This is a genomic window from Paraburkholderia sp. SIMBA_027, from assembly GCF_046535315.1.
Taxonomy (GTDB): Bacteria; Pseudomonadota; Gammaproteobacteria; order Burkholderiales; family Burkholderiaceae; genus Paraburkholderia; species Paraburkholderia tropica.
Map to the genome: position 1 here is coordinate 112,000 of NZ_JAWRWY010000008.1, position 56,741 is coordinate 168,740.

The window sequence follows — 56,741 nt, forward strand, 5'->3', positions numbered from 1 at the left end:
CTCTAAGCAAGGGAGATTCGCGCGGTCGATCGATCCTGTGATCGACCGCCATCGACACGAATCGACCCCGGCGCGAATCTTTTTCCAAAAAGATCACACGAAGGGGTTGACACGATTCAGCGGGTTATACATAATCTCACTTCTCCGCTGCACGACAAGCAGCAAACGAAGCAGATGCGGTGGAGATAGCAGGAAATAGCCGAAGATAAGCAGTCAATCAGCGGCGAAGGTAGTAAGGCAGCAAATACGCGGGAGTAGCTCAGTTGGTAGAGCGCAACCTTGCCAAGGTTGAGGTCGCGAGTTCGAGACTCGTCTCCCGCTCCAGATTCTGGATGCGGCGTTTTGCTAAACTGTGAAACGAAGTATCGGCAGCAAAGAGTAGTGAAGCAGTAAATATGCGGGAGTAGCTCAGTTGGTAGAGCGCAACCTTGCCAAGGTTGAGGTCGCGAGTTCGAGACTCGTCTCCCGCTCCAGATTCTCGGGGAAGCAGCGCTTCCCCTTTTGTTTGGTGGGCCGCAAGGCCATCGCAAAAATCTGTCGGTAGTTGTGAGCGCAAGCAGTTTTCTGCGCCCCAGACATCGAACAGTCCGCTTTTGGCGCGATAGCAAAGCGGTTATGCAGCGGCCTGCAAAGCCGTGTAGGCCGGTTCGACTCCGGCTCGCGCCTCCAAGTAGTTCAAGAAAAAGCCACCTTCGGGTGGCTTTTTCTTTTTCTGCTTTCCGTTCGCCGCTTTTCTTCTTCGCGGATGCGCCATCGATCGCCGCGCGCGCGTCGTCATCGCGCGTGCACAATAGCGGATCGCTTCCCACGGATCTCCGCCATGTCCATCGAACTTCCCGACGAAGAGCGCACGCTCGCAATCGCGTCGATCCAGCGTTACTTCGAAGCCAACATGGAGGAACCGATCGGCAATATCGCCGCGGGCGGTCTGCTGGGTTTTTTTCTCGAAGAGATTGCGCCGGCCATCTACAACCGCGCGATCGCCGACGCCCAGGAGCGCATGCAGGCGCGCATCGTCGAACTCGATATCGATCTGCACGAACAGCCGTTTCAATACTGGCGCAAGTACGAGACGCCGCGCCGCCGCAAGTAGTGTTTCGCTCGCGCCGCAAGGCATAATCGGCCTTTCAGCAAGCTTCGATGGAATTCTTATGACCGCGCAGTCCCCCGCATTGCCGACCGTTCAACTCGACTGGCAATGGCAAGCTTTCGATGCGCTCAGCGCGCGTGACGTGTACGCCATGCTCAAGCTGCGCTCCGACGTGTTCGTGGTCGAGCAGAACTGCGTCTACGGCGACATCGACGGCGAGGACGACACGGCTTGGCATCTGTTCGCCTGGGGCGAGCGCGACGGCAAGCGGGCGCTGGCGGGCTATCTGCGCGTGCTGGTGCCCAGCGCCGACGATCCCGACGTGCGGATTGGCCGCGTGGTGACGTCGCCGGCATTTCGCGGCATCAAGCTCGGCAACGGGCTGCTCGAACGCGCGATCGCGCACAGCGCGCGTCAATGGCCGGGCGTGCCCATGCGACTGCATGCGCAGGCGCATCTGCAGAAGTTCTACGGTGCATTCGGCTTCACGCCGGTTTCGGAGATTCACGACGAAGACGGCATCCCGCACGTGTGGATGCGTTCGGCCTGATGGTTTGACGCCCGAATCGCTCAGGTGCGCAGCGGCTTGTCTTGCTGCTGTTCCTGCTGCGCGGCGCGTGCCCGGCCACGCTTCGGCTGCGTACGCTGCAGACGCCCGCGCGCGGAAAGGCGCATCCAGTGGCGCAACGCAAGCAGCGCGCCGATCACGCTCATCATCGAGCCCGGAATCCACAGCAACAGGCCGCCGATCTGCTGATCGCGCATCGGCGAAAGCCAGGTGAACGCGCGTCCGCAGATCGAGTAAATCGGATAAAGCTCGTGCGACGTGAAGAAGATGAACGCGCCGAGCACGATCTGCGGCGGAATCGCGGCGATTACCACCAGCACGCGTTTGCCTGGCGCGAGGCGCGCGGGCGGCGCGGGCCGCGGGTCGAGCACGAGCCACCAGAACAGCAGCCCGTCGATCACCATGCTCCAGTTCATGACGCGATAAAGCCGCCAGTCGAGCATCGCGACGAAGTGAATCGGCGAGAGCAGCCAGAAATAGATCAGTCCGACGAACAGCGTCACGGCGACGACGGGATGCATCACCACGTCGAGCGCGATGCGCACGGGCCGCGCGGCGAGCGCGGGCCGCACGAAGCGCTGACGCCACGCGAACGGAATGCCCGCGCGCAGCGCCGCGCCGGGGTACGAGAGGGCGATGAAGAATGGCCCGAGATGATGCAGCACGAGATGCTGCGCGCGATGCATGAAGAACTCGTGCTCGAAGAAGTAATCGAGCCGCGTATGCAGCGCGATGTAGAGCGCGCCGAGTCCGAACCAGAACGAAAGCCGGCGCGCGAGCGTGACGCGCGCCTTGTGCTGCCCGCGCACGAATAGCAGCGCCGCCACGCCGATCGCGATCACGACGGTCGGCGAGGGTTCCCAGGGATCGAGCCAGTAGAGCGGGTTCATCGCGGGATTCTGCTCGGGTTCATCGCGGGATTCTGCTCGGGTTCATCGCGAGGCGCTGAGTGGAGGCGCTTTGAAGCGTCCGCGACGCGTTACTGCTGCGACGGCGGCTTCACCGCGAACGGCGTGTCGAGCGTCGCGCCATCCGAGAACTTCAGTTTGAGGTGCACCGTGTCGCCCGGCGCGACCTTGTGCTTCGCATGCTCGAGCATCAGGTGATAGCCGCCCGGTGTGATGTCGAGCGTGCCGTGCGCGGGCACCGTCGCCTTGTGAACCATCACCATTTTCTGTGTCGATCCGTTCGACACGGTCTGATGCAGCATCACCATGCCGTAGTCGTCGCTCGATACACCGACGAGATCGATGGGCTTCTCGCCATCATTCTTGAGCGTGACATAGCCCGCCGCCGGCAGATCGTTCGGCAGCCAGCGCACCCATGCGTTCTGCGCGCTGATCGCCACGTCGGCGGCGTGCGCTGCGGGCGCGAACGCGCTGAACGAGCAGGCAAGCGCGAAGCCGAACGTTGCGGTGAGGGACTTGAGTTTCATCGTCATGGCAGTTCCTGTTGCGGGTGGTGCGGGAAATCGGTTCATGTTGCGCGCGGCACGTAGCTAGCCGTCCTTAGCCGTCATTCGCCGTCATGCGGGCGTGTCGATGATGCGGCGCACGTCCTGCGCGATTGCGGCCGCTGTGTCCCGGTCGGTGGCGAGCAGGCGCGCGTGGCCCTGCGCGTCGAACACATAGACGGCCGAGCTGTGCGTGACTTCGTAGCTGCCGTCCGGGTCGCGCTTCTCCATCTGATACGCGACGCGATAGCGTTTCGCGAGCGCTTCCACCTGCGCGTCGCTGCCCGTGAGGCCGAGCGCGTGCTGCGCATCGAAAGCGCCTACGTAGGCGTGCAAGCCGCCCGGCGTGTCGCGCGCGGGATCGACGGAGATGAAGAGTATCCGCACGTGCTGCGCGTCGGGTCCGAGATTCGCTATGACCTGCATCAGCCGCGCCATCGTTTCCGGACACACGTCCGGACAATGCGTGTAGCCGAAGTAGACGAGCGCGGTCTGGCCGCGCAGGTCGCGGGCCGTCATCGGCTGGCCGTTGTCGGCGGTGAGCGTGAAGGCGAGGTCGGGCAGATGGCCCTGGACGTCGGTCAACTGCCACGGTTCGGCCGGATGCGAGCAGGCGCCGAGTAGCGCAGCAGCGGTTAATGCGGCGCCCCATGAAGCGATCGTCGCGACGAACCGCTGCGCGGCGCGCGCTGTTCGGCGAGCGTGGCGCGAGGGAGGGGAGTCGGCGAACGGGCGGATCAAAGGCTGTCTCGGGAAAGCGTTGCTTTGAGGAGGTCGACCGGCGCGGACGGACCGTGAAGCCCGGCTGGGCGTAGCGGTCGGCCCTGCGTCATGCCGGTGGACTGTAGCAAAATTGCGGCCTCGCTGCCGCGCGTGCTTCGTCCGGGCGGCGTGCCGCTGCCGAAACGGGGACAAAATGCCACATCGGCGGGCGCTCAGGCGTCGCCAGCCAGGCGATGCGTCCAGGCCACTTTTTGTGCAAGAAAGTGTGTCAAAACGCGTCCGCAGGGCCGTTTTCTCGATAATTAAAGGCAGTCGCGGTAAGATTCGCACACTTTCCCAGGCAGGCGCACGCGTCTGCCGAACCGATATCCGGCGCACGCGCCGAGGGGTGAAAAGGCCGTAATGCACGCAATTCCGCAAGCACTTCCCGCAGCACTGCCGTTCGACAAGACGGCATTTTTCTTCGATTTCGACGGCACGCTCGTCGAACTCGCGCCCACGCCCGACGGCGTGCTCGTGCATCCCGACATGCTGGCGCAACTCGCCGAACTGCGCCGCGCGACGAGCGGAGCGGTGGCGATCGTCTCCGGGCGCGGCATCGACAGCATCGACGACTTTCTCGCCATGCCCGACCTGCCGATCGCGGGCCTGCATGGCGCCGAGCGACGCGACGCGAATGGCGACACGCAGCGCGTCGGTTTTCACGACGCGCGCCTGCTGCACATGGAGCAGGTGCTCGCGGAAGTCGTGCGCATGCATCCGGGCACGCTGCTGGAGATCAAGGGCGCGGCGCTCGCGCTCCATTACCGCAACGCGCCGGAGCACGGCAACGCGGCGCGCGTGGCCACGGAGGCGCTCGCCGCCGAATTCGCCGACGCCTACGTGCTCCAGCCCGGCAAGATGGTCTACGAAATCAAGCCCAAGGACGTCGACAAGGGCCGCGCGCTGCGTGCGTTCCTCGACGAACCGCCGTTCGCGGGCCGCACGCCGGTGTTCGCCGGCGACGATCTGACCGACGAGAAGGGCTTCGCCGTGGTCAACGAATTCGGCGGTCTGTCGATCAAGGTCGGCGGCGGCGACACGATCGCCAGCACGCGCGTCGACTCGGTCGAGGCGCTGCTCGCCTGGCTCACCGCACTGGTCGCTGCGGCGCGCGGCGCCTGATGGCGTTGCGCGCGTTGTCTCTCTCGCTTCTCGCGCCGGCTGGTCCGGCGCATCTGTTTCACTCCCAGCACGGAACCTGCATCTCATGAGCCGACTGATCATCGTGTCGAACCGGGTCGCGCCGATTTCCGAAGGCGGCCCGGCCGCCGGCGGTCTCGCGGTCGGCGTGTACGACGCACTCAAGGAAACCGGCGGCATGTGGTTTGGCTGGAGCGGCGACGTGCTGTCGTCCGGCCAGCCGGGCATCCAGCTCGAAGAACGCGGCCCCGTCACGTTCGCGACCATCGGCCTGCTGCGCCGCGACTACGACCAGTACTATCGCGGCTTCTCGAACGCCACGCTGTGGCCCGCGTTTCACTATCGCGCCGATCTGGTCCAGTACGACCGCCACGACTACGAAGGCTATTGCCGCGTGAATGCGTGGCTCGCGCAACAGCTCGTGCCGCTGCTGCACGACGACGACGTCATCTGGGTTCACGACTATCACCTGATCCCGTTCGCGCAGGCGCTGCGCGCGGCGGGCGTGAAGAACCGCATCGGCTTCTTCCTGCACATTCCGTTTCCGGCGTCGCAGGTGCTGCTGGCGGTGCCGCCGCATCGCGAACTGGTCGAGGCGCTGTGCTCGTTCGATCTGCTCGGGTTTCAGACGAAGCCCGATCTGCGCGCGTTCTGCGATTACATCGTCAACGAGGCGGACGGCTCGGTCGAAAAGCGCGCCGACGGTCTCACGCAGATCACGGCCTTCGGCAAGACGCTGGCCGCGAACGATTACCCGATCGGCGTCTATCCCGACGAAGTGGCCGAACTCGCCAAAGCCGGCGAGCGCGGCAAGCCGGTGCGCACGCTGAAGGCGGCGCTGCATGGCCGCAAGGTCATCATGAGCGTCGACCGCCTCGATTACTCGAAGGGGCTCGTCGAGCGTTTTCGCGCCTTCGAACGGCTGCTCGAAAGTGCGCCGGCGCAGCGCAACAAGGTGTCGTTCGTGCAGATCGCGCCGCCCACGCGCGCCGACCTGCACGCGTATCAGGACATCCGTCTGCGGCTCGAAGCGGAGTCGGGGCGCATCAACGGACGCTTCGCCGAACTGGACTGGACGCCGATCTGGTACATCCATCGTCAATACGAACGCGCCGTGCTCGCCGCGCTGTTCCGCGCCTCGCACGTGGGCTACGTCACGCCGCTGCGCGACGGCATGAACCTCGTGGCGAAGGAATACGTGTCCGCGCAGGATCCCGAAAATCCGGGCGTGCTGGTGCTGTCGCGTTTCGCGGGCGCGGCGCAGGAGCTGGGCGGCGCGCTGATCGTGAATCCGCTCGACATCGACGGCATGGCCGACGCGCTCGGCAAGGCGCTGGCGATGCCGCTCGCCGAGCGCCTCGCGCGCTACAACGACATGATGGTGCAACTGCGCGAGAACAACGTCTCGGTGTGGCGCGACCGCTTCATGCGCGATCTCACGGACGTGCCCAAACGCTCGGTCGCTTGAGCGTCCGGCGCGTGGTGCGGGCGAGGGCGCTACATTCGCGGTAACGTACCCGCCAAAGAAAAAAGCCGCTTCTTTCGAAGCGGCTTTTTTTGCGTCTGAATCTCGCGAGTGAAATTCGCGAGCGATAGACGCGAATGACGTTTGCAAGCAACTCAGGCGACGTGTTTTTCGTCGGCCTTCTTGTTGCCGAGATGCAGCGTCGAGCCCTTGCCGTACTGCTTCGCGAGCAGTTCGCGATAGAGGCCCGGACGGTTGCGCAACTCATCGGGATTACCGTCGTCGATCACCTTGCCCGCGCTCATCACGATGATGCGGTCGAAGTTCTGCAGCGTCGACAGACGGTGCGCGATGGCGATCACGGTGCGGCCCACCATCAGACGGTCGAGCGCCTGCTGGATCGCTTCTTCCGACGCGCTGTCGAGTGCCGAAGTGGCTTCGTCGAGCAGCAGGATCGGCGCGTTCTTGAGGATCGCGCGCGCGATGGCGATGCGCTGGCGCTGGCCGCCCGAGAGCTTCACGCCGCGGTCGCCCACGATCGTGTCGTAGCCTTCGGGCATCGCCTCGATGAAGTCGGCGCAGCGCGCCTCGCGGGCGGCGGCGAGCACTTCCTCGCGGCTCGCCTCGGGGCGCCCATAGGCGATGTTTTCGTAGATCGAGCGGTGCAGCAGCGAGATGTCCTGCGGCACCAGCGCGATGGCGTGGCGCAGGCTGTCCTGCGTCACGTGCGCGATATTCTGGCCGTCGATCTTGATCGCGCCGCCCTGGGTCTCGTAGAAATGCTGGAGCAGGGCGAGCACCGTGGTCTTGCCCGCGCCCGACTTGCCGATCAGGCCCACGCGCTGGCCCGCCTGAATCTGCAGATCGAAGTGATCGAGAATCGGCTTGCGGTGCGGATAGGCGAAGGTCACGCCTTCGAAGTCCACGCGGCCGCCTTGCGCGACGAGCTCGCTCGCGTCGTCGCGGTCGGGCATGCCGTGCGGCTCCAGCAGCGTCTGCACGGCTTCAGCGAGACGCGCCACGTGCTGCGTCACGTCGACGAGCGCCACGGCCAGGTCGCGCGTGCCGTGCAGGATCGTGAAGCCCAGCGAGCTCACGAGCACGATGTCGCCCGACGTGGCCTTGCCCTGATCCCAGAGCCACAGCGCCCAGCCGAGCAGGCCGGCCGAGAGCATGGCCGTGATCACGGCGTGCAGCAGACGCAGCTTTTCGAGGTAGAGCAGGCTCTGGCGGCGCGCGTCCAGTTCGGCCTTGACGGTCGAACCGAAGCGCTTCTGCTCGCGAAACGTCATGCCGAAGGCGCGCACGAGCGCCATGTTGCCGATCACGTCGACGAGCTCGCCGTCCACGGCGGCCGCGCGGGAGGCGAACGCATGGTGGCGCGCCGAGCCGCGACCGGCCAGCTTGAACAGGATCACCGAGAGGATCGCCGAGCAGAGCAACAGACCGGCCGCCATCAGCGGATTCACGGCGATGATCATGACGATCGCGCCCGCCACCGCGATGCACGGCGGCAGCACGTTCCAGGCGGTGGTGTTCTCGGCCGTATAGACGGCGTTCGAGGTGGCGGTGATCCGGCTGGCGAGCGTACCGGGCTGTTTCTCCGAGTAATAAGTGGGCGAGTGGCCGCTCAGATACTGGAACAGGTCGCGCCTGAGGTCGCCGGTGACGGCGACGAACGTGTGCGCGGCGAACCAGCCGCCGACCCGCCAGAGCAGGTTGTCGGCGGCGATCAGGCCCACGAGGATCGCGAACGCGGTCCACAGCGGACCAGGATGGTGACGGCCGGTACCGAGCACGTCGATCAGATGCTTGATCGCGTACTGCGAAGCGAGCGCGCACCCGACAGCCGCGAACACGCTGGCGAGCACGACGGCGTGGGCGAACGGATGGCGCTTGATGTAGCGGAAAAGGAACGCGAGCGGCCGCCGCGCATAGCTCGCGAGCTTTGCGTTGTGGGCGTTACGCTGGGCGATGGTCAGATGTTCCAATTGATCGGTGGTCGGTCTGACGGAGCTTCGTCCGTACGAGGTGGAAAAAAGAAATAGGAAGGCGCTGCGGCAAACCTGACGGAATATCCGCATTGTAAACATCCATTACGCGGGGCGCATGCCCCGTGCCTGATGCGCGCGCATCTTATCGCGACTACGCGGCAACCGGTGTGCCTTCCTGCAAGGTGTCGTGGCCAAGGTTCAGCAGGTTTTCCCGGCCTTTTTAGAGATACAATTATGAATTGCGTTCGGCATTCTTCGATGCGCTGTCGCATCGCGTTATCCGAACAGTCTGCAAACAGTTTGTGAACATCGCGCGAACGGTTCGCGAACGGTCTGCGTCAGTGTCCCACAGTGGACCAGGATTCACGCGTGCGATTCGTAAGATGTCGCATGCGTCACGCGCCAGACGGCGTGTGACGGCCCGGTTCCGGTTGCCAGCGCCACGCGCCGGCCGGAAGCGCTCCCTTAATCTATAACTGTCTTTAAAAACAGGGGGTTGCGGAGTGTTTCCAGTTTGTAACAACGTAAAGACTTTGAAATGTTCTAGCCGGCTATGGGTGCAAACCCCGATAATGCCGACTCGAACGGCGTAGGGAAATTGACAGCTTTTGTGTCAACGACAGCGACCCCTGCGCGTTTACCGCCTGAGCCGCCGCGCGTGACGATCCGTCACGAGACAACTGCGTCGGTCTGTGTGCCGGGCATCCGGCGCGGTTAGCGGTACGGAACGCCTGGCAGGGCGAGCGGCAAACACGCCGCGGCTCGCGAGGTCGATTGTCAAACTTGCAGTACTTTGCCCGATTTATTACGAGGAAGGAGTTCACCACTATGCGAATCGCTCAAATCGCTCCGTTGCACGAGGCGGTTCCTCCCAAGCTGTACGGCGGCACGGAACGGGTGGTCTCCTACCTGACCGAAGCGCTGGTCGAACAGGGTCACGATGTTACGCTGTTCGCGAGCGGCGATTCGATTACCTCGGCGAAGCTCGAAGCTTTCTGGCCGCAGGCGCTGCGCCTCGACCCCACGATTCGCGACGTGATGGCTCCGCACATGCTGCTGCTCGAAGAAGTGCGCCGCCGCGCGCATGAATTCGACGTGCTGCATTTCCACATCGACTACTACCCGTTCTCGCTGTTCCAGCGTCAGGAAGTGCCTTTCGTCACGACGATGCACGGCCGCCTGGACCTGCCGGAACTGCAACCGATCTTCAACGCGTTCAGCGACGTGCCGGTCGTCTCGATCTCGGACAACCAGCGCCTGCCGCTGCAGCAAGCCAACTGGCAACAGACCGTCTACCACGGCCTGCCGGAAGACGTGCTGCGTCCGATCGAAAACGTCGAACCGGGCTATCTCGCCTTCCTCGGCCGCGTTTCGCCGGAGAAGGGTCTGGACAAGGCGATCCGCATCGCTGGTCAGGCCGGCATGAAGCTCAAGGTCGCCGCCAAGATCGACAAGGCCGACCGCGCCTACTACGAAGAAGTCATCAAGCCGCTGATGGCGCAGTCGCACGTCGAGTACATCGGCGAAATCGGCGAGCACGAAAAGCGTGAATTCCTCGGCAACGCGCACGCGCTGGTGTTCCCGATCGACTGGCCGGAGCCCTTCGGTCTGGTCATGATCGAAGCCATGGCTTGCGGCACGCCGGTCATCGCGTTCAAGCGCGGTTCGGTGCCGGAAGTCATCGACAACGGCGTGTCGGGTTTCGTCGTCGAAGACGAAATCAGCGCGGTCGCGGCGGTCAAGCGCCTGTCCACGCTGTCGCGCGAGAAGGTGCGCGGCGCGTTCGAATCGCGTTTCTCGTCGAAGGTCATGGCGAAGAACTACGTCGCCGTGTACGAAGAAATGCTGCGCCAGAAGCGCCGCACCGTGCTGCGCGAGGTCAACGCCAGCTAAGCGCGCGGTTCGGGCCGTCGTCTGACGGCTCGCGCGAGTTTTCACAACGCCTCAGTGCCTTGCACTGGGGCGTTGTTACATTTACGCCGCACGTAACGGTTCTCACCGGCTGCGAGCGTGAGGGGCGGCGGCAATGTCCCTATAATGGCCGTTCCGCGAAATTGGCGGCCTTTTTTTACGACAGCGACATCAGGAGAAGTGCCTTGGCAAGAACCCGACCGACGCGCGCCGTCACCGTTCCCGGTGCCGGCACGATGTTCGCGTTGCGCGCGATCGGTCTCGTGATCCTTGCGCGCTGGCTCCATTCGATGGCGCAGATGAATTTCATCGCGGCGCTCGAGGGAATGGCCTCGTCGCCGGTCGCGTGTCTGAATCTCGTCTTCCTGTTTCTGCTGATCGTGTTGCCGGGCGCGAAGGCGCGCGTGGAGCGTCCGTTCCATCCGCTGCCGCAATGGCTGCGTCAGGCGCTGCGCTTCTTCGGCGTTTTCGGTTGTCTGTTCGCGCTCTGGTCGATCGGCGCCTTCGTCTGGATGGCGGGCTGGCGTCGCGCCGTGCACGCCGCCGCCGAGACCAACGGCTGGCTCGTGGTGCTGCCCGCGCTGTACGCGGCCGTTGTGTGGATCTGCCGTCCGCGGGCGCTGTGGCGGTCGAACTTCGCGGCGCGGCGTTTTGCGATCGGACGCTATGCGGTCTCGATCGATGTCGCGACGCGCACGACGGTGGTCTGGCTCGAAAGCCGCAAGCTCGGCCAGTATGACGCGCGCGAGTTGTCGGTGCGCTGGCCCGGCGGCGCGCGGGTGCGGGATGGATCGAATCCTGGGCGGGCGGGTGAGCCGGGCGGCGTGGGCGCCGCGCCGGTCAGCGAACCGGTCGGCGAGCCGGTGATACCGGCGCACGCACCGCTCGATGCCGAGACCACGCTGGCGGCGTCGGCTGAGTCGGCTGCGCCCGTGGTTCCGGCTGCACCGGCCACGGCACCCACGCCAAGTACGCAGATCGCGCTGATCGCGCCGGTTCAGACGGCTGCGTCGTCGCACGACCGCCGTCCGAAAATCGCATTGATGTGGGACTCGCCGGCCGCGGCGGGGCACAACCGTCAGACCGTGTTCCGCATCCGTCTTATGACCGAGGGCGACCGCGTGGCCGCCCGCGCGCTGGATGCCGCGCTGAAACAGGCTTGATGCGCGAGCGCGGTTCGCCGCGTCGCGGGTTGCCGCCTGGTTTCTCGCGTTTCTGCTATTCCTTCTGCTTGTCTCTGCTTCGATCGTCTTTACGATTTCCGCCGTCACCGCGGAGCGCGCTCCGCCCCAGCTTGCCGATCCATCGCCGCTTCGAAGGAGTCGCCATGCTAGTCCGCTGGTTGCTTGCCGCCATTCATCTGCTGGCCTTCGGTTTCGCGCTCGCCTCGATCGTGCGGCGCTCGCGCGGTCTGCGCCGCTGCACCTCGACAGAAGGGCTGCCCGCCATCTTCAGCGCCGATAACGGCTGGGGCGGCTCGGCGCTGGTGCTGATCGTCACGGGCGCGATGCGTGCGTTCGGCGGCTTCGAGAAGGGCGCGGACTACTACCTGCACGAACCGCTCTTTCACGTGAAGATGGGCGCGCTCGTGCTGATCCTTCTGCTCGAAATCGCTCCGATGATGGCGCTCCTGCGCTGGCGCAACGCCGTCAAAAACGGCGACGTGCCCGATCTCACGCACGCGCCGAAATACGCACGCATCGGCAGGTGGCAGACGCTGTTGCTCGTGGTGATGGTGTTTGCCGCGACCGGCATGGCGCGCGGTATCGGGCTGGCGGGAATGGGCGCGGACGGCGCGTCGTAACGGGACGCCCGCGCGGAAGTGCCCCGGACGCCATTCATCAGCAATCCGAACCGATGGCCGCAAATGAAAAAAGCCCCGTTGCTTGCGCAACGGGGCTTTTTATCTTCGGTGCTTGTCTTTACCAACACCAGAATCCTGGTGGGTAGTACTGGGATCGAACCAGTGACCCCTGCCGTGTGAAGGCAGTGCTCTACCGCTGAGCTAACCACCCGAAGAGATTCAGATTATGCCGGGCATTTTCAGTCTTGTAAAGCCCTTTTTTAAGTATTTTGCACAGTACCCGAATTTTCTTCGACGACGGGCTGTGTGCGCCAGACCGAGGTGCCTTTGAGCGCCTTGTCGAGGCCGTCGAGCAGGGCGTCGTGCTCGCTGATCTCGTCGGCGCTCGCGGCGATCACGGGCAGCGCGAGCGTCTCGAAGCGCACGCGCGGCGCGGCGCCGGCATCGTTCGCGTCGTGCGCGCTCGACATGTCGATCACGAGGCTTTCCTGGCCGCGCGTCATCGCCAGATAGACTTCGGCGAGCAGTTCCGAGTCGAGCAGTGCGCCGTGCAGCGTGCGGTGCGCGTTGCTGATGCCGAAGCGGTCGCACAGCGCATCGAGCGAATTGCGTTTGCCCGGGAAGATCTGCTTGGCCTGCACCAGCGTGTCGATCACCTCGCCGCAATGCTGCTTGAGCGGCGGCTGGCCGACCATCGCAAGTTCGGCATCGAGAAAGCCGATGTCGAACGGCGCGTTGTGAATGATCAGTTCCGCGCCGCGAATGAAGTCGAGAATCTCGTTCGCGACTTCGGCGAATTTCGGCTTGTCGGAGAGGAATTCGGTGGTCAGGCCGTGCACCGCGAGCGCGCCGGGGTCGCTGTCGCGTTCCGGGTTGATGTAGAAGTGCAGGTTGTTGCCCGTGAGCCGGCGGTTCACGAGCTCGACGCAGCCGATTTCGATGATGCGGTCGCCCGTGCGGGCGTTCAGGCCGGTGGTTTCGGTATCGAGAATGATCTGGCGCATGGCGTTTGAAACAGGATTGCGTGGGCGGCGCGCGTGTCGGCGGACAGGACGCGCCGCGTTTTAAAGGCTCAGAGTTCGGTGAGCGTGGCGACGCCGCGGTTCGCGAGCGCGTCGGCGCGCTCGTTTTCCGGATGGCCGGCGTGGCCCTTGACCCAGCGCCACTCCACCTCGTGTTGCGCGACGAGCGCGTCGAGGCGCTTCCACAGGTCGTCGTTCTTGACGGGCGTTTTCGCGGCGGTCATCCAGTTCTTCTTTTTCCAGCCGTGAATCCATTCGCTGATGCCTTTCTGCACATATTGCGAATCGGTGTGCACGATTACCTTGCACGGGCGCTTGAGCGCTTCGAGCGCGGCGATCACGCCCATCAGCTCCATGCGGTTGTTGGTCGTGCCGGCCTCGCCGCCGAACAGTTCCTTTTCCTGCGCGCCGAAGCGCAGCAGCGCGCCCCAGCCGCCGGGGCCAGGGTTGCCCTTGCAGGCGCCGTCCGTGAAGATTTCGACGAAGTCGGGTGTGCTCATGAGTCCTTGTTGCGTGTAGGGGAAGGGGTGGTGGCCGCGGCCTTCAGGCTCGGCGCCAGCACCGGTTTCTTGACCTTCAGCGGTCCGACGAGGCGCATGCCGCGCACGCGCTTGATCGCCGTGATCATGTAGACCGCGCCGAAGATCGCCCACCAGCGGTCGCCCGCGGCTTCCATGAAGCCATAGCGGCCGAGCCATTTGTCGGTCGAAAGCGGCGGCCGATAGCAGCCGAAGCGCCCGCGTTCGAGTTCGAAGCCGAGCAGCTTGATCCAGTCTTTCAGACGCGTGAAGGCGATCAGGTCCTGACGCGCGGGCAGGAAAGGGCGGCCCGTGAGTTTGCCCGCCGACTGACGCGCGCCCCACAGCGACAGCGAGTTGAAGCCGACGATCACGAGCTGGCCCTCGGGCATCAGCACGCGTTCGGCTTCGCGCAGCAGGCGGTGCGGGTCGCTCGTGAATTCGAGCGTGTGCGGCATCACGATCAGGTCGACGCTCTGCGCCTCGAACGGCAGATCGAGATGATCGCACCAGATCGTGCTGCGCCCGGCCGGAGCATGCAGCGACGGCGCGGCGCTCGTATCGATGCGGCCGGCGTTCTGCCCTGCATGAACCGAAGCGTGATGCGAGCCGCCCGGCGCGAGCGGCGCAACGTAAGGCGCGCTGGCCGCGCTCGCGCCGTCGAGCACGAGCGCGCGGCACGACATGCGGTTTTCGCGCAGCGCGTCGAGTTGCGGCAGGCCGATTTGCAGCGCATGGTAGCCGAAAATGTTCGACACCATGCGATCCAGTTGCTCCTGCTCCCAGTCGAGCACGTACCTTCCGGCGGGCGAAGCGGTCCAGGCGGGCCAGTCTATAATCGTTCGGTCAGACATGTCGAAGAGTACGTCGCCCCATGAAGAGTCCGCTTGAGCACGCGCGCGCGTCTTCCGCTGCGCTCGAATACGTGCCGGTTCCGGCTTTTGAAGATAACTACATCTGGGTCGTGTCGGACGGCCGCAATGCCGTCGCCGTCGATCCGGGCGACGCCGCGCCGGTTCGCGATTATGTGGCGAAACGAGGCTGGCGGCTCTGCGCTATTTTACTCACCCATCACCACAACGACCACGTCGGCGGAGTGGCCGATCTCCTTTCGGATGAGCGCGTGCCCGTCTACGGCCCGGCCGGCGAGGCACTCGGTCCGCTCGATCCGTTCGTCACGCGCGTGCGTGGCGGCGACACGGTGCGCATCGAAGCGCCCGCGCTCGATCTGAAGGTGATGGATGTACCGGGCCACACGCGCGGACACATCGCCTATTTTCAGGCGGCGGGTTCACTGAACGCCGTGCCCCATCTTTTTTGCGGCGACACGCTGTTCGCCTGCGGTTGCGGCCGCCTGTTCGAAGGCACGCCCGCGCAGATGCTCGCGTCGCTCGATTCGTTTGCCGCGTTGCCCGGCGACACACAGGTTCATTGCGCCCACGAATACACGCTTTCTAACATTCGTTTCGCGCTCGCCTGCGATCCGGACAACGCCGCGCTGCACGACTGGAGCGCGAAGGCTTCGGCGCTGCGCGAACGCGGTGTGCCGACCTTGCCGACCACGATCGCCCACGAGCGCGCGGTGAATCCTTTCCTGCGCGCCGACGATCCCGCCGTGCAGGCCACGCTTGCCGACGCGCTGCATGAAACGGTGCCCGACCGGCTGGCCGCATTCACGCTGATGCGCGAATGGAAGAACAGGTTCCGCTGAAGGTTCCGCTGACCCACTGCGATGCGTGGGTATGCTCAACCCAAACGTATGGAACCACACCCAAGCTGCGGATTTGCATGGCTTTTTCCAATTATTCCGATTGACGGAAACGTGTGCGTTCCGTACTATCGGCTGCAAATTCCAGCCTTGCGGATGTAGACGTTCATGCGATTTATCCTAAGTGCGCTGCTGGTCCTCATGCTCGCCGCGTGCGCGAGCGGCGGGCCTGCGGCGAATTCAGCCAGCTCTCTTTCTCCCGCCGACCCCCAGGCGCGCGCCGACCAGATCCGTAAGACTTCCGCAGCGAAAGAAACGATTAACGTCGATAACGGCTCGGTCGATCAGCTCACGAGCCCGGACGCCGACCTTTGGGGTCGTATTCGCCGCGGCTTCCAGATGCCCGATCTGCAGAGCGATCTGGTCGACATGAATGCGCAGTGGTATGCGGAGCGTCCCGACTACGTGGCGCGCATGACCGAGCGCTCGCAAAAATATCTGTACCACATCGTCGAAGAGCTCGAAGCGCGCCATATGCCGACCGAGCTTGCGCTGCTGCCGTTCATCGAATCTGCCTATAACCCGCAGGCGCTGTCGGTCGCGAAGGCCGCGGGCATGTGGCAGTTCGTGCCGGGCACGGGCCGCACTTACAACCTCAAGCAGAACATGTGGCAGGACGAGCGCCGCGACGTGCTGGCCTCGACCAGCGCCGCGCTCGATTACCTCTCGCGTCTGCACGACATGTTCGGCGACTGGTATCTCGCGCTCGCCGCGTACAACTGGGGCGAGGGCAACGTGCAGCGCGCCATCGCGCGCAACCAGGCCGCCGGTCTGCCGACCGACTACCAGAGCCTGCGCATGCCCAACGAGACGCGCAATTACGTGCCGAAGCTCCAGGCCGTCAAGAACATCGTGATGAATCCGCAGCAGTACGGTCTCACGCTGCCTTCGATTCCGAACCACCCGTATTTCGTCACCGTCACCACCTCGCACGACATCGACGTGGATGTCGCGGCCAAGCTCGCGAACATGGCGCCCGACGAGTTCCGCTCGCTCAATCCGTCGTTCAAGAAGCCGGTCATTCTCGGCGCGACCGACCCGCAGATCCTGCTGCCGTTCGATAACGCCAGCGCATTCGAGCGCAACCTGAAGTCGTATTCGGGCCAGCTCTCGTCGTGGACGGTGTACACCACCGATTCGCGCGCCACGCCGGCGGCCATCGCGCAGAAGATCGGCGTGGACGCGGACACGCTCATGTCGGTCAACAAGATTCCGGCGGGCATGCGCCTGAAGCCCGGGTCGACGCTCGTGGTGCCGCGCACCGACGACGGCGACGACGAAGACATCAGCGCCGACGTCGCCGAAAGCGCCGTGCTCGCGATGGAGCCGGACGTGCCCGACACGCGCAAGATGCTGATCCGCGTGCGCCGCAAGCAGTCGATGGAAACGATCGCCAGCCGCTACGGCGTCTCGGTCGGCCAGCTCAAGGCGTGGAACCGCACGCATCGCGATCTCGCGTCGCCGGGGCAGGTGCTGGTGCTGCACGTGCCGGTCGGCAAGTCGATGCCGAGCGAGCCGGGCCCCGAGCGTCTGGCAACGAACGTTTCCGGTGGCGGCGTGCAGCGCATCGGCACCCGGATTGCAGACACCGGCTCGAAGTCGCGCTACGATAAGAAACACGGTCGCGCGCGCAACGAAGTCGTGAAGGTTTCCGAACCGGTCAAGGCCAAGGCTTCCAGCGCAGCGCCCAGCAAGGCGTCGAAGGGTACGGCGAGCCGCTCGAAGGCCGACACCCACACGCAGAAGCACAAGTCCAAATAGCGGCAGCGTAGGGTGCTCAGCTATGCGTTGCGGGGGCAGCGCATGGTGTTTCGCTCCGATCACTACTAGCTTTTTGACGCCGTCACCCCGCCAGGTGACGGCGTTTTCGTTGGTGTGTCCGGATTGCGTTGGGCGTGCGTTCGATGTGCGCGTGATTGTTGTCACAAGTTGTTGCCACAAGCGCGGGGCGGCCGGGAGATAAAAGGGCGCGAGCGTCGCGATGACAGGCGCACGACGAATTTGCCCGATCCCGCTCCCCATTTGTCCTGCGCGCCGCGCCGCCTATAGTGGAAAGGGCGTCGTGGCGCCTCCCGGCACCGCGCCGATGGCCCGACGTCATCTCGAAATTTGAAGGAAAGGGTAATTTCGCGCTATAATTTCAAGGTTTGAGCTTATCAACCCGCACCCTAGCGCCTACCTCCCCCCATCCGTTCATCCGCCGCCCGCGCTTTACCGTCGAAATGGCCGGCTGCCGCCCGATCGAGCGTCACAAACGCACCTTCAGGCCCGGCGCCCAGACTGCCAGACGCACGGATAAGCCGCGCAACGAGTGCGCCGCGCGCGCGTCCTGATTCCGCCGTACAGGATGCCGACGCCGCAGCCGCTCCAGGTCGCAAGATCGCAACGTCGGACAACAGGTCGGCACAGGGTGCTCCCCCAAGGAGTCTCCCGTGTTGCCGTCATTCTCTCCCGCTCTGCTCGCGCTCGCCGACGGCACGGTCTTTCGTGGTTATTCGATCGGCGCGCCCGGCCATACGATCGGCGAAGTCGTGTTCAACACGGCTATCACCGGTTATCAGGAAATCCTGACCGACCCGAGCTACGCTCGCCAGATCGTCACCCTCACGTATCCGCATATCGGCAATGTCGGCGTCAACGCCGAAGACGTCGAAGCCACGAAAGTCCATGCCGCCGGTCTGATCATTCGCGACCTGCCCGTGCTCGCCTCCAACTTCCGCATGGAGCGCACGCTCGGCCAGTATCTGAAGGACGAAGGCGTGGTCGCCATCGCCGGTATCGATACGCGCAAGCTCACGCGTATCCTGCGCGACAAGGGCGCGCAGAACGGCGCGATCCTCGCCGGTTCCGACGACGAAGCCAAGGCGATCGAACTCGCGCGCTCGTTCCCGGGCCTCGCGGGCATGGACCTCGCAAAGGTCGTCTCGACCGACAAGACCTACACGTGGAACACCACGGAGTGGCGTCTGGGCGAAGGCTACCGCACGCAATCGGCGCCGAAGTACAAGGTCGTCGCGTTCGACTACGGCGTGAAGCAGAACATCCTGCGCATGCTCGCCGAGCGCGGCTGCGACGTCACGGTGCTGCCGGCGCAAGCCACGGCTGAGGACGCGCTCGCGCTGAACCCGGACGGCGTGTTCCTCTCGAACGGCCCCGGCGATCCGGAACCGTGCGACTACGCGATCAAGGCGGCACAGACGCTCATCGAGCGCGGCATCCCCACGTTCGGCATCTGTCTCGGTCACCAGATCATGGGCCTCGCCGTCGGCGCGAAGACGCTCAAGATGAAGACGGGCCACCACGGCGCGAACCATCCGGTGAAGGATCTCGGCGATGGCCGCGTGGTCATCACGTCGCAGAACCACGGCTTCGCGGTCGACGCCGCATCGCTGCCGTCGAATGCGCGCGTGACGCACGTTTCGCTGTTCGACGGCACGCTGCAAGGTTTCGAGCTGACCGACAAGCCCGCGTTCTGCTTCCAGGGTCACCCGGAAGCGTCGCCCGGCCCGCACGACATCGGCTACCTGTTCGACCGCTTCACGGCGCTGATGGACAAGGCCCGGGCGTAAGCGCGGCCCGCAGGAACGAGCAGAGCAGGGTGCGCAGCGAGCCGGGTTTCGATCCGGCCCACGCGCGCACCCGGCGGCGAGCAGAGCAGGCAAGCCGCCAGACGTAAAAGACACAGGAATATTTAGCGAGAGCGTTATGCCCAAGCGGACAGACATCAAGAGCATTCTCATCATCGGCGCGGGTCCGATCATCATCGGCCAGGCGTGCGAGTTCGACTATTCGGGCGCGCAGGCATGCAAGGCGCTGCGTGAAGAAGGCTACAAGGTCATCCTCGTCAACAGCAATCCGGCGACGATCATGACCGACCCGAACACGGCCGACGTCACCTACATCGAGCCGATCACGTGGGAAGTGGTGGAGCGCATCATCGAGAAGGAGCGCCCGGACGCGATCCTGCCGACGATGGGCGGCCAGACCGCGCTGAACTGCGCGCTCGATCTGCATCACCACGGCGTGCTGACGAAGTACAACGTCGAGCTGATCGGCGCATCGCCGGAAGCCATCGACAAGGCCGAAGACCGCCAGAAGTTCAAGGACGCGATGACCAAGATCGGTCTCGGTTCGGCGAAGTCGGGCGTCGCGCACTCGATGGAAGAGGCGCTCAAGGTGCAAGGCGAGATCGCCGAATTCACCGGCACGGGCGGCTATCCGGTCGTGATCCGTCCGTCGTTCACGCTCGGCGGTTCGGGCGGCGGCATCGCGTACAACCGCGAAGAGTTCGAAGAGATCTGCAAGCGCGGTCTCGACCTCTCGCCCACGCGCGAACTGCTGATCGAGGAATCGCTGCTCGGCTGGAAGGAATACGAGATGGAAGTGGTCCGCGACAAGGCGGATAACTGCATCATCGTGTGCTCGATCGAAAACCTGGACCCGATGGGCATCCACACCGGCGACTCGATCACGGTCGCGCCGGCGCAAACGCTCACCGACAAGGAATATCAGATCCTGCGCGACGCCTCGCTGGCGGTGCTGCGCGAGATCGGCGTGGACACGGGCGGTTCGAACGTGCAGTTCTCGATCGATCCGAAGACCGGCCGCATGATCGTGATCGAAATGAACCCGCGCGTGTCGCGTTCGTCGGCACTGGCATCGAAGGCCACGGGCTTCCCGATCGCCAAGGTCGCGGCGAAGCTGGCCGTCGGCTACACGCTGGACGAGCTCAAGAACGAAATCACCGGCGGCGCGACCCCGGCGTCGTTCGAGCCGACCATCGACTACGTCGTCACGAAGATCCCCCGTTTCGCGTTCGAAAAATTCCGCGAAGCCGATTCGCGCCTCACCACGCAGATGAAGTCGGTCGGCGAAGTGATGGCGATTGGCCGCACGTTCCAGGAATCGTTCCAGAAGGCGCTGCGCGGTCTCGAAGTCGGCGTCGACGGTCTGGACGAAAAGACCACGAGCCGCGACGAGATCATCCGCGAGATCGGCGAAGCCGGTCCGGACCGCATCTGGTATGTGGGCGACGCATTCCGCGTGGGCATGACGCGCGAAGAGATCTTCGAAGAAACCGCAATCGATCCGTGGTTCCTCGCGCAGATCGAACAGATCATCCAGAAGGAAGAAGCCGCGAAGGGCCGCACGCTCGAAAGCCTCTCGAAGGACGAGCTGAAGTACCTCAAGCAAAGCGGTTTCTCGGATCGCCGTCTGGCGAAGCTGCTGGGCAGCAACGCCGCGGACGTGCGCAAGCGTCGTATCGAGCTGAACGTGCGCCCGGTCTACAAGCGCGTGGACACCTGCGCGGCCGAGTTCGCCACCAAGACCGCCTACATGTACTCGACCTATGAGGAAGAGTGCGAGGCGAGCCCGACGAACAACAAGAAGATCATGGTGCTGGGCGGCGGCCCGAACCGGATCGGCCAGGGTATCGAGTTCGACTACTGCTGCGTGCACGCTGCACTCGCGATGCGCGAAGACGGCTACGAAACGATCATGGTCAACTGCAACCCGGAAACGGTGTCGACCGACTACGACACGTCCGACCGTCTGTACTTCGAGTCGCTCACGCTCGAAGACGTGCTCGAAATCGTCGATCTCGAAAAGCCGGTTGGCGTGATCGTGCAGTACGGCGGCCAGACGCCGCTGAAGCTCGCGCTCGACCTCGAGGCGAACGGCGTGCCCATCGTCGGCACCTCGCCGGACATGATCGACGCGGCCGAAGACCGCGAGCGCTTCCAGAAGCTGCTGCAGGACTTGAACCTGCGTCAGCCGCCGAACCGTACCGCACGCGCCGAAGACGAAGCGCTCAAGCTCGCCGACGAAATCGGCTACCCGCTCGTCGTGCGTCCGTCGTACGTGCTGGGCGGCCGCGCGATGGAAATCGTCCACGAGCCGCGCGATCTCGAGCGCTACATGCGCGAGGCCGTGAAGGTGTCGAACGACTCGCCGGTGCTGCTCGACCGCTTCCTGAACGACGCGATCGAATGCGACGTGGACTGCATTTCGGATGGCACGGACGTGTTCATCGGCGGCGTGATGGAGCACATCGAACAGGCGGGCGTGCACTCGGGCGACTCGGCTTGCTCGCTGCCGCCGTACTCGCTGTCGCAGGAAACGGTGACCGAGCTCAAGCGTCAAACCGCCGCCATGGCGAAGGCGCTGAACGTGGTCGGCCTGATGAACGTGCAGTTCGCGATCCAGCAGGTGCCGCAGGACGACGGTTCGAAGAAGGACATCATCTACGTGCTGGAAGTGAATCCGCGTGCGTCGCGTACGGTGCCGTACGTGTCGAAGGCGACCAGCCTGCCGCTCGCGAAGATCGCGGCGCGGGCGATGGTCGGCCAGAAGCTGGTCGACCAGGGCGTGACGAAGGAAGTCGTGCCGCCGTACTTCAGCGTGAAGGAAGCGGTGTTCCCCTTCATCAAGTTCCCGGCAGTCGATCCGGTGCTCGGACCCGAAATGCGTTCGACCGGCGAAGTGATGGGCGTGGGCAAGACCTTCGGTGAAGCGCTGTTCAAGTCGCAGCTCGCGGCCGGTTCGCGTCTGCCGGAGTCGGGCACCGTTTTCATCACGGTGATGGATTCGGACAAGCCGAAGGCCGTCGAAGTCGCGCGCATGCTGCACGAACTCGGCTACGGTCTGGTCGCCACGCGCGGCACGGCAGCGGCGATCGAAGCGGCCGGCGTGCCGGTCAAGGTCGTCAACAAGGTGAAGGACGGCCGTCCGCACATCGTCGACATGATCAAGAACGGCGAGATTTCGCTGGTGTTCACGACCGTCGACGAAACCCGCGCGGCGATCGCCGACTCGCGTTCGATCCGCATGAGCGCGCAGGCGAACAAGGTCACGTACTACACCACGATGTCCGGCGCGCGCGCCGCCGTCGAGGGTCTGCGCTACCTGAAGAACCTGGAAGTCTATGATTTACAAGGCCTCCACGCTCGCCTAAACTAAGGCTTCCTTTGCCTGTCCAATACGTAACGAGGCAGGCAAACAGCTGAATGTGCCGCGGTTAAGCGGCGTTCCAACAGGGTCTTCAGGCTGCGCACGCATGCGCCGCCACCCTCGCGGAATGCACTTAACCGCGGAATTTTTTTTATGGCCGTCCGCGCAGGCGCGGGCGGCATCAATACGGCCCCAAGCGGCTGAACGAGTTGTTTATGAGCACGATTCCCTTGACCAAGCGCGGCGCAGATCAACTTCGCGGAGAATTGCAGCGCCTGAAATCCGTCGAGCGTCCGGCGGTCATCAATTCGATCGCCGAAGCGCGCGCCCAGGGCGATCTGTCGGAAAACGCGGAATACGATGCCGCGAAGGAAAAGCAGGGCTTCATCGAAGGCCGCATCGCCGAAATCGAATCGAAGCTGGCGGCCGCGCAGGTCATCGACCCGTCCACGCTGGAGGCCGAAGGCCGCGTCGTGTTCGGCTCGACCGTCGATCTCGAGGACCTCGAATCGGGCAATACGGTCACGTACCAGATCGTCGGCGACGACGAAGCCGACCTCGAGCACGGCCTCATTTCGGTGAGCTCGCCCATCGCGCGCGCACTGATCGGCAAGTCGGAAGGCGACGTGGCCGCGGTGCAGGCGCCGAGCGGCGTGCGCGAGTACGAAGTCATCGAGGTTCGTTACATCTGAGAAGGCGCCGATCATGGGTCACGACGTGAAAAATGACGTGAGCGCCGCCATCGCGGCGAGCCGCCAGGGCGGCTCGCTCGTGCCGCACCGCCTGTTCGCGCTGATCGCGATGCTGTGGGTCGGCAGCCAGCTGACGATCGGTTACGCGGTGGCGCCCGTGCTGTTCGCGTCGCTCGACCACATGTCGGCGGGCGCGATCGCGGCGCAGGTGTTTCGCATCGAAGGCATGATCGGGCTCGTGAGCGGCGTGGTGCTGCTCATGCTCGCGAACGTGTTCGTGAAGCGCGGCGAGATCGGTTATCGGCGGCTGCGCTGGTTGCTGGTCGGCATGCTGCTGTGCGTGGTGGTCGGTTATTACGCGCTGCAGCCGTTCATGAACGCCATGCGCATGAATGCGGCGCAGGCGGGTATCGACATCGCTCATTCGGCGTATGCGAGCCGCTTCGGTATGCTGCACGGCATTTCGAGTCTGTTCTATCTGATCGAAAGCCTGCTGGGCGCGTGGCTCGTGTGGCTGCTGCCTTCGGCGCGTGGCGTGCGCCGCTGAGTGGCTGAGTGAAGTACGCGCGACTCGATCGCGCAACAAAAAAGCGCGGCATGCGTGCCGCGCTTTTTTATTTCGGCCTTCGGGCGAAGAAGCTGTCGCCCGGAACGGCTTGCTTACTTGGCGTTCTGATGCGAACGCTTCGCGCTGGTCTGACGCTTCTTGGCGCGCTTGACGTTGCCGCCTTGCGTGACGCGTTCGTTGCCCTTGACCGTGACGCTTTGCTTCTTCGGCTTGCGCATCGGGTTGTCCGACGGCTTGACGACCTTGACCACGCGCGGCGACGCGCCACGCTTGCCGGCTTCGCGTGCGCTCGGCACGTCGCCTGCCGGGCGCGACACGGTGCCGCGTGCGCCGGCGCGGGCCAGGGTGGTCTTCGGCTTGGCCTGTTCCGGCTTGTAGATCACCAGCAGCTTGCCGATGTGCTGGATGGGCGCGGCGTTCAGGCGGTCGCAGATCTCTTCGTAGATCGCCACGCGTTCTTCGCGCTCGTCGCCGAACACGCGCACCTTGATGAGCTGGTGGGCGTCGAGGTGAACCTGGATTTCCTTCAGGACGGCGTCGGTCAGTCCCTCGGCGCCGATGAGCACGACCGGTTTGAGCGCGTGAGCCGCGGAACGAAGTTCGGAGCGCTGTTCGGCAGTAAGAGTGAGGGCGGGCATGGGATGTGGCAGACTCGACTAAAATGACGGCGCTCGCCATGAATCGCGGCCACACAACAAGGGGCCGCCGGGCGAAAGGCGCGTCGGAAACAACGGAAAAAACCGTGGAGGACGGCGCGGCGCGGGCAGAGACCGGCAGGCGCGGCGGTGCAAACACGCCACAGAAACCGGACGGGCCGCGACGGCCGCACGAATTAAACGCGTATTATCCGCTAAAAGCGCGACATCACGCAGCAAGAGTTCATCTTTAATGGCAAAAAACCGCTTCAACACGTCGTGGCTGCACGACCATATTAACGATCCGTATGTGAAGATGGCGCAGCGGGAGGGTTATCGCGCCCGCGCCGCCTACAAGCTGAAGGAAATCGACGAGCAGGACAAACTGATCCGCCCGGGCATGGTGATCGTCGACCTCGGCGCCGCACCGGGCAGCTGGAGCCAGTACGCGCGCAACAAACTCGTGCAGAGCTCGAAGCGCGACGAGCAGCGTCAGGGCGGCATCGACGGCACAATCATTGCGCTCGACCTGCTGCCCATGGAGCCGATCGCCGACGTGCAATTCCTGCAGGGCGACTTCCGCGAAGACTCCGTGCTCGCGCAACTGGAAGAATCGCTGGGCGGTCGTCCGGTGGACCTTGTAATTTCGGACATGGCACCCAATCTGTCCGGAGTCGCGTCTGCGGACGCCGCGCGCATCGAGCATATTTGCGATCTCGCGCTCGAGTTTTCGCAGAATCATCTGAAACCTGATGGTGCCCTTTTAGTAAAATGCTTTCACGGCAGTGGTTACAGCCAGATCGTCGAGAACTTCAAGCATCAGTTCAAGGTCGTGGCCGCGCGCAAGCCGAAAGCTTCGCGCGATAAATCGTCCGAAACGTTTATATTGGGCAAACATCTGAAGCGACCCCGTTAAACCGGGCAACGCGAAAGAATCGGTTCCGGTGCAGCAAGCGCTTTGCAATAACTGTCATGAAGCGGTGCGAAAAAGCTTCGCGCCGGCCTCCGGAGGCAGTTCCGGCAAGGCGCGCGGGCTATCTCGGCGGTAGCGAAACGTTATGGCGAGGCCCTGCGTACTGGATTAGAATGCTTTGGTGGTGTCGCAAGGCAAATGTAGGCGCCCGTCTATGAGTGAAGGAGTGGTGCTTTGAACAACAACATGTTTTCGAAGGCAGCGGTGTGGCTGGTAATCGCACTGGTGCTGTTTACGGTGTTCAAGCAGTTCGACAAGCCCCGTGTCCAGGAAGGCGTTTCCTATTCGCAGTTCATGGACGACGCGAAGAACGGCAAGGTCAAGAACGTCGTGGTGCAGGGGCGGAACCTCACAGTCACTCCGGCCGACGGCCAGAAATACCAGATCGTCTCCCCGGGTGACATCTGGATGGTCGGCGACCTGATGAAATACGGCGTGCAGGTGAGCGGCAAGGCCGACGAAGAGCCGAATGCGCTCGTCTCGGCGTTGTACTACCTCGGGCCAACGATCCTGATCATCGTGTTCTGGTTCTACATGATGAGACAGATGCAGGGCGGCGGCAAAGGCGGGGCGTTCTCGTTCGGCAAGTCGCGCGCGCGTCTGATCGACGAAAACAACAACGCGGTCAACTTCTCCGACGTCGCAGGCTGCGACGAAGCCAAGGAAGAAGTGTCCGAGCTCGTCGACTTCCTGCGTGATCCGCAAAAATTCCAGAAGCTGGGCGGTCGCATCCCGCGCGGCGTGCTGCTGGTCGGCCCTCCGGGCACCGGTAAGACGCTGCTTGCGCGCGCCATCGCCGGCGAAGCGAAGGTGCCGTTCTTCAGCATCTCGGGTTCGGACTTCGTTGAAATGTTCGTCGGCGTGGGCGCGGCCCGCGTGCGCGACATGTTCGAACAGGCCAAGAAGCACGCGCCCTGTATCGTGTTCATCGACGAAATCGACGCGGTCGGCCGTCATCGCGGCGCCGGCATGGGCGGCGGTAATGACGAGCGCGAACAGACGCTGAACCAGATGCTGGTGGAGATGGACGGTTTCGAGGCGAACTCGGGCGTCATCGTGATCGCGGCGACCAACCGTTCGGACGTGCTCGACAAGGCGCTGCTGCGTCCGGGCCGTTTCGACCGTCAGGTCTACGTCGGTCTGCCGGACATCCGTGGCCGCGAGCAGATTATGAAGGTTCACCTGCGCAAGGTGCCGATCGCCAACGACGTGGATGCAGCGGTCATCGCACGCGGCACGCCGGGCTTCTCGGGCGCCGACCTCGCGAACCTCGTGAACGAAGCCGCGCTGTTCGCGGCGCGTCGCGGCAAGCGCATCGTCGAAATGCAGGACTTCGAAGACGCAAAGGACAAGATCTTCATGGGTCCGGAGCGCAAGTCGGCTGTTATCCGCGAAGAAGCGAAGCGCGCGACGGCGTATCACGAGTCGGGTCACGCCGTGATCGCGAAGCTGCTGCCGAAGGCCGATCCGGTTCACAAGGTCACGATCATTCCGCGTGGCCGTGCACTGGGCGTGACGTGGCAGTTGCCTGAGCACGACAACGAAACGTACTCGAAGGACTATCTGCTGGATCGTCTGGCCATTCTGTTCGGCGGCCGCGTGGCGGAAGAGCTGTTCATGAACCTGATCAGCACGGGCGCCTCGGACGACTTCAACAAGGCAACGCAGACGGCCCGCGCCATGGTCACGCGCTTCGGCATGACCGACGCGCTCGGACCGATGGTCTACGCCGACGACGACAACGACGGCGGCGCATTCGGCAAGGGCTTCACGCGTGTGATTTCGGAAGCCACGCAGCAGAAGGTCGACGCGGAAATCCGTCGCGTGCTCGACGAGCAGTACGGCCTCGCGAAGCGTCTGCTCGACGAAAACCGCGACAAGGTCGAAGCCATGACCGCCGCGCTGATGGAGTGGGAAACGATCGACGCCGATCAGATCAACGACATCATGGCCGGCCGTCCGCCGCGCTCGCCGAAGAGCAGCCCGTCTGCGGGCGATGCTTCGTCGGGTGGCAGCAGCACGGGCACCGAAGTCAAGCCCGGCAGCAGCGCCACTGCGCCGGCCTGACCGCCTGCGGTGCGTCAGATCGAGTAAAGTTGCGGGCCGGTGTGAAGATCACGCCGGCCCGTTTTGCATTTCTGGTCGCCGTGAGACGCGCAGGCTGTCGAGTCCGCGTTTGCGCGCGGCCGTATTTCGTTACACCTCTGACGTTTCTTGACGTGCCCAATCTGACTTCACAGGGTCATAATCCTCACCCTGAGCTTGCCCCGGAGCCGCTCGTCTGCGGCCGTTTCACGTTGACCTTCGAGCGCCCGCTCGTCATGGGGATACTCAACGCCACGCCCGACTCGTTTTCCGACGGCGGCCGCTACGTGGCATTCGACGACGCGCTGCGCCGCGCCGAGCAGATGGTGCTCGACGGCGTGGACATCATCGATATCGGCGGGGAATCGACGCGTCCCGGCGCGCCGCCCGTGCCGCTCGACGAAGAGCTGGAACGCGTGATTCCGCTCATCGAGCGGCTCAAGGACGCGAATGTGCCGCTGTCGATCGATACCTACAAGCCGGAAGTCATGCGCCACGCGATTGCCGCGGGCGCGGACCTGATCAACGACATTTGGGGCTTTCGCATGCCGGGCGCCGTCGATGCCGTGCGCGAGAGCGATTGCGGTCTGTGCGTGATGCACATGCTCGGCGAGCCGCAGACGATGCAGGTCGGCGAGCCCGATTATGTCGACGTGGTGCGCGAGGTGCGCGAGTTTCTGGCCGAACGCTGCGCCGCACTCGAGGCGGCGGGTATCGCGAAGGCGCGCATCAGCGTCGATCCGGGTTTTGGCTTCGGCAAGTCGGTGATCGAGCACAACTACGCGTTGCTCGCGCATCTGCCGCAGACCGCGCCCGAGGTGGCGCAGGGCGTCGCGCCGTATCCGGTTCTCGCGGGCATGTCGCGCAAGTCGATGCTCGGCGCGCTCGTCAACCGGCCCGCGCCGGAGCGTGTGGCGGCCAGCGTGGCCGCGGCAGTGTGCGCGGCGCAGAAGGGTGCGGCGATCATCCGCGTGCACGACGTGGCGCCGACAGTCGACGCGCTCAAGGTGTGGGGCGCCATGCGCGCCGCCGAACGCGTGTAAGCACGCTAGCGGTCGCGAGGCGCGAAAAGCAGCAGCAAAAGACAACCGCACAGCATGAAAAGCGCGGCGCGAAGGCGCCGCAAAATAGAACCAAAGAGAGGTTTGAGGTATGGGACGTCGTTATTTCGGAACCGATGGGGTTCGCGGCAAGGTTGGCGTCGCGCCGATCACGCCCGATTTCGTGCTGCGGCTGGGTTACGCCGCGGGCAAGGTGCTGGCCGGTGCCGCGCCGGCGTCGGGGCCGCGTCCGTCCGTGTTGATCGGCAAGGACACGCGCATTTCGGGCTACATGCTGGAAGCGTCGCTCGAAGCGGGGCTGTCGGCTGCGGGTATCGACGTGATGCTGGCCGGACCGATGACCACGCCCGGCATCGCCTATCTCACGCGCGCGCTGCGTCTGGCCGCCGGCGTGGTGATCAGCGCGTCGCATAATCCGTACTACGACAACGGCATCAAGTTCTTCTCGGCCGACGGCAACAAGCTGCCCGACGATGTCGAAACCCAGATCGAGGAGCAGCTCGAGTTGCCGCTCGACTGCGCGCCTTCCGAGCAGCTCGGCCGCGCGCGTCGTCTGCATGATGCGGGCGGGCGCTACATCGAGTTCTGCAAGAGCACGTTCCCGCAGGCGTTCAATCTGCGCGGCCTGAAGCTCGTGATCGACTGCGCGAACGGCGCGGCTTACGACATCGCCCCGCACGTGTTCCATGAACTGGGCGCCGACGTGATTCCGATCGGCGTGTCGCCGAACGGCTTCAACATCAACGACGGCGTGGGCGCGACGGCGCCCGATGCGCTCGTGCGTGCGGTGCGCGCCAATCACGCGGACCTCGGTATCGCGCTCGATGGCGACGCTGACCGCCTCCAGGTGGTCGACGCACAGGGCCGCCTCTACAACGGCGACGAGCTGCTCTACGTGCTCGTGAAGGACCGCATCGCGACCGACGGCAAGGTGGAAGGCGCGGTCGGCACACTGATGACCAACCTCGCGGTCGAGCAGGCGCTCGAGCGCCTCGGCGTGCAGTTCGTGCGCGCGAACGTGGGCGACCGCTACGTGCTGGAGCAACTGCGCGAACATGGCTGGCAGATCGGCGCGGAAGGGTCGGGCCATATTCTCTCGCTGGACCGTCATACGACCGGCGACGGCATCGTGTCGGCGCTGCTGGTGCTCGCGGCCATGAAACGCAGCGGCCAGACGCTCGCCGAGCTTACCGACGGCGTCACGCTGTTCCCGCAGAAGCTCATCAACGTGCGCATCGCGCAGGGCGCCGACTGGAAGGGCAACGCCGCCATCCAGAAGTCGATTGCGGACGCCGAAGCCGAGCTCAAGGGCAAGGGCCGCGTGCTGATCCGCGCGTCGGGCACGGAGCCGGTGCTGCGCGTGATGGTGGAAGCGCGCGACGAGCGCGACACGCTCCATTACGCCGAATCGATCGCCGATACGGTGAAGCGCGCGATCGCCTGATCCGCTTCATCCGCTTGATCCTGGGCTGCGCAATGCGGTCCTGAGGGCTGCAAAAAACGCGATGCGGGGCGCGACAATGCGTCGCGCATCGCGTTTTCCATGTGCGCCGCACCACATTCTTCAGCGGAAATTTCGATGTTGGAGCGAACGTTCCAAAACGTTTGCGAACCGCCCACGCGCGTTTTCGAAAAGCTTTCAGACGCCTGCGCGCGGCATTTCCAGTCGGACCCCGCCGCCCGGGCAAACGCCCGCCGGGCGGGGCAGGGCGGCCGCAACGGCTTGCCAGCCGGGCATTCGCGCTTTTGAAGCGAACGCCTAACTTCTCGTTTCCCCGACTTTCAGGCGGTAATCGTACTGTCACGAACGCTTCATGAATCGTCACAGTACTGTCACACAGAGGCCCTATTCTTCGCCCTGTCGTTCATCCGCTCACACACCTGGAGGTCTCATGAAATTGATGCAAACCGCGCTCGCTGGCGTTGCTGGCGCCCTCTTCGCGATGGCAGCCCACGCTGCTGACATCACCGGCGCGGGCAGCACCTTTGCAGCACCGATCTACACGAAATGGGCGGATGCCTATCAAAAGTCGGGTGGCGGCAAGGTGAACTACCAAGGCATCGGCTCGTCGGGCGGTATCAAGCAGATCGTCGCCAAGACGGTCGATTTCGCAGGTTCGGACGCGCCCCTGAAGGACGACGAACTGACGAAGGAAGGCCTGTTCCAGTTCCCGACGGTGGTGGGCGGCGTCGTGCCGGCGATCAACGTGCCGGGCATCAAGGCAGGCGAAATCACGCTGTCGGGCCAGGTCCTCGGCGACATCTACCTCGGCAAGGTCAAGAAGTGGAATGACCCCGAAATCGCCGCGCTGAACCCGAAGGTCAAGCTGCCGGATCTGGACATCGCCGTGGTTCGCCGCGCCGACGGTTCGGGCACCAGCTTCATCTGGACGAACTACCTGTCGAAGGTCAATCCCGAGTGGAAGAGCAAGGTCGGCGAAGGCTCGACCGTGAACTGGCCGACGGGTACGGGCGGTAAGGGCAACGACGGCGTCGCCGCCTTCGTGCAGCGTCTGCCGGGCGCGATCGGCTACGTCGAGTGGGCGTACGCCAAGCAAAATCACATGGTCTACACTGCCATGAAGAACGAGTCGGGTGCGGTCGTCGAGCCGAGCACGGACACGTTCAAGGCCGCTGCCGCCGGCGCAGACTGGAAGAAGTCGTTCTACCAGATCCTGACGAACGAACCGGGCAAGGACGCATGGCCGGTCGTGGGCGCCACGTTCGTGCTGCTGCACACGGCACAGGACAAGCCGGATCAAGGCAAGGAAACGCTCAAGTTCTTCGACTGGGCATTCAAGAACGGCACGCCGGCCGCCGACAGCCTCGACTACATCTCGCTGCCGCAATCGGTCGTGAGCGAGATCAAGTCGCAGTGGAAGGAAAAGGTCAAGGACGCAAGCGGCAAGGCAATCGCCGAATAAGCGGACCGACCGTGTAGCTGAACCGGGCCGCCCGCCTCATGCGTGCGGCCCGTGCTGCTTCCGGAACACTGGTTATGCAGTTGTAATAAATCTGCAATATTTCCGTAAATACACCCGCTACGATCTGCCGCCCTGATTGCTGATCGACCGGTCAATGGACCGGCGCAGGGCGGTCGGCGGTTCTGGAACCGCATCAACGTCGCGAGCCTCGCTTGCGGCAACTGGATACAGGTCATCATGTCCGACGTCCCGCTCGTCTCGAACCCGCCCGGCAACGCCGCGCAGCAGAAAGCGCCCAGCCCGGCAGGGGACATCATTTTTGGCGGCCTCACTCGCGGCGCCGCCATTGTCACGCTGTTGCTGCTCGGCGGCATCATCGTGTCGCTGATCGTCGCTTCGATGCCGACGATCCAGAAGTTCGGTCTCTCATTCCTCTGGACGGCCGACTGGGATCCTCCCAGCGACCAGTTCGGCGCGCTCGTGCCCATTTACGGCACGATCGCCACCTCGCTGATCGCGTTGATCATCGCCGTGCCTGTGAGCTTCGGCATCGCGCTGTTCCTTACCGAGCTGTCGCCGGCGTGGCTGCGCCGCCCGCTCGGCATCGCCATCGAACTGCTCGCCGCGATCCCGTCGATCGTGTACGGCATGTGGGGTCTGCTCGTGTTCGCGCCGATTTTCGCGCAATACTTCCAGCGCCCGCTCGGCCATCTGCTCGGCGACGTGTGGCTGATCGGCCCGCTGTTTCAGGGCCCGCCGATCGGTATCGGCATTCTGTGCGCGGGCGTCATTCTCGCGATCATGATCATTCCGTATATCGCCTCGGTGATGCGCGACGTGTTCGAAGTCACGCCCGTGCTGCTCAAGGAGTCCGCGTACGGCATCGGCTGCACGACGTGGGAAGTGATGTGGAAGATCGTGCTGCCCTTCACCAAGACCGGCGTGATCGGCGGCGTGATGCTCGGCCTCGGCCGCGCGCTCGGCGAAACGATGGCCGTGACCTTCGTGATCGGCAATACGAACCTGCTCGACAACGTCTCGCTGTTCTCGCCGGGCAACAGCATCACCTCGGCGCTCGCCAACGAGTTCGCCGAAGCGAGCCCGGGCCTGCATACGGCGGCGCTCATGGAGCTCGGCCTGATTCTGTTCGTGATTACCTTCATCGTGCTGGCGATCTCGAAGATCATGCTGCTGCGCCTTGAAAAGTCGGAGGGTGCGCGATGAGCGAGCCGCTGCTGAAAATCCCGGGCGCCATCTACGGCCCCGAACTCGAACGCATGCGCGGCAAGCTGCAAAGCCGCCGCCGCGTGACCAACGCGATCGCACTGACGGCGTCGCTCGGCGCGATGGCCTTCGGCCTGCTGTGGCTCGTGTGGATTCTCTACACGACGCTCTCGCTCGGCGTGGGCGGTCTGTCGGTGCAACTGTTCACGCAGTCGACGCCGCCGCCGAACACCGATGGCGGCGGTCTCGCCAACGCGATCGTCGGCAGTCTGCAACTGGTGGCGCTGGCCACCTTCGTCGGCACGCCGATCGGCATCCTGGCGGGCGTCTATCTCGCCGAATACGGCCAGAAGGGCTGGCTCGCGAGCATCACGCGCTTCATCAACGACATTCTGCTGTCGGCGCCGTCGATCGTCGTCGGTCTGTTCGTCTACGCGCTCGTGGTCGCCAAGATGGGCCACTTCAGCGGCTGGGCGGGTGCGATCTCGCTGGCGCTGCTGGAAATCCCGATCGTGATCCGCACGACCGAGAACATGCTCAAGCTGGTGCCTAACGCGCTGCGTGAAGCGGCCTTCGCGCTCGGCACGCCGAAGTGGAAGATGGTGCTGTCGATCACCCTCAAGGCGTCGATCGCGGGCATCGTGACGGGCGTGCTGCTCGCGGTGGCGCGTATCGCCGGCGAAACCGCGCCGCTGCTCTTCACGGCGCTGTCGAACCAGTTCTTCAGCATGGACATGAATCAGCCGATGGCGAACCTTCCGGTCACCATCTACAAGTTTGCGATGAGCCCGTTCTCGCAATGGCAGTCGCTTGCCTGGGCCGGCGTGTTCCTGATCACGTTGGGCGTGCTGGGGCTGAATATCCTCGCGCGCACCATCTTTTCGAAAAAGTAAGGGCGGAGTCATCCGATGAATATGGCAGAGAGTCACCTTAATCCCGTTGCAAACGGTACTGCGCCGTCGGGCCTCGACCCCGCCCAGGGCAAAAGCGGCCTCATGCTCGGCAAACCGAAGATCGAAGTGAAGGACCTGAACTTCTTCTACGGCAAGTACCACGCGCTGAAGAACATCAACCTGCAGATTCCCGAAGGCAAGGTGACGGCGTTCATCGGCCCGTCGGGCTGCGGCAAGTCCACGCTGCTGCGTACCTTCAACAAGATGTACGCGCTCTATCCCGAGCAGCGCGCCGAAGGCGAGATCCTGATGGACGGTGAGAACCTGCTCACCTACAACAAGGACATTTCGCTGCTGCGCGCGCGCGTCGGCATGGTGTTCCAGAAGCCGACGCCGTTCCCGATGTCGATCTACGACAACATCGCGTTCGGCGTGAAGATGTTCGAGAAGCTGTCGCGCCCGGAAATGGACGACCGCGTCGAGTGGGCGCTCACCAAGGCGGCGCTCTGGAACGAAGTGAAGGACAAGCTCAACCAGAGCGGCTACGGCCTCTCGGGCGGCCAGCAGCAGCGTCTGTGCATCGCGCGCGGCATTGCGATTCGTCCGGAAGTGCTGCTGCTCGACGAGCCGTGCTCGGCGCTCGACCCGATTTCCACGGGCCGCATCGAAGAACTGATCGCGGAACTCAAGAGCGACTACACGGTGGTGATCGTGACCCACAACATGCAGCAGGCCGCGCGGTGCTCGGACTACACTGCGTACATGTATCTCGGCGAACTGATCGAGTTTGGCGACACCGAGAAGATCTTCATCAAGCCGGTCCGCAAGGAAACGGAAGACTACATCACCGGCCGCTTCGGCTGATCCCGTTGGGGAACCCCAAGCGGAAGAAGGGAGAAACGACATGTCCGACAAGCATCTGTCCAGCCAGTTCGACGCCGACCTGAACCTGATTTCGTCGAAGGTGCTCGAAATGGGCGGCCTCGTGGAATCGCAGATCATCACGGCGATGCAGGCCCTCAACGAGTTCGACGGCGAAGCCGCCGAGCGCGTGATCGCCGCCGAAGACCGCCTCAACACGATGGAAGTCGAGATCGACGAAGAGTGCAGCAACATCATCGCGCGCCGTCAGCCGGCCGCGCGCGACCTGCGTCTCGTGCTCGCGATCTCGAAGACCATCACGAACCTCGAGCGCGCCGGCGACGAAGCCGAAAAGATCGCCAAGCGCACCAAGCGCCTGATGGAAGACGGCGCCTCGCGCGCGGTGAATATCGCCGAGATCAAGGTCTCGGGCGAGATGGCCGTGTCGATCCTGCGCCGCGCGCTCGACGCGTTCGCGCGTCTCGACACCGTGGCGGCCGCGCAGATCGTGCGCGACGACAAGGCGATCGACGAGGAATTCCGTGCTTTCGTGCGCAAGCTCGTGAGCTACATGATGGAAGATCCGCGCACGATTTCCGTGGGCCTCGACTATCTGTTCATCGCCAAGGCGATCGAGCGGATCGGCGACCACGCGAAGAACATCGCCGAATTCATCATCTACATCGTGAAGGGCACCGACGTGCGCCACAAGTCGCGCGACGCACTCGAGCGCGAAGCGCTCAGCTGATCCTTCACATCACGTTACAACGGTTTAACAGGTCTTAGTGCCAGAGGTGCCGATGCCCAGCAGCATTCTCGTCATCGAAGATGAGCCCGCGATTTCCGAGCTGATTTCCGTGAACCTGCAACACGCGGGTCATTGCCCGATTCGCGCGTACAACGCGGAACAGGCGCAGAACCTGATCAGCGACGTGCTGCCCGACCTCATCCTGCTCGACTGGATGTTGCCGGGCAAGTCGGGCGTCAATTTCGCGCGCGATCTGCGCAACAACGAGCGCACGAAGCATATTCCGATCATCATGCTGACCGCGCGCGGCGACGAGCAGGACAAGGTGCTTGGCCTCGAAATCGGCGCCGACGACTACGTCACGAAGCCGTTTTCGCCGAAGGAACTGATGGCGCGCATCAAGGCGGTCCTGCGCCGCCGCGCGCCGCAGCTCACGGAAGACGTGGTCGCCATCAACGGTCTCAAGCTCGACCCGGCCACGCACCGCGTCGCGGCGCACGCCGAAGGCTCGGAGATCAAGCTCGATCTCGGCCCGACCGAGTTCCGTCTGCTGCACTTCTTCATGACGCATCCGGAGCGCGTGCACAGCCGCACGCAACTGCTCGATCAGGTGTGGGGCGACCACGTGTTCGTCGAGGAACGGACCGTCGACGTGCATATCAAGCGTCTGCGCGCCGCGCTCAAGCCCGCGGGCTGCGATGCTATGATCGAAACGGTGCGCGGCAGCGGCTACCGGCTCGCCAAGAGCGCCTGAACCGGCAAGCGGGTGAGCGGGGCGCTCAGTTGCTGAGCCGCTCCGAAGCCTGAGCGCCCGCGCTCGGGCGGCAGTACGCCGGTGACGCAGCGCAAGCCTGCTTGATGCGCGCGCCGGCGCTTTCCGATTCCGCAGCGCCCCGGTCCGGACTCCTCTTCTCATCGATCGCAGGAACATGAACATCATCTGGGCGCGCGCCCTCGTATCGATCGTGCTGCTTGCGCTCGTCTGCACGGGCGTCGGCGCGTTTTTCGGCGTGAAGCTCGCACTGGCGCTGGCCGTCGCGCTGCTGGCCGCGCAAATGGTTTTCAGCACGTTCCACAAACAGCGCCTGTGGCGTCTGCTCGACGCGCCGGTCTACGGCGAAGTGCCGAGCGCGCCGGGCGTGTGGGGCGAAATCTATTACCGCCTGCACAAACTCGCGAAGCGCTGGCACGCCCAGGTGCGCCAGGTCGAACAGCAGCACTCGCGCTTCATCCAGGCCATTCAGGCGTCGCCCAACGGCGTGGCCATGCTCGACGATCACGATCAGATCGAGTGGTGCAACGCGATTTCCGAAGTCCATTTCGGCCTCGACGCCAAACGCGACCTGCGCCAGCACATCACCCATCTCGTGCGTCAGCCCGACTTCGTGCGCTATCTGAATTCGCACGACTACAAGGAGATGCTGATCATGCGCGGCATGGGCACGAAGCGGCAGAACGTGCTCTCGGTGCAGGTGTTTCCCTACGGCGACAATCGCAAGCTCGTGCTCTCGCAGGACATCACCGAACTCGAACGCACGGACGCCATGCGGCGCGACTTCGTGGCCAACGTCTCGCACGAACTCAAGACGCCGCTCACGGTGCTCTCGGGCTTTCTGGAGACGATGCGCGAGCTGCCGCTGTCCGAAGACGAGCGCAACCGCTATTTCGACCTCATGGAGCAGCAGGCGTCGCGCATGCGTCACATCGTGACCGATCTGCTCGTGCTGGCGAAGCTCGAAGGCGAAGGGCGTTCGCCGGGTGATCAGATGATCGACATGCGCGCCGTGCTCGTCCACGTGCGCGAAGACGCGGAAAGCCTCTCGGGCGGTCATCATCGGATCAGCGCCGATTTCGACGACGGGCTCTCGCTTACGGGCTCGGAAACCGAAATTCTCAGCGCGCTGGGCAATCTCGCGACCAATGCCGTGCGCTACACGCCCGAAGGCGGCAAGGTGCATCTGGCGTGGCGCGTGGAAGGCGGCCAGGCGGTGTTCTCGGTCACCGACACCGGCTTCGGCATTCCGGCCAGCGACATTCCGCGCCTGACCGAGCGCTTCTATCGCGTGGACCGCAGCCGTTCGCGCGATACGGGCGGCACGGGTCTCGGGCTCGCCATCGTCAAGCATGTGCTGCAGCGTCACGATGCGGCGCTCGAGGTGAAGAGCGAAGAAGGGCGCGGCAGTACGTTCACCGTGCGCTTTCCGTCGGCGCGTACGACGCGGCGTCAACCTGCGCCGGTGTGAGCGCGGTGGGATGGGTGGCGCATCGCGTAGTACATGGTTTCACCGGCGCCCAATAAAAAAGCCGCTTCGTTCGAAGCGGCTTTTTTACGCCATCGGCAAAGGCGCGGGCTTCAGACGCTTCAAACTTTCACGAACAGAACTTCGCGAGCAGGCTCATCTGCGCGTTGCGCACGGCCTTGCCGGCGCGGCGGCGCTTGTAATGGCCGTCGCTTTGCATGAGCCACGCCGACTGATTGTCGCCGAGGAAACACGAAAGCCCTTCGGCGATCACGCGGCGCTTCAGGCGGCGATCGTGAATCGGGAACGCGACTTCGACGCGGCGGAACAGATTGCGGTCCATCCAGTCGGCGCTCGACAGATAGACGTTCTCCGCGCCGCCTGCGTAGAAGTAGTAGATGCGATGGTGTTCCAGGAAGCGCCCGACGATCGAGCGCACCGTGATGTTCTCCGACAGCCCCGGCACGCCCGGCTGCAGCGAGCACACGCCGCGCACGATCAGATCGATCTTCACGCCCGCCTGCGAGGCTTCGTATAGCTCGTCGATCACGGTGGGTTCGAGCAGCGCGTTCATCTTCGCGACGATGCGTGCTTTCTTGCCCTGGCGCGCGGCTTCGGCTTCGGCGCGGATCGACTCGACGAGCTTCGGATGCAGCGTGAACGGCGACTGCCACAGTTCGTGCAGTTGCAGCTCGCCGCCGATGCCGGTGAGCTGCTGGAACACGTGATGCACGTCCTCGCAGGTCTTCGGCTCCGAGGTCATGAGGCCGAAGTCGGTGTAGAGACGCGCCGTGCGCGGATGATAGTTGCCGGTGCCGAGGTGCACGTAGCGGCGCAGCTGCATGCGGCCGTTCACGGGTACGCGGCGCACGATCAGCATCATCTTGGCGTGGCACTTGTGGCCGACCACGCCGTACACCACATGCGCGCCCACGGCTTCGAGCTGCGAAGCCCAGTTGATGTTGGTCTCTTCGTCGAAGCGCGCGAGCAGTTCCACGACCACCGTCACTTCCTTGCCGTTGCGCGCGGCCTGCATGAGCGCGTCCATCAGCGGCGAGTCGGTGCCGGTGCGGTAGATGGTCTGCTTGATCGCGACCACGTTCGGATCGTTGGCGGCTTGCAGCAGCAGCTCCAGCACGGGCTGGAAGCTTTCGTACGGATGATGCAGCAGCACGTCGCCCTGATCGATTACGTCGAACATGTTGCTGTTGGCCGCGATGCGCTGCGGAATCGCGGGCACGTGCGGCACGAACTTGAGATCGGGGCGATCGACCATCTCGGGCAACTGCATGAGGCGCACGAGATTCACCGGGCCGTCGACGTAGTAGCAGTCCTTCTCGTTCAGGCCGCTCTCGTCGAGCAGACGCCGCACGAGATGCACGGGCGTATCCGCCGACACTTCGAGGCGCACCGCGTTGCCCAGATGGCGCGCGGGCAGCTCGCCTTGCAGCGCGACGCGCAGATTGGTGATTTCGTCTTCGTCGACGAACAGCTCGCTGTTGCGCGTGATGCGGAACTGGTTGCAGCTGCGCACCACGAGGTTCGGAAACAACTCGCCCACGAAGCGTTGCAGCAGCGAGCCAAGCAGCACGAAGCCGTGCTGGAAGCCCGACAGTTCCTGCGGCATCCGCACGAGTCGCGGCAGCGCGCGCGGCGCCTGCACGATGCCCATCAGCGCCTGACGGCCGAAGGCGTCCTTGCCTTCGAGTTCGACCACGAAGTTCAGGCTCTTGTTGAGCACGCGCGGGAACGGGTGTGCGGGGTCGAGGCCGATCGGCGTGAGCACGGGCAGCAGTTCGTCGAGGAAATAACTGCGCGCCCAGGCGGTCTGCGCTTCGTTCCAGGCGTCGGTGCCGTGAAAGTAGATGCCTTCTTCTTCGAGCGCGGGCAGCACGGTGTCGTGCAGCATGCGGTACTGGCGGTGCACGAGGCGCTGCGCGCGCTCGACCACGAGTTCGTAGACGTGTTGCAGCGACATGCCGTCGGGCGAGAGCACGCCCGGGTTGTCGCGCATCTGCTCCTGCAGCCCGGCCATGCGGACTTCGAAGAATTCGTCGAGATTGCTGCTGGTGATGCAGATGAAGCGCAAGCGCTCCAGCAAGGGAACGGTGGGGTCGGCGGCCTGTGCGAGCACACGCTCGTTGAATCCCAGAATGCCCAGTTCGCGATTGAGAAGGGGGTAGCGGATGGACATTGGCAGTGAACGCGGAATTTCGGGGGATGATTCGAACGGACGCTCGGAAATTCTCACAGTAATATGACTTTATTGTGACAATTGGTGTGTCATAAATTCTACGCCGCATTTTCACGTGTTCGACACCTTGGGCGGCAATCATGCACAGTGGGTCAGGGTGTCCCCGAAAGTCCCGTTGCGGGCGTTTCTGACCGTCACTCGCGCGAGGTGCGACATGACGAAGTCGGGTACGCTTAAAATGGCATATTTGGACAACGCGGCCGCTGCTCAACGAGCCCGCATGACCGCGTTCGCACGCATGGAGCCCGCCCCCTCGATGGTCACCAATCCGCAATTGCTTGCCGCCGTCGACCTCGGTTCGAACAGCTTTCGTCTGATCGTCGGTCGGGTCGAAGAAACCGACGCCGGCAGCCAGATCTACCCGGTCGACGCCCTGCGTGAACCCGTGCGCCTTGCCGCGGGCCTGTCGAAGGACAAACAGCTCGACCGCGCCTCGCAGGTGCGCGGCTGGGACGCGCTCAAGCGTTTCGGCGAACGTCTGCGCGACTTTCATCCGGATCACGTGCGCGCCGTGGCGACCAACACGCTGCGCGTCGCCAAGAACTCGCGCGAATTTCTCGGCGAGGCCGAAGCCGCGCTCGGCTTCCCGATCGAAGTGATCGCGGGCCGCGAAGAAGCGCGCCTCATCTACGCGGGCGCGGCGCATTCGGTGCCGGCGAGCGCGGGCAAGCGCTTCGTGGTGGATATCGGCGGCGGCTCGACCGAGTTCATCATCGGTTCGCACTACACGCCGATCCGCATGGAAAGCCTGTATATCGGCTGCGTGAGCCATAGCCGCCAGTTCTTCCCGGCCGGCAACGTCGACGAATACACCATGCGCCAGGCGGAACTCGCCGCCACGCGCGAAATCCAGATCATTTCCTCCGACTACCGCGCGACCGGCTGGGATCAGGCGATCGGCTCCTCGGGCACGGCGCGCGCGCTGGCCGAACTCGTCGAGGCGAACGGCTTCAACGATGCGGGCATCACGCACGGCATTTCGCGCGGCGGCCTGGAACGCCTGAAGCGCGCGCTGATCAAGGCGGAGAACGTCAACCGGCTGAAGCTCGTCGCGCTCAAGCCCGACCGCATTCCGGTGCTGGCGGGCGGCTTGTCGATCATGATCGCCGTGTTCGACGAACTGGGCATCGATTACGTCGACACCACCGACGGCGCGCTGCGTCTGGGCGTGCTCTACGACCTGCTCGGCCGGTCGCAGCACGAAGACATGCGCACGGTCACGGTGGAAGGCTTCATGCGCCGCTATGGCGTGGATCGCGCGCAGGCGAGCCGTATCGCCGAACTCGCGGTGAGCTTCTACGACCAGCTCGAAGAACCCGACGCGGAGCGCCGCGAGGAAAGCCGCAACTTCCTGAACTGGGCGGCGTCGCTGCACGAGATCGGCCTGTCGATTTCGCACAGCGCGTATCACAAGCATTCGGCCTATATCGCCAGCAACGCCGACATGCCGGGCTTCTCGCGCACCGACCAGGCGCGTCTCGCGGCGCTCGTGCTCGGCCACGTGGGCAAGCTCGGCAAGCTCTCGCAGGCGCGCGATGTCGAATGGCCGCTGCTGTTCTGCCTGCGTCTGGCCGCGCTGCTGAGCCGCCGTCGCGCCGATGTCGGCCTGCCGCACATCAAGGTCATGCGCGAAGGCGAGGGCTTCGAGGTGCTGCTGCCGAACGCCTGGGTGCAGAACAATCCGCTCACCGATTACAACCTCGTTCAGGAAGCGGCGGAGTGGGGCAAGATCGGCATTCCGTATCGCGTGGTTTATACGGAAGAGTGATCGCGCGCTCAGCGCGTTCTGCACGACCTGCGTGACGATGTGGACATGAAAACGCCCGGCTCAATGGCCGGGCGTTTTGTTTTGCGACGTCGTGAATGCGGTGAAGCCGCGGTGGATCAGCGCGTGGCGGCCTCGCCGAGGAAGTGGCGCGCGTAACGTTCGTTGATGTCCGAGAGACGGAACAGCGTCAGGAAGTCGGCGGTGTTGAAGTCCGGATCCCAGGCCGGCGCGCCGCAGATCTTCGCGCCGAGACGCAGATAGCCCTTGATCAGCGGCGGCGGCACGGCGCTGCCGCCCGTGCGCAGTTCCTCGACGGGCAGCGGCGTGTGCGGGAAGGCGCGGTATTCCGGATCGGTCAGCGCGTTCGCGCCGAGCGAGGCGTAGAGATTGGCCGCGTAGTGGCCGCCGTCGGCCATCGCCACGCTCGCGCAGCCGAGCATCGTCTCGTAGCCGTTATGCGTCATGTAGGCGCCCAGACCGCCCCACAGCGACATGATGACCGAGCCGCTGCGGTAGTCGGGATGCACGCACGAGCGGCCCACTTCGACCATCTTCGGACGCAAATGCGCGAGGCGCGACACGTCGAATTCGCTCTCGGCGTACAGGCGGCCGATGCGCGTGGCTTCGTGCGGCGGCAGCACGCGATAGGTGCCGACGACCTTGAGCGTGTCGAGATCGCGCACGATCAGGTGATCGCAATAGTGGTCGAAGGCGTCGACGTCGAGACCGGCCGGGCCGGTCAGACGCGCGCCCATTTCCTCGGCGAACACGCGGTAGCGCAGGCGCTGCGCTTCGCGCAGTTCTTCGTCGCTGCGAGCCCAGGCCACCTGAAGGCGGTGCTGCGCGGTGACCGTTTCTTCGGCGCGCGGCAGACGCCGATTCGACTCGAAGAGGCTCGAGGCGAACGGCAGGGTGGGCATCGGCAGATCTCGCATGGGGCGTCCTGGTCGGGAAGTAAGAGAACTTTCCCGGCAATTTAGTAATACGCGGTTACGTTTCCATGAAAACGCAATGACGATTCGATGACGCTCTGTAAGGCTGACAGAGCGGTGCGAGGCCGTTGTGCGGTTTAGTGACGCCGTTTGCGGGATTTCGGCGGGTTCAGGCGGGCTTAGGTGGCATTCAGGCGGGGAGTCGCGCCGCGAGCGGCGGCGCGTGAGGAGAGGGCGACGAAGGCGCGCGATCTTGCGCGCGACGTGGTGCGCAGTCGCGCAGTGTGGTGCCGATCAGACGAGTTCGGGCGTGATGGCGGCGAGCAGGACGGCTGCGCCGTCGCCGTTGCGCTCGCGGCTTTTGATCCAGAGGACGCCCGACTTCTTCACGGGCCAGCCGCGGCGGTCGCTGTCGTGCGACAGGAGGTGCGCGGCGACTTCGCCGAGCGTCGGCTGATGGCCGACCACGACAACGGTGGAGGCGATGCCATCGGGCCAGCCGGCGGCGGTGAGCACGGCGTCGACGCTGGCATCGGGCGCGATTTCGCGCACCACGCGGTACTGGTCGGTGAGCGCCTCGGCGGTCTGGATCGTGCGCGCGGCGGGGCTCGCGAGGATCACGGCGTCTTCGGGCAGACGTGAGCGCAACCAGCGCGCGACGTTCTGCGCCTGCTTGCGTCCCCGTGTGGTGAGCTGGCGCGCGAGGTCGCTGGACGCAAAGTCTTCGGCTTCGGCGTGGCGCCAGAGGATGAGATTCATGAGCGGCTCTCCTGGGAGATGGGCGGGATGGGCGGGATGTCGCGAGGCGGGGGGCGTTATTTTTCGCGGTTTCGTTTTTCGCCGGTGTTTTGCCATTGTAGGGAGCATGGGGTGTGCCGGCGAAGGGTGCGGCAGGGTGTGGATTGCCCGGATTGCTGCCCAGCCGGGAAGCGTCGAAGGACTGCCGGAAAAACAAAAAGCCCAGCCGGTTAAGGCTGGGCTTTTTGCTTGAAGCTGTGGTCGGAGCGATAGGATTCGAACCTACGACCCTCTGATCCCAAATCAGATGCGCTACCAGGCTGCGCTACGCTCCGAGGAGCCGCGGATTGTAGCGTCTTCCTACCCGCGGCGTCAAATCCGTTTGCTCGCTGTTTTTGCTGGCGATGCTTTTGCGACGATCCCGGCACGCCATCCGCCCCTCAAAATTCCGCGTCGCGTCGCGTCTTGGCCTGGCCACCCTGGGCCACCCCTTGGCCACCCCTTGGCCACCCAAAACTCCCTTCCAGGAACGCGCAGAAATACTGTATAAATATACAGGACTGCGGCGCCACCCGATGCGCCCGCCCAACTCCCTTCGCCATGCCCCTTCATTGCCGGGCAGGGCGAACTATTCCCGATCGACAGGGCAACCCGGCAACGGAGCGCACGCATGGCCGCCGCGATTCAGCTCACCGCGCATCTGCCGTCGCGGCTGCAAAGCCGCGTCTGGCAGGGCGATCAGCTCGCGTACGCGAGCGAGCGCACGGTGTCGAGCGGTCACGCCGCGCTCGACGCCCTGTTGCCCGGCGCCGGCTGGCCCGCGGGCAGCCTGACCGAGCTGCTGGTCGAGCAGGGCGGCATCGGCGAGATGCGGCTCGTCGCGCCCGCGCTGCGCGCGCTGACGGCGCAGGCGGGCCGTCATGTGCTGCTGGTCGCACCGCCGTGGCAGCCGTACGCCTGCGCGCTCAAGGCGTGGGGCATCGCGCTCGACCGCGTGATCTGGGTGCGTGCGAGCGAGCACGAGGCGCCCTGGGCCGCCGAGCAGGCGCTCAAGCAGGATGGCATCGGCGCCGTGATGCTCTGGCAGCCGAAGGCGCGCGCCGACACCCTGCGGCGTCTGCAGGTCGCCGCGCAGGATTCGCAGGCGCTCGCGTTTCTCATGCGGCCGCCCGCGGCGCGCAACCAGTCGTCGCCGGCGCCGCTGCGCATGGTCTGCACGCCGGTGCCGCCGCCCGAGGCGGACGCGAGTCTGAACCGGCGCGCCTGGATGCAGCTCGCCGCCGTGTCCGTCGATATTTTCAAACGCCGCGGGCCGCCGCCCGCCCAGCCACTCGTCATTACTTTGCCGTTGCAGGCGTCGCTGTTGCCCCAGCCGGGCGAGGCGTCGGCGCTGCCGTGGCCCGGGGCCAATCATCATGCTGTGGATCGCCGTCACCTTGCCGTTGTTGCCGCTGGAGGCCGTCAAACCGATCCTGCCGCCCGCGCCGCCGCCACCGCCGTCACTGTCGTCACTGCCGCCGCAGGACAGGCGGGCTGAGCACGCCGATCCCGCCCATCCGCACGATGAAGCCGCCGCGCCGCCCGAGCGCTGCCATGCGCTCGCCGATCACGCGCGCATCCTGATCGCCGATCTCGACGCGTTCCGTCTCGGCGTGCAGCCCGGCGCCACGCGCGCGCATGCGCTGGCGCTCGCGCCGGGCCTCGTGCTGCTCGAAGCCGACGCGGCGCGCGAGCAGCGCGCGTTCGAGGCGCTCGCGCTCGCGTTGCTCGCCTACACGCCGAAGGTGTCGTTCGCGCAGTCGCATACCTTGTTGCTCGAAGTCGGCTCGGGGCTGCGGCTGTTCGGCGGCGTGCGCGCGCTGCTCGCGAAGGTGTCGGCCACGGTCGCGAGCTGCGGGCACGCCGCGCGCATCGCCTGCGCGCCCACGGCGTGGGGTGCGTGGACGCTGGCGCAGGCGCGCGCCACGCGGGTCTCGTCGCGGCGCTGGCACGTACTCAAGGAAACGACGCTCGCGCGCGCGCTCGACGCGCTGCCGGTCGGTCTCGCGCCGTTCGCCGCGCAGCACGAACAGGCGCTCACGCAGATCGGCTGCGCGACGCTCGGCGATCTGCGGCGGCTGCCGCGCGACGGCATCGTGCGGCGTTTCGGCGACGGCGTGCTCGCGTGGCTCGCGCAGGCGCGCGGCGAGGCGCCCGATCCGCGTGTCTGGTTCGCCGCGCCGCCGTCGTTTCATGCGTCGCTCGAATTGCAGGCGCGCGTGGAAAGCGCCGAGGCGCTGCTGTTCGCCGCACGCCGTCTCGTGATGCAGCTGGCGGGCTGGCTCGCCGCGCAGCACGGCGCGTTGAGCGGCTTCGAATTGCGCCTCGAACACGAGCTCGCGTCGCGCCACGCGCCGCGCACGTCGAGCCTCGCGCTTGCGTGGGCCGCGCCGTCGCGCGATCCCGAGCATCTGCTCTGGCTGCTGCGCGAGAAGCTCAACCAGACCGAGCTGATCGCGCCGGTCATCGGGCTCGCGCTGGTTGCCGACCAGGTCAGCGAATATGCCGCGCCCACCGACACGCTGTTCCCGATGCCCGAGGCGTCGGAGGCGTCGATCACGCAACTGTTCGAGCGCATCGGCGCGCGCGTGGGCGAGCAGAACGTGCTGCAACTTTTCGTCGAGGACGATCACCGGCCCGAGCACGCCATGTCGGCGCGCACGTGGCGGGCGAGCGCGCGCCGCGCGGCGCCGCGCAAGCCGCGCGAGGGCCGCAAGGGCGCGCGCGCGCCGAGCGGCGAGCCGCCGGAAAGCACGCCGGCGCAGAGTGCGTTCGATCTGCCCGAGGTGCCGCTGCCGTCGCAGCCGCGTCCGGCGTGGCTGCTCGAAAAACCGCTCAAGCTCGCGATGCGCGGCGACCGGCCGGTGTATCGGCGTCCGCTCAAGACGCTCACGCGCACCGAGCGCATCGAGGCCGGCTGGTGGGACGGCGAGGGCGTCGAGCGCGACTACTACGTCGCCGCCGACGATCAGGGCCGCATGTTCTGGCTGTATCGCGAGCGCATCGGCGGCCAGTGGTATCTGCAAGGCCTGTTCGGCTAGCGGTTTTTATCGAGCATCATGTCGATCAGCGGAGCGGGCGATTCGTTGCCCGCGCAACCATCATCGTCGTCTTCGTCGCTGCCCGCGCAGTTGCCGGCGCAGTTGCCTGAGTACGCGGAGCTGCACTGCCTGACCAACTTCTCGTTCCTGCGCGGCGCGTCGCGTCCGAGCGAGCTGGTCGAGCAGGCGATCCGTCACGGCTATCGCGCGCTCGCCATCACCGACGAGTGCTCGTTCGCGGGCATCGTGCGCGCCTGGAGCGCGCTCAACGACTACGACGAGGCGCGCCGCAAGGCGCACGCCGAGGCGCGCACGCCCGGCCCGTTCGTGCCGTCGCTGCACTTGCTGACGGGCAGCGAACTGAATCTCGTCGACGAAGACGGCGCGCCGTTCTGCACGCTCGTGGCGATCGCGATGAACCGCGAGGGCTACGGCAATCTCTGCGAGCTGATCACGCTCGCGCGTTCGCGGGCGCCGAAGGGCCAGTACCGCGTGACGCCGTCCGACTTCACCGATCCGCAAACCCATGCCGCCGATTCCGCCCAGGATTTCACGCACCTGAAGCATCTGCGCGACTGCGTGCTGCTGCTCGTGCCGCAGCGCACGGCCACGCTCGCGCAGACCTTGCGCGCCGCGCACTGGCTCGCGGGTTTCGCGGCCGAGCGCGCGTGGCTCGCGCTCGAACTCTGGCAAACCGGCAGCGATGACGCGCAGATCGAAGTCCTGCGCCACGTCTCGCAGGAAAGCGGTCTGCCGCTCGTGGCGACGGGCGGCGTGCTGATGCACGCTCGCTCGCGCAAGCCCTTGCAGGACACGCTGAGCGCGATCCGCATCGGCAAGCCGTTGACGGCGTGCGGCCGCGCGCTGGAAGTCAACGCGGAGCGCCATCTGCGTTCGCGCGTGCGGCTCGGCGCGATCTATCCGCGCGAGGCGCTCGACGCGACGCTCGACGTCGCGCGCCGCTGCACTTTCAGTCTCGGCGAGCTGGCCTACGAGTATCCCGAGGAACTCGTGCCGCCGGGCGAAACGCCGGGCTCGTGGCTGCGCAAGCTCGTCATGAAGGGCGTGGCCGAGCGTTGGCCCGACGGCCTGAACAAGAAGCGCAGCGACCAGATCGAGCAGGAACTCGCGCTCATCACCGAGCTGCAGTACGAGAAATATTTCCTCACTGTGCACGACATCGTGCGCTTCGCGCGCGAGCAGAAGATCCTGTGTCAGGGCCGCGGCTCGGCGGCGAATTCGGTGGTCTGCTACTGCCTCATGATCACGGAGATCGACCCCGTGCGCATGAACATGCTGGTCGCGCGTTTTCTGTCCCGCGCGCGCAACGAGCCGCCCGACATCGACGTCGATTTCGAGCACCAGCGCCGCGAGGAAGTCATCCAGTACATCTATCGCAAATACGGCACGCGCCGCGCCGCGCTGGCCGCGACGCTGATCACCTATCGCTCGCGCAGCGCCTTGCGCGACGTGGGCAAGGCGCTCGGGCTCGACACCATGCTGGTCGAAAAACTCTCGGGCGCGCATCAGTGGTGGGACGGTCCCGATTCGATCGCGCATCATCTCGAGGAAGCGGGCTTCTCGCCCGATTCGCACGTCACGCAGCAGCTCATTCGCCTCACGCGCGAGCTGCGCGGTTTTCCGCGTCATCTCTCGCAGCACGTGGGCGGTTTCGTGATCGCGCGCGACAAGCTCTCGCGGCTCGTGCCGATCGAAAACGCGGCCATGAAGGACCGCTACGTGATCGAGTGGGACAAGGACGACATCGACGCGCTGCGCCTGTTGAAAGTCGATGTGCTCGCGCTCGGCATGCTTTCGGCGATCCGGCGTTCGCTCGAATGCGTCGCGCTGCGGCGCGGGCTGCCGCAGTTTCGCGTGCAGGACATCGGCGTCGAAGATCGCGCCGTGTACGAGATGTGCACGCACGCCGATACGGTCGGCGTCTTCCAGATCGAATCGCGTGCCCAGCAGAGCATGTTGCCGCGTCTGCGGCCGCAGACGTATTACGACCTCGTGATTCAGGTGGCGATCGTGCGGCCGGGGCCGATTCAGGGCGACATGGTGCATCCGTATCTGAAGCGCCGGCACGGCGAGGAGGCGGTGGAATACGCGAAGGAGGAACTGCGTCCGGTGCTCGAACGCACGCTCGGCGTGCCGATTTTCCAGGAGCAGGTCATGCACCTCGCGATGGTCGCTGCCGACTACACCGGCGAAGAGGCCGACAAGCTGCGCCGCGCGATGGCGGCGTGGCGGCGCGATGGCGATCTGCGACCGTATCAGGCCGATCTGACGCAGCGCATGCTGCGCAAGGGCTACTCGCCGGAGTTCGCGGAACGCATCTGCAAGCAGATCGAGGGTTTCGGCGATTACGGCTTTCCGGAGAGTCACGCGGCGAGCTTTGCGCTGCTCGTCTACACGAGTTCATGGCTCAAGCGTTACGAGCCCGCGGCGTTTCTCGCGGGCTTGCTGAACAGTCAGCCGCTCGGATTTTATTCGCCGTCGCAACTCGTGCAGGACGCGAAGCGGCATGGCGTGAAGGTGCGCGCGCCCGATATCGGCTTGAGCGACTGGGAGTCGGTGCTGGAAGTGCGCGGCGCGCCGGGCGTGCGTCTTGCCGCCGATGCCGATGGCGAGGCCGCGCGTTGTGCCGACGTCGCGCGTTATCGCGCGTTGTTGCGCGCCGCGACGTTCAACGATGAGGTGCATGGAAACGCGGCGAGCTTTGTCGCGCAGAAAAAAACGCGTCGCCGGCCGCTCATGCGCGGCTATCGCGGCGTCGTGCGCGCGCGCGTCCTGCTCGCGCCGCGTCATTACGGCCGCCACGGCCCGGCGGTGCGGCTCGGCTTCAGTCTCATCAAGGGCTTCTCCGAGGACGCCGCGCGCCGCGTGATGGCCGCCCGCGCCGAGGCGCCGTTCACCGATGTCGACGACCTCGCGCGCCGCGCCGGGCTTACGCGCCGCGAGCTGGAAGCGCTGGCGGCGTCCAATGCGCTCGCGAGCATCGCCGGGCATCGGCGCGAGGCGTGGTGGGCCGTGACCGCACAGCATGCGGTGCCGGCCTTGCTGCGCGACGCGCCCGTGGCCGAGGCGCGGCTCGACTTGCCGCGCGCCTCGGAAGGCGCGGAGATCGTCGCCGATTACGCCAGCCTGCGTCTCACGCTCAATCGCCATCCGCTCGAACTGCTGCGCGAAGGGCTCGCGAAACAGCGTTTTCGCAGCGCGGCGCAACTCGCGCGTTGCCGCCACGGCATGCTCGCGCGCGTGTGCGGCATCGTCACGGTGCGGCAGCGGCCGGGCACGGCGAACGGCACGATCTTCGTGTCGCTGGAGGACGAAACCGGCTCGGTCAACGTGATCGTGCACGCCGCGCTCGTGGAGTCGCAGCGCAAGGAATTGCTGGGGGCGTCGCTACTGGTGGTGGCGGGCGTCGTGCAGCGCGAGGGCGAGGTGGTGCACCTGGTCGCGCATCGGCTCGAAGATCACAGCCGTCTGCTCGGGCGGCTCGCGACGGAAAGCCGCGATTTCCACTGAGCGTTGTTTGCCGACAGGAGAAAAAAGGAGAGGGCGATGCGCGCTTCGCAGCCTGGCTGTGCTGCGTGCATCTCCGCCGAGGTCAGTTTTTGCCGCCGTGCTCGCGCTCGAACGCATCGAGCACTGCACCGATGCCCGCGTCGAACGGCGTGCGCCGCCCGATGCCGAGCGCTTCGAGGCGGCCCGAATCGAGATGACAGTCACGCGGACGCGGCGTCGCGTCCGTGGGTTGCGTCTGCGCGATCAACTGCGCCTCGATCCCGAGCGCGCGCGCGATGCGTTGCGCGATGTCGTACTTGGTCATCGGCTCGTCGCCGGACCATTGCGCGATGCCGCGCACGGCCTCGCCATCCGCACAGCGCGTGAGCAGTTCGCGGATCACGACGGCCACGTCGGGCGTGAAAGTTGGATAGCGCGTGGCCCACGCGTCCATCGGCGCCGGTTTGGCCGCGGCGTTCGCAGTCGCTGCCGCCGCGCGGATCGCCGGTACGAGGCTCGTGACCGCCGACTCGTTCCAGTCGACGATCGGCCCGTACAGCAGCGGCAGACGCAGCACGAGCGCATCGTCGCTCGCGTCGAGCAGCGCGCGCTCGCCTTCGAGCTTGCTGTGGCCGTAGGCGTTGAGCGGATTCGGCGCGGCATCCGGCAAATAAGGCGGCTGCGTGCCGTCGAACACGTAATCGGTGGAGATCGACAGCACCCACGCGCCGCGCGCTTTCGCCGCCGTGGCGATGCTGCGCACCGCGTCGACGTTGAGCGCGCGCGCCGCGGCGGGATCGTGCTCGCAGACATCGGGGCGTCGCTCGGCGGCGGCGATCACGATGGCATCGGGCGCTTCACGCGCGACGAAGGCCGCGACGGCTTGCGCATCGCGCACGTCGAGCGCGACCTGGCGCGGCCCCACGCGGCTGTGCGCGGTCTGCACGACCTGCCAGCCGGTTTCGGCGTCGAGTTCGCGCACGAGCGCGCGTCCGAGCAGGCCGGACGCGCCGATGACGGCGACCTTGAACATGGCGCGCCCGGCCTCAGGCCGCCGTGCTCTTGACCGTGTAGCCGGCTTCGTCGATGGCGGCCTTGAGCACGTCGGCGCTCTGGGTCGATTCGACGCTCACGCGGCCCGCGGCCAGGTCGATCTGGACCTGGGCGGCGGCGTCCTGCTCGTGGATCGCGCGCGTGACGGCGCCGACGCAGTGCTGGCAGCTCATGCCTTCGACGTTGAACTGGATCATGATGTTTTCCTTTGCTGAGTGAACGGAACGGAGGAGACAAAAGACATATGCGGCCTGTGCCGGATTATGCCAGTGGGGGCCAGGCGCTCATCGGCGGGACTGCCGGCGAGCGCTGGACCTTCCCATCGTGGGAAGGTGTAGCATCGATACATCGATGACAATTCGGCAGGAGAGCAGCATGAACATTGGCGAAGCGGCGCGCGCCTCGGGCGTCACCGCGAAAATGATCCGCTACTACGAGAGCGTGGACCTGCTCGCGCCCAAGGCGCGCACGGAATCGGGCTACCGCGTGTACGGCATGGAGGAGGTGCACGCGTTGCGCTTCATCCGGCAGGCGCGGCGTCTGGGTTTTCTCGTCGACGATATCCGCCGCCTGCTGGCGCTCTGGCACGACCGCTCGCGCGCGAGCGCCGAGGTCAAGGCAATCGCAATGGAGCACGTGGCCGAACTCGACCAGCGCATCGCCGAACTCACGCAGATGCGCGACACGCTGCGCCATCTGGCCGCGCACTGCCACGGCGACGATCGGCCCGACTGCCCGATCATCGAGCGCCTCGCCGATCCTGAGCCGGTGGAGCAGACTGGCGCGGCTTGAGCGCCGCAACCGAGGGTGCAACCCGCGCAGGCAAATTGTCGCAACCGACTCGCCGGGGGAGCTTTTTTGCACCATGTCGGTGCTAAAAGTGTCGCCCGACTCCGCCCTGATCCGATCCATGCAAGAAATGTGTCGATAAATCATTAAGTTGCCAAATACGCGCGGCGCATCATTCCAGATTGGAATGCACCGCATTCGAGCAATTCACTGGTAAAGTCAGGTGCAACCGCTATAATGCGGGTTATCCCTTACGAGGGTAATCCCTGATGCAAATCCACCGGGGATACGACCGATCCTTGGAGAACACCATCATGTTTGCGTACCTTCTTGAAAAGCTGAGCACCTGGTTTGAAACTGCCGAACGTCGTCGCCGCGAAGCGTATCTCGCTTCCTCGTCGGACATCGTGCAACTCGAACAGCGTATCCGCTCGCTCGAATCGAACGGCTACTCGCTGTAAGCAGCCGCAGGCAATCTGCGCTGTCGCAAGCCCCGCCCTGGCGGGGCTTTGTCATTTCTGCGGTCCGGCGTTCTGGTGCTCCGGCGCTCCGTGTCTGAAACGCTTCGATGAAGGCAGTCTCAGCCTTCCCACCGCGGTAAGGTAAAGTCTTTTTTGCGACAAGCCGACAACACAGTGGAGTCGCTTTCTTCTACCGGGGGACGTTCATGGCGCCAGTCAGCTTTTTTCACCATTCCGTGTGCGCGATTGTGCTCGTGACGCTTGGCGCATTGACCAGCGCCGGCGCGCAGGCGGGACAGCCGCTGATCCTCGATACGCAGCATGGGATCAGTGACGGCCAGAAGGGCATCGTGTTGCAGAATGCGCCGCTCGGCCAGTCGCAGATGGTGCCGATGCAGCAGCTACCGTCGCCGGATGCCAATAATCAGCAGCCGATCATCGTCGCGCCGTATGTGGAAGTGCCGGGTGGCGGGGGCGGGCGGCCGCCGCGTCCGCGGCCCGCGCAGCAGCAGTACGCGCCTGCGCAATAAAGCGCAATAAAGCGCAACAGGGCGCAACAAGGTGCGGTAAGTAGCGGGATGAATCGAGTGGGCATGCCGCGAACGGGCATGCCGCGTGAAATCGTCTGGCGTCAGGGGCGAGGCGTCAGGTGCCTGGCGTTAGTCGCCAGGCATCAATCGCCGCGCGATTCGAGTTTGAATTGCGCGCCGTCGTCCTCGCCGAGCGTCTTGACGAGCCAGGGCATTGTTTCCTTGAGCGCGGCGACCAGCGTGTACGGCGGGTTGACGATGAACATGCCGCTGCCGAACAGACCAAAACCATCGTGCGGCGGACGCTTCACCGACAGCGAGACGTGCAGCCAGTTCTTGTCCTGCAGACGCTTGAGCTGCTCGGGAAAGCGCTGCGATTCGGGACGCGTGACCTGCGGATACCAGACCGCGTAGGTGCCGGTCGCGAAGCGCTGCAGTCCATCCTCGACGCACTTGATCGTGCGCGAATAATCGCGCTTGTCCTCGTACGACGGGTCGATCAGCACCAGCGCGCGGCGCGGCGGCGGCGGCAGAAGTGGCTTGATGCCGTCGAAACCGTCGCCCGCGTAGATCATCACGCGGCGGCCGGCGTCGTGAAAACGATGGCGCAGCACGTCGATTTCCGTGCTGTGCAGCTCGAACAGACGCATGCGGTCCTGCTCGCGCATCAGACGCCACGCGAGATAGGGCGAACCCGGATAGAAGCGCAGATTGCCGTCGGGATTGAGCGCCGCGACTTCGTCGACGTAATCCGAAAGCATCGGCGGCAGGTCGCTGCGACCCCAGAGTTTGCCGATACCCGTGTCGAATTCGGCATTCTTGGTGGCGTAGCCCTCGCGCAGCGCATAGGCGCCCGCGCCCGCGTGGGTGTCGATGTACCAGTAGGCCTTGTCCTTCTTGCCGAGGTACTGCAGCAGTTGCACGACGATGGCGTGCTTGAGGACATCGGCGTGATTGCCGGCGTGGAAGGCGTGGCGGTAGCTCAGCATGTTGGGGCGGACGCGAGGAAGGTGGCGACCGGCGCGCGCACTTGCGCGCCAATGGCGGTGAAACGATAAACGGCGGCGCTCAGGTTCTTTCGAGAGCTTCTTTCGAGCAAGCTCTTTCGGGACGCGCCGCTGGCGATGCGCGCCGGCGGCGTTTCACGTGCTTCGGGAACGAGGCATGCCGGCGAGGCCGCGTATTGTACAGCGTCGTGCAGCGCGGCCCGGCCCAAAGGCTGAGTTGCCGCCTTACTCGTAATGCTCGCCGACGATCGCCTCGATCTTCGCCTTCACTTCGGGCGTGATCTTTTCGGCCACATCGCGCGCCTTCATATTCTCGCCGATCTGCTCGACGCGCGACGCGCCTGTGATGACCGTGCTCACGTGCGGGTTCTTCAGGATCCACGCGAGCGCGAGCTGGCCGACCGTGCAATCGAGTTCCTTCGCGAAGTCGGCGAGCTTGCCGACGATGGCGTTCTTGTCCGCGTCGGTGACTTCCTTGCGCAGCCAGTCGTAGCCTTGCAGTTGCGCCCGGCTGTCCGACGGCACGCCGCTGCGATACTTGCCGGTCAGCAGCCCCGAGGCGAGCGGGCTCCACGTGGTGAGGCCAAGGCCGATGTCTTCGTACAGGCGGCGATATTCGTCTTCCACGCGGCGGCGATGGAACAGGTTGTACTGCGGCTGTTCCATGACCGGCTTGTGAAGATGATGCCGTTCGGCAATTTCCCACGCGGCGCGGATTTCCTCCGCGCTCCATTCCGACGTGCCCCAGTACAAGGCCTTGCCGCGCGTGATCATGTCGCTCATCGCCCAGACGGTTTCTTCAACCGGCGTGTTCGGGTCGGGGCGGTGGCAGAACACGAGGTCGACGTAATCGAGCTGCAGCCGCTTGAGCGATTCGTCGATGGCATTCAGCAGATATTTGCGATTGAGCGTGTGGTACTGATTGGGCGCTTCGTTCAAGCCCCAGAAGAACTTGGTGGAGACCACGTAGCTCACGCGCGGCCAGGCGAGTTCCTTGAGCGCCTGGCCCATGATTTCCTCGGACTTGCCGCTTGCGTAGACCTCGGCGTTGTCGAAGAAGTTGACGCCCGCATCGCGCGCCGCGGCGAGCGACTCGCGCGCGAGATTGCGATCGACCTGATTGCCGTACGTGACCCACGAGCCGATAGACAGTTCGCTAACCTGCAGGCCCGAGCGGCCCAGTCGCCGATAGTTCATGAACGCCTCCTTGTTGAGCTCGCCAAATTAGCACGATCGCGCGCGCCGCGCTGAGCGCGCGCGGCGTTGTGCAAGCGGTTGAACAGCCGGACCGCATGGATGGTCGAACCGCCGCCGTGCCTGCGCGCGACGATGCGCTGCGGCAAGCCTGCGCCGCCTTGTCCAGATCGACGCTTGCGACACGCGGCTTCATGCACAATAGCGCGGTTGGCCGCGGCGCAACATCCGGCCGGATGGCGTAGGGCAAATGCAGGAAAACGCTTAAGCCATTCGACAGGTTTGACGGTATGCGCGCGTCGAGGTCTCATCTCTTCTACGTCGTTGTCCCATTCCTGGAGGTGCTCGATGTCGTCTCTCACTCTGAATTCGAAGCTCGATGGCAAGGTCGCGGTCGTTACCGGCGCGGCCAGCGGTATTGGCAAGCAGATCGCACTCACGCTCGCCCAGGCGGGCGCGGCCGTCGCCATCGCCGACCTTAACCAGAGCGGCGCCGACGCCGTCGCCGAAGAGATCAAGGGCGCGGGCGGCAAGGCGATCGGCGTGGCCATGGACGTCACCAACGAAGACGCCGTCAATCAGGGCATCGACCGCGTGGCCGCCGAATTCGGCTCGATCGACATTCTCGTTTCGAACGCCGGCATTCAGATCGTCAATCCCATCGAGAATTACGCGTTCTCCGACTGGAAGAAGATGCAGGCGATTCACGTCGACGGCGCGTTCCTCACGACCAAAGCCGCGCTCCAGCATATGTACAAGGACGACCGCGGCGGCGTGGTGATCTACATGGGCTCGGTGCACTCGCACGAAGCGTCGCCGCTCAAGTCGGCCTACGTGGCGGCCAAGCATGCGCTGCTCGGCCTCGCGCGCGTGCTCGCGAAGGAAGGCGGCAAGCACAACGTGCGCTCGCATGTGGTCTGTCCGGGCTTCGTGCGCACGCCGCTGGTCGAAAAGCAGATTCCCGAGCAGGCCAAGGAACTCGGCATTTCGGAAGAGGAAGTGGTCAAGCGCGTCATGCTTGGCGGCACCGTCGACGGCATCTTCACGACCGTCGAGGACGTCGCGCAAACGGTGCTGTTCCTCTCGGCATTCCCCACGGCGGCCTTCACGGGGCAGTCGTTCGTGGTGAGTCACGGCTGGTTCATGCAGTAACGCGGAGGGCCGGTCATGGCGCAACGCAAGAAAGGGCAGGCGCAGTCGAGCGCCGTCGACGACGCAACCGGCTTGCGCGCCGCCACGGGCGCACAGGTTGGCGAACCGGCAGGCGTACAGGCGGGCGCTGAAACCGCTCCCCGTTCCGGCGCGCACCCGCGCGTCTCGCGCTGCGCGAGCGACTCCGATCAATGGGAGACGGTCGCGCTCACGCTGCAAGGCGGCGGTGCGCTCGGCGCGTATCAGGCGGGCGTGTACGAAGGGCTGTTCGAGGCGGGCATTGCGCCCAACTGGATCGCGGGCATTTCCATCGGCGCGCTCAATACGGCGCTGATCGCAGGCAATGCGCCCGAGCATCGCGTGGCGCGTCTGCGCGAGTTCTGGGAGACGATCTGCCAGCCCGCGTGGAGTCCGCCGCTGCCGGCCTTCATCGAGCACGCGCTGTTCAATTCCGGCGACGCCGTGCGCAAGAGCTTCACGGCCTTGCAGGCGGCGGGTGCGGTGATCGAAGGGCAGAAGGGCTTCTTCACGCCGCGCTTTCCGCCGCCGCTGCCCACCGCGGCGGGCGAGCCGGGCAAGGCGAGCTATTACGACACCACGCCGCTCAAGGCCACGCTCGAACGGCTCTGCGATTTCGACCGCATCAATTCGCGCGAAATACGCGTCTCGGTGGGCGCGGTGAACGTGGGCACGGGCAACTTCGTCTACTTCGACAATTCGACCACCACGCTGCGCCCCGAGCATTTCATCGCGTCGGGCGCGTTGCCGCCGGGTTTCGCGGCGGTGGAAATCGACGGCGAGTATTACTGGGACGGCGGTCTGATGTCGAACACGCCGCTCTACGAGGTGATTCAGACCACGCCGCGGCGCGACACGCTCGCGTTTCAGGTCGATTTATGGAGCGCGCGCGGTCCGGTGCC

51 protein-coding genes and 5 tRNA genes (2 of these 56 only partly in view) are annotated in these 56,741 nt (G+C 64.9%); 37 read left to right on the forward strand and 19 right to left on the reverse strand.

Annotated elements, in window-relative coordinates:
* The 6 genes from pgsA to SB764_RS16820 all read left to right on the forward strand — a co-directional run.
* On the forward strand, positions 1-6 hold the 3' end of the coding sequence (gene pgsA, locus SB764_RS16795) for a CDP-diacylglycerol--glycerol-3-phosphate 3-phosphatidyltransferase (protein ID WP_065061326.1). Its footprint begins 585 nt before the window's first position; the window shows 6 of its 591 coding nt (coding positions 586-591); its start codon lies beyond the left edge, outside the window; its stop codon occupies positions 4-6.
* A gap of 242 nt (positions 7-248) precedes the next feature.
* Positions 249-324, forward strand: a tRNA-Gly gene (locus SB764_RS16800).
* Positions 325-397: 73 nt separating this feature from the next.
* A tRNA-Gly gene (locus SB764_RS16805) sits at positions 398-473 on the forward strand.
* Positions 474-595: 122 nt separating this feature from the next.
* Positions 596-669, forward strand: a tRNA-Cys gene (locus tag SB764_RS16810).
* A gap of 151 nt (positions 670-820) precedes the next feature.
* Positions 821-1,093, forward strand: a complete 273-nt coding sequence (locus SB764_RS16815) for a DUF2164 domain-containing protein (protein WP_065061327.1) — start codon at positions 821-823, stop codon at positions 1,091-1,093.
* Between the two features lie 58 nt (positions 1,094-1,151).
* Positions 1,152-1,640 carry a GNAT family N-acetyltransferase gene (locus SB764_RS16820; RefSeq protein ID WP_065061328.1) on the forward strand — a complete coding sequence of 163 codons (489 nt, stop codon included), beginning with the start codon at positions 1,152-1,154 and terminating at the stop codon, positions 1,638-1,640.
* Between the two features lie 20 nt (positions 1,641-1,660).
* Here the strand turns inward: SB764_RS16820 and SB764_RS16825 are convergent, their stop codons facing one another.
* The 3 genes from SB764_RS16825 to SB764_RS16835 form a co-directional block, all read right to left on the reverse strand.
* Positions 1,661-2,548 (reverse strand): cytochrome c oxidase assembly protein, encoded by an 888-nt coding sequence (locus SB764_RS16825; RefSeq protein ID WP_065061329.1) that lies wholly within the window; start codon positions 2,546-2,548, stop codon positions 1,661-1,663.
* Positions 2,549-2,637: 89 nt separating this feature from the next.
* On the reverse strand, positions 2,638-3,099 hold the full coding sequence (locus SB764_RS16830; RefSeq protein ID WP_065061330.1) for a copper chaperone PCu(A)C: 462 nt from the start codon (positions 3,097-3,099) through the stop codon (positions 2,638-2,640).
* 84 nt (positions 3,100-3,183) lie between these two features.
* On the reverse strand, positions 3,184-3,849 hold the full coding sequence (locus SB764_RS16835) for an SCO family protein (RefSeq protein ID WP_410864212.1): 666 nt from the start codon (positions 3,847-3,849) through the stop codon (positions 3,184-3,186).
* Between the two features lie 387 nt (positions 3,850-4,236).
* Here SB764_RS16835 and otsB point away from each other — a divergent pair, with 387 nt between their 5' ends.
* Complete coding sequence (otsB, locus tag SB764_RS16840; protein ID WP_110328340.1) at positions 4,237-4,998, forward strand: trehalose-phosphatase; 762 nt, start codon at positions 4,237-4,239, stop codon at positions 4,996-4,998.
* Between the two features lie 85 nt (positions 4,999-5,083).
* Positions 5,084-6,484 carry an alpha,alpha-trehalose-phosphate synthase (UDP-forming) gene (otsA, locus tag SB764_RS16845; protein ID WP_065061332.1) on the forward strand — a complete coding sequence of 467 codons (1,401 nt, stop codon included), beginning with the start codon at positions 5,084-5,086 and terminating at the stop codon, positions 6,482-6,484.
* Between the two features lie 152 nt (positions 6,485-6,636).
* Here the strand turns inward: otsA and SB764_RS16850 are convergent, their stop codons facing one another.
* On the reverse strand, positions 6,637-8,472 hold the full coding sequence (locus SB764_RS16850; RefSeq protein ID WP_065061333.1) for an ABC transporter ATP-binding protein: 1,836 nt from the start codon (positions 8,470-8,472) through the stop codon (positions 6,637-6,639).
* Positions 8,473-9,303: 831 nt separating this feature from the next.
* Here SB764_RS16850 and SB764_RS16855 point away from each other — a divergent pair.
* The 3 genes from SB764_RS16855 (at position 9,304) to SB764_RS16865 (ending at position 12,190) form a co-directional block, all read left to right on the forward strand.
* The gene (locus SB764_RS16855) at positions 9,304-10,368 is read left to right on the forward strand and encodes a glycosyltransferase family 4 protein (RefSeq protein WP_065061334.1); all 1,065 of its coding nucleotides are present in this window, start codon (positions 9,304-9,306) and stop codon (positions 10,366-10,368) included.
* A 203-nt stretch (positions 10,369-10,571) separates the two neighbouring features.
* Positions 10,572-11,549 carry a hypothetical protein gene (locus SB764_RS16860; RefSeq protein WP_065061335.1) on the forward strand — a complete coding sequence of 326 codons (978 nt, stop codon included), beginning with the start codon at positions 10,572-10,574 and terminating at the stop codon, positions 11,547-11,549.
* Between the two features lie 164 nt (positions 11,550-11,713).
* Positions 11,714-12,190 (forward strand): DUF2214 family protein, encoded by a 477-nt coding sequence (locus SB764_RS16865; protein ID WP_065061336.1) that lies wholly within the window; start codon positions 11,714-11,716, stop codon positions 12,188-12,190.
* Between the two features lie 136 nt (positions 12,191-12,326).
* Here the strand turns inward: SB764_RS16865 and SB764_RS16870 are convergent.
* The 4 genes from SB764_RS16870 to SB764_RS16885 form a co-directional block, all read right to left on the reverse strand.
* A tRNA-Val gene (locus SB764_RS16870) sits at positions 12,327-12,401 on the reverse strand.
* A gap of 49 nt (positions 12,402-12,450) precedes the next feature.
* A complete protein-coding gene (dnaQ, locus tag SB764_RS16875; RefSeq protein WP_065061337.1) occupies positions 12,451-13,194 on the reverse strand; it encodes a DNA polymerase III subunit epsilon in 744 nt (247 codons plus the stop codon).
* A 68-nt stretch (positions 13,195-13,262) separates the two neighbouring features.
* Entirely contained in the window at positions 13,263-13,712 is a 450-nt protein-coding gene (rnhA, locus tag SB764_RS16880) for a ribonuclease HI (protein WP_065061338.1), read from the reverse strand.
* Positions 13,709-14,584 (reverse strand): class I SAM-dependent methyltransferase, encoded by an 876-nt coding sequence (locus tag SB764_RS16885; protein WP_065061339.1) that lies wholly within the window; start codon positions 14,582-14,584, stop codon positions 13,709-13,711. Before SB764_RS16885 ends, rnhA begins: the two co-directional genes overlap by 4 nt.
* A gap of 20 nt (positions 14,585-14,604) precedes the next feature.
* Here SB764_RS16885 and gloB point away from each other — a divergent pair, with 20 nt between their 5' ends.
* The 6 genes from gloB (at position 14,605) to SB764_RS16915 (ending at position 23,688) form a co-directional block, all read left to right on the forward strand.
* Complete coding sequence (gene gloB, locus SB764_RS16890) at positions 14,605-15,441, forward strand: hydroxyacylglutathione hydrolase (protein WP_065061340.1); 837 nt, start codon at positions 14,605-14,607, stop codon at positions 15,439-15,441.
* Positions 15,442-15,606: 165 nt separating this feature from the next.
* Complete coding sequence (locus SB764_RS16895) at positions 15,607-17,259, forward strand: transglycosylase SLT domain-containing protein (protein WP_065061341.1); 1,653 nt, start codon at positions 15,607-15,609, stop codon at positions 17,257-17,259.
* Between the two features lie 671 nt (positions 17,260-17,930).
* A complete protein-coding gene (gene carA / locus SB764_RS16900) occupies positions 17,931-19,067 on the forward strand; it encodes a glutamine-hydrolyzing carbamoyl-phosphate synthase small subunit (protein ID WP_321855569.1) in 1,137 nt (378 codons plus the stop codon).
* A 136-nt stretch (positions 19,068-19,203) separates the two neighbouring features.
* Positions 19,204-22,458 (forward strand): carbamoyl-phosphate synthase large subunit, encoded by a 3,255-nt coding sequence (gene carB / locus SB764_RS16905; RefSeq protein ID WP_065061343.1) that lies wholly within the window; start codon positions 19,204-19,206, stop codon positions 22,456-22,458.
* A 206-nt stretch (positions 22,459-22,664) separates the two neighbouring features.
* Positions 22,665-23,141 carry a transcription elongation factor GreA gene (gene greA, locus SB764_RS16910; protein WP_065061344.1) on the forward strand — a complete coding sequence of 159 codons (477 nt, stop codon included), beginning with the start codon at positions 22,665-22,667 and terminating at the stop codon, positions 23,139-23,141.
* A gap of 79 nt (positions 23,142-23,220) precedes the next feature.
* A complete protein-coding gene (locus tag SB764_RS16915) occupies positions 23,221-23,688 on the forward strand; it encodes a DUF4149 domain-containing protein (RefSeq protein WP_065061410.1) in 468 nt (155 codons plus the stop codon).
* Between the two features lie 113 nt (positions 23,689-23,801).
* Here the strand turns inward: SB764_RS16915 and yhbY are convergent, their stop codons facing one another.
* Positions 23,802-24,347 (reverse strand): ribosome assembly RNA-binding protein YhbY, encoded by a 546-nt coding sequence (yhbY, locus tag SB764_RS16920; protein ID WP_065061345.1) that lies wholly within the window; start codon positions 24,345-24,347, stop codon positions 23,802-23,804.
* A gap of 250 nt (positions 24,348-24,597) precedes the next feature.
* On the opposite strand from yhbY, the gene SB764_RS16925 reads away from it, so the two are divergent.
* The 4 genes from SB764_RS16925 to glmM all read left to right on the forward strand — a co-directional run bounded on the left by SB764_RS16925 (position 24,598) and on the right by glmM (position 29,907).
* Complete coding sequence (locus tag SB764_RS16925) at positions 24,598-25,260, forward strand: RlmE family RNA methyltransferase (RefSeq protein WP_065061346.1); 663 nt, start codon at positions 24,598-24,600, stop codon at positions 25,258-25,260.
* Between the two features lie 231 nt (positions 25,261-25,491).
* The gene (gene ftsH / locus SB764_RS16930) at positions 25,492-27,384 is read left to right on the forward strand and encodes an ATP-dependent zinc metalloprotease FtsH (protein ID WP_065061347.1); all 1,893 of its coding nucleotides are present in this window, start codon (positions 25,492-25,494) and stop codon (positions 27,382-27,384) included.
* 254 nt (positions 27,385-27,638) lie between these two features.
* Positions 27,639-28,445 carry a dihydropteroate synthase gene (gene folP / locus SB764_RS16935; protein WP_082992027.1) on the forward strand — a complete coding sequence of 269 codons (807 nt, stop codon included), beginning with the start codon at positions 27,639-27,641 and terminating at the stop codon, positions 28,443-28,445.
* A 109-nt stretch (positions 28,446-28,554) separates the two neighbouring features.
* On the forward strand, positions 28,555-29,907 hold the full coding sequence (gene glmM / locus SB764_RS16940) for a phosphoglucosamine mutase (RefSeq protein WP_110328348.1): 1,353 nt from the start codon (positions 28,555-28,557) through the stop codon (positions 29,905-29,907).
* Here glmM and SB764_RS16945 read toward each other — a convergent pair.
* Complete coding sequence (locus SB764_RS16945) at positions 29,862-30,083, reverse strand: hypothetical protein (protein WP_146230034.1); 222 nt, start codon at positions 30,081-30,083, stop codon at positions 29,862-29,864. The two genes, glmM and SB764_RS16945, sit on opposite strands and share 46 nt — an antisense overlap.
* 272 nt (positions 30,084-30,355) lie before the next feature.
* Between SB764_RS16945 and pstS the strand changes: the two genes are divergently transcribed.
* The 7 genes from pstS to phoR all read left to right on the forward strand — a co-directional run bounded on the left by pstS (position 30,356) and on the right by phoR (position 37,356).
* Complete coding sequence (gene pstS, locus SB764_RS16950; RefSeq protein WP_065061349.1) at positions 30,356-31,387, forward strand: phosphate ABC transporter substrate-binding protein PstS; 1,032 nt, start codon at positions 30,356-30,358, stop codon at positions 31,385-31,387.
* A gap of 237 nt (positions 31,388-31,624) precedes the next feature.
* Entirely contained in the window at positions 31,625-32,611 is a 987-nt protein-coding gene (gene pstC / locus SB764_RS16955; protein ID WP_065061350.1) for a phosphate ABC transporter permease PstC, read from the forward strand.
* Entirely contained in the window at positions 32,608-33,504 is an 897-nt protein-coding gene (gene pstA, locus SB764_RS16960; protein WP_065061351.1) for a phosphate ABC transporter permease PstA, read from the forward strand. Before pstC ends, pstA begins: the two co-directional genes overlap by 4 nt.
* 15 nt (positions 33,505-33,519) lie before the next feature.
* Entirely contained in the window at positions 33,520-34,368 is an 849-nt protein-coding gene (gene pstB, locus SB764_RS16965; protein ID WP_065061352.1) for a phosphate ABC transporter ATP-binding protein PstB, read from the forward strand.
* A gap of 40 nt (positions 34,369-34,408) precedes the next feature.
* Complete coding sequence (gene phoU, locus SB764_RS16970) at positions 34,409-35,113, forward strand: phosphate signaling complex protein PhoU (RefSeq protein ID WP_065061353.1); 705 nt, start codon at positions 34,409-34,411, stop codon at positions 35,111-35,113.
* Positions 35,114-35,165: 52 nt separating this feature from the next.
* On the forward strand, positions 35,166-35,867 hold the full coding sequence (gene phoB / locus SB764_RS16975; RefSeq protein ID WP_027817258.1) for a phosphate regulon transcriptional regulator PhoB: 702 nt from the start codon (positions 35,166-35,168) through the stop codon (positions 35,865-35,867).
* Between the two features lie 175 nt (positions 35,868-36,042).
* Positions 36,043-37,356 (forward strand): phosphate regulon sensor histidine kinase PhoR, encoded by a 1,314-nt coding sequence (phoR, locus tag SB764_RS16980; RefSeq protein ID WP_065061354.1) that lies wholly within the window; start codon positions 36,043-36,045, stop codon positions 37,354-37,356.
* A gap of 127 nt (positions 37,357-37,483) precedes the next feature.
* Here the strand turns inward: phoR and ppk1 are convergent, their stop codons facing one another.
* Positions 37,484-39,547: a polyphosphate kinase 1 gene (ppk1, locus tag SB764_RS16985; RefSeq protein WP_110328349.1), complete on the reverse strand. Its 2,064-nt coding sequence runs from the start codon at positions 39,545-39,547 to the stop codon at positions 37,484-37,486.
* A gap of 238 nt (positions 39,548-39,785) precedes the next feature.
* Between ppk1 and ppx the strand changes: the two genes are divergently transcribed.
* Complete coding sequence (gene ppx, locus SB764_RS16990; RefSeq protein ID WP_065061412.1) at positions 39,786-41,375, forward strand: exopolyphosphatase; 1,590 nt, start codon at positions 39,786-39,788, stop codon at positions 41,373-41,375.
* A gap of 116 nt (positions 41,376-41,491) precedes the next feature.
* Here ppx and SB764_RS16995 read toward each other — a convergent pair whose 3' ends face one another.
* The 3 genes from SB764_RS16995 to SB764_RS17005 form a co-directional block, all read right to left on the reverse strand.
* Complete coding sequence (locus tag SB764_RS16995) at positions 41,492-42,310, reverse strand: GNAT family N-acetyltransferase (RefSeq protein ID WP_065061356.1); 819 nt, start codon at positions 42,308-42,310, stop codon at positions 41,492-41,494.
* A 291-nt stretch (positions 42,311-42,601) separates the two neighbouring features.
* The gene (gene sixA, locus SB764_RS17000) at positions 42,602-43,066 is read right to left on the reverse strand and encodes a phosphohistidine phosphatase SixA (protein WP_065061357.1); all 465 of its coding nucleotides are present in this window, start codon (positions 43,064-43,066) and stop codon (positions 42,602-42,604) included.
* Between the two features lie 237 nt (positions 43,067-43,303).
* Positions 43,304-43,380 (reverse strand) — tRNA-Pro (locus tag SB764_RS17005).
* A gap of 335 nt (positions 43,381-43,715) precedes the next feature.
* Between SB764_RS17005 and imuA the strand changes: the two genes are divergently transcribed.
* From imuA to SB764_RS17020, 3 genes are read left to right on the forward strand one after another with little or no spacing between them, the layout of a single operon-like run.
* Positions 43,716-44,582 carry a translesion DNA synthesis-associated protein ImuA gene (gene imuA, locus SB764_RS17010; RefSeq protein ID WP_065061358.1) on the forward strand — a complete coding sequence of 289 codons (867 nt, stop codon included), beginning with the start codon at positions 43,716-43,718 and terminating at the stop codon, positions 44,580-44,582.
* Entirely contained in the window at positions 44,464-46,125 is a 1,662-nt protein-coding gene (locus tag SB764_RS17015; RefSeq protein WP_234774936.1) for a Y-family DNA polymerase, read from the forward strand. The genes imuA and SB764_RS17015 overlap by 119 nt, the downstream gene beginning before the upstream one ends.
* A gap of 18 nt (positions 46,126-46,143) precedes the next feature.
* Positions 46,144-49,656: an error-prone DNA polymerase gene (locus SB764_RS17020; protein WP_410864128.1), complete on the forward strand. Its 3,513-nt coding sequence runs from the start codon at positions 46,144-46,146 to the stop codon at positions 49,654-49,656.
* Positions 49,657-49,738: 82 nt separating this feature from the next.
* Here SB764_RS17020 and SB764_RS17025 read toward each other — a convergent pair whose 3' ends face one another.
* Together SB764_RS17025 and SB764_RS17030 are read right to left on the reverse strand one after the other, a co-directional pair.
* A complete protein-coding gene (locus SB764_RS17025; protein ID WP_410864130.1) occupies positions 49,739-50,668 on the reverse strand; it encodes a dTDP-4-dehydrorhamnose reductase family protein in 930 nt (309 codons plus the stop codon).
* A gap of 13 nt (positions 50,669-50,681) precedes the next feature.
* Positions 50,682-50,885, reverse strand: coding sequence for a heavy-metal-associated domain-containing protein (locus tag SB764_RS17030; protein ID WP_221224594.1), 204 nt, complete (start codon positions 50,883-50,885; stop codon positions 50,682-50,684).
* A 178-nt stretch (positions 50,886-51,063) separates the two neighbouring features.
* On the opposite strand from SB764_RS17030, the gene cueR reads away from it, so the two are divergent.
* The 3 genes from cueR (at position 51,064) to SB764_RS17045 (ending at position 52,468) form a co-directional block, all read left to right on the forward strand.
* The gene (cueR, locus tag SB764_RS17035; protein WP_065061362.1) at positions 51,064-51,480 is read left to right on the forward strand and encodes a Cu(I)-responsive transcriptional regulator; all 417 of its coding nucleotides are present in this window, start codon (positions 51,064-51,066) and stop codon (positions 51,478-51,480) included.
* A 311-nt stretch (positions 51,481-51,791) separates the two neighbouring features.
* Complete coding sequence (locus SB764_RS17040; protein WP_074986432.1) at positions 51,792-51,938, forward strand: DUF3563 family protein; 147 nt, start codon at positions 51,792-51,794, stop codon at positions 51,936-51,938.
* 206 nt (positions 51,939-52,144) lie between these two features.
* On the forward strand, positions 52,145-52,468 hold the full coding sequence (locus tag SB764_RS17045) for a hypothetical protein (protein WP_110328365.1): 324 nt from the start codon (positions 52,145-52,147) through the stop codon (positions 52,466-52,468).
* A 143-nt stretch (positions 52,469-52,611) separates the two neighbouring features.
* Here SB764_RS17045 and SB764_RS17050 read toward each other — a convergent pair whose 3' ends face one another.
* From SB764_RS17050 to SB764_RS17060, 3 genes are all read right to left on the reverse strand, one after another.
* Complete coding sequence (locus SB764_RS17050) at positions 52,612-53,457, reverse strand: 23S rRNA (adenine(2030)-N(6))-methyltransferase RlmJ (protein WP_074986428.1); 846 nt, start codon at positions 53,455-53,457, stop codon at positions 52,612-52,614.
* 243 nt (positions 53,458-53,700) lie between these two features.
* Positions 53,701-54,672, reverse strand: coding sequence for a potassium channel beta subunit family protein (locus SB764_RS17055; RefSeq protein WP_065061365.1), 972 nt, complete (start codon positions 54,670-54,672; stop codon positions 53,701-53,703).
* Positions 54,669-55,031: a hypothetical protein gene (locus tag SB764_RS17060; RefSeq protein WP_410864133.1), complete on the reverse strand. Its 363-nt coding sequence runs from the start codon at positions 55,029-55,031 to the stop codon at positions 54,669-54,671. Before SB764_RS17060 ends, SB764_RS17055 begins: the two co-directional genes overlap by 4 nt.
* Here SB764_RS17060 and SB764_RS17065 point away from each other — a divergent pair.
* Together SB764_RS17065 and SB764_RS17070 are read left to right on the forward strand one after the other, a co-directional pair.
* A complete protein-coding gene (locus SB764_RS17065) occupies positions 55,018-55,821 on the forward strand; it encodes a 3-hydroxybutyrate dehydrogenase (protein ID WP_183038243.1) in 804 nt (267 codons plus the stop codon). The genes SB764_RS17060 and SB764_RS17065 overlap by 14 nt on opposite strands.
* A 15-nt stretch (positions 55,822-55,836) precedes the next feature.
* Positions 55,837-56,741: the 5' portion of a DUF3734 domain-containing protein gene (locus SB764_RS17070; protein WP_065061367.1), read on the forward strand. It continues 406 nt past the right edge of the window; 905 of the gene's 1,311 nt are visible here — the first part of the coding sequence; its start codon is at positions 55,837-55,839; its stop codon lies beyond the right edge, outside the window.

What these genes read in the sequence shown, in the direction of transcription:
- otsA (WP_065061332.1), top strand. Translation starts at nt 5,084, where the DNA reads ATGAGCCGACTGATCATCGTGTCGAACCGGGTCGCGCCGATTTCCGAA.
- rnhA (WP_065061338.1), bottom strand. Translation starts at nt 13,712, where the DNA reads ATGAGCACACCCGACTTCGTCGAAATCTTCACGGACGGCGCCTGCAAG.
- glmM (WP_110328348.1), top strand. Translation starts at nt 28,555, where the DNA reads ATGGGACGTCGTTATTTCGGAACCGATGGGGTTCGCGGCAAGGTTGGC.
- SB764_RS17065 (WP_183038243.1), top strand. Translation starts at nt 55,018, where the DNA reads ATGTCGTCTCTCACTCTGAATTCGAAGCTCGATGGCAAGGTCGCGGTC.
- SB764_RS16895 (WP_065061341.1), top strand. Translation starts at nt 15,607, where the DNA reads ATGCGATTTATCCTAAGTGCGCTGCTGGTCCTCATGCTCGCCGCGTGC.
- yhbY (WP_065061345.1), bottom strand. Translation starts at nt 24,347, where the DNA reads ATGCCCGCCCTCACTCTTACTGCCGAACAGCGCTCCGAACTTCGTTCC.
- SB764_RS17025 (WP_410864130.1), bottom strand. Translation starts at nt 50,668, where the DNA reads ATGTTCAAGGTCGCCGTCATCGGCGCGTCCGGCCTGCTCGGACGCGCG.
- SB764_RS16830 (WP_065061330.1), bottom strand. Translation starts at nt 3,099, where the DNA reads ATGACGATGAAACTCAAGTCCCTCACCGCAACGTTCGGCTTCGCGCTT.
- pstB (WP_065061352.1), top strand. Translation starts at nt 33,520, where the DNA reads ATGAATATGGCAGAGAGTCACCTTAATCCCGTTGCAAACGGTACTGCG.
- pstA (WP_065061351.1), top strand. Translation starts at nt 32,608, where the DNA reads ATGAGCGAGCCGCTGCTGAAAATCCCGGGCGCCATCTACGGCCCCGAA.
- greA (WP_065061344.1), top strand. Translation starts at nt 22,665, where the DNA reads ATGAGCACGATTCCCTTGACCAAGCGCGGCGCAGATCAACTTCGCGGA.
- sixA (WP_065061357.1), bottom strand. Translation starts at nt 43,066, where the DNA reads ATGAATCTCATCCTCTGGCGCCACGCCGAAGCCGAAGACTTTGCGTCC.
- phoU (WP_065061353.1), top strand. Translation starts at nt 34,409, where the DNA reads ATGTCCGACAAGCATCTGTCCAGCCAGTTCGACGCCGACCTGAACCTG.
- ppx (WP_065061412.1), top strand. Translation starts at nt 39,786, where the DNA reads ATGGCATATTTGGACAACGCGGCCGCTGCTCAACGAGCCCGCATGACC.
- SB764_RS17045 (WP_110328365.1), top strand. Translation starts at nt 52,145, where the DNA reads ATGGCGCCAGTCAGCTTTTTTCACCATTCCGTGTGCGCGATTGTGCTC.
- SB764_RS17030 (WP_221224594.1), bottom strand. Translation starts at nt 50,885, where the DNA reads ATGATCCAGTTCAACGTCGAAGGCATGAGCTGCCAGCACTGCGTCGGC.
- SB764_RS16855 (WP_065061334.1), top strand. Translation starts at nt 9,304, where the DNA reads ATGCGAATCGCTCAAATCGCTCCGTTGCACGAGGCGGTTCCTCCCAAG.
- ppk1 (WP_110328349.1), bottom strand. Translation starts at nt 39,547, where the DNA reads ATGTCCATCCGCTACCCCCTTCTCAATCGCGAACTGGGCATTCTGGGA.
- phoR (WP_065061354.1), top strand. Translation starts at nt 36,043, where the DNA reads ATGAACATCATCTGGGCGCGCGCCCTCGTATCGATCGTGCTGCTTGCG.
- cueR (WP_065061362.1), top strand. Translation starts at nt 51,064, where the DNA reads ATGAACATTGGCGAAGCGGCGCGCGCCTCGGGCGTCACCGCGAAAATG.
- otsB (WP_110328340.1), top strand. Translation starts at nt 4,237, where the DNA reads ATGCACGCAATTCCGCAAGCACTTCCCGCAGCACTGCCGTTCGACAAG.
- SB764_RS16820 (WP_065061328.1), top strand. Translation starts at nt 1,152, where the DNA reads ATGACCGCGCAGTCCCCCGCATTGCCGACCGTTCAACTCGACTGGCAA.
- SB764_RS17050 (WP_074986428.1), bottom strand. Translation starts at nt 53,457, where the DNA reads ATGCTGAGCTACCGCCACGCCTTCCACGCCGGCAATCACGCCGATGTC.
- SB764_RS17040 (WP_074986432.1), top strand. Translation starts at nt 51,792, where the DNA reads ATGTTTGCGTACCTTCTTGAAAAGCTGAGCACCTGGTTTGAAACTGCC.
- SB764_RS16995 (WP_065061356.1), bottom strand. Translation starts at nt 42,310, where the DNA reads ATGCGAGATCTGCCGATGCCCACCCTGCCGTTCGCCTCGAGCCTCTTC.
- dnaQ (WP_065061337.1), bottom strand. Translation starts at nt 13,194, where the DNA reads ATGCGCCAGATCATTCTCGATACCGAAACCACCGGCCTGAACGCCCGC.
- SB764_RS16825 (WP_065061329.1), bottom strand. Translation starts at nt 2,548, where the DNA reads ATGAACCCGCTCTACTGGCTCGATCCCTGGGAACCCTCGCCGACCGTC.
- gloB (WP_065061340.1), top strand. Translation starts at nt 14,605, where the DNA reads ATGAAGAGTCCGCTTGAGCACGCGCGCGCGTCTTCCGCTGCGCTCGAA.
- pstC (WP_065061350.1), top strand. Translation starts at nt 31,625, where the DNA reads ATGTCCGACGTCCCGCTCGTCTCGAACCCGCCCGGCAACGCCGCGCAG.
- folP (WP_082992027.1), top strand. Translation starts at nt 27,639, where the DNA reads ATGGGGATACTCAACGCCACGCCCGACTCGTTTTCCGACGGCGGCCGC.
- SB764_RS16885 (WP_065061339.1), bottom strand. Translation starts at nt 14,584, where the DNA reads ATGTCTGACCGAACGATTATAGACTGGCCCGCCTGGACCGCTTCGCCC.
- SB764_RS17020 (WP_410864128.1), top strand. Translation starts at nt 46,144, where the DNA reads ATGTCGATCAGCGGAGCGGGCGATTCGTTGCCCGCGCAACCATCATCG.
- carB (WP_065061343.1), top strand. Translation starts at nt 19,204, where the DNA reads ATGCCCAAGCGGACAGACATCAAGAGCATTCTCATCATCGGCGCGGGT.
- SB764_RS17055 (WP_065061365.1), bottom strand. Translation starts at nt 54,672, where the DNA reads ATGAACTATCGGCGACTGGGCCGCTCGGGCCTGCAGGTTAGCGAACTG.
- phoB (WP_027817258.1), top strand. Translation starts at nt 35,166, where the DNA reads ATGCCCAGCAGCATTCTCGTCATCGAAGATGAGCCCGCGATTTCCGAG.
- imuA (WP_065061358.1), top strand. Translation starts at nt 43,716, where the DNA reads ATGGCCGCCGCGATTCAGCTCACCGCGCATCTGCCGTCGCGGCTGCAA.
- SB764_RS16925 (WP_065061346.1), top strand. Translation starts at nt 24,598, where the DNA reads ATGGCAAAAAACCGCTTCAACACGTCGTGGCTGCACGACCATATTAAC.
- pstS (WP_065061349.1), top strand. Translation starts at nt 30,356, where the DNA reads ATGAAATTGATGCAAACCGCGCTCGCTGGCGTTGCTGGCGCCCTCTTC.
- SB764_RS16815 (WP_065061327.1), top strand. Translation starts at nt 821, where the DNA reads ATGTCCATCGAACTTCCCGACGAAGAGCGCACGCTCGCAATCGCGTCG.
- SB764_RS16865 (WP_065061336.1), top strand. Translation starts at nt 11,714, where the DNA reads ATGCTAGTCCGCTGGTTGCTTGCCGCCATTCATCTGCTGGCCTTCGGT.